At 34.4% G+C, this 57,671-nt stretch carries 54 protein-coding genes and 3 pseudogenes (1 of these 57 running past the window's edge); 13 read left to right on the top strand and 44 right to left on the bottom strand.

Annotated elements, in window-relative coordinates; translation table 11 throughout:
• The 18 genes from JOD14_RS04980 to JOD14_RS04895 all read right to left on the bottom strand — a co-directional run.
• Positions 1–1,091, bottom strand: the 5' portion of a protein-coding gene (locus tag JOD14_RS04980) for a VirD4-like conjugal transfer protein, CD1115 family (RefSeq protein ID WP_204653726.1). It extends 820 nt beyond the left edge of the window; 1,091 of the gene's 1,911 nt are visible here — the first part of the coding sequence; the start codon lies at positions 1,089–1,091; its stop codon lies off the left edge, out of view.
• A 65-nt stretch (positions 1,092–1,156) separates the two neighbouring features.
• Positions 1,157–1,369: a Maff2 family mobile element protein gene (locus JOD14_RS04975; RefSeq protein ID WP_065813881.1), complete on the bottom strand. Its 213-nt coding sequence runs from the start codon at positions 1,367–1,369 to the stop codon at positions 1,157–1,159.
• A 28-nt stretch (positions 1,370–1,397) separates the two neighbouring features.
• Positions 1,398–2,744, bottom strand: coding sequence for an InlB B-repeat-containing protein (locus JOD14_RS04970; protein ID WP_204653725.1), 1,347 nt, complete (start codon positions 2,742–2,744; stop codon positions 1,398–1,400).
• The gene (locus tag JOD14_RS04965) at positions 2,725–3,222 is read right to left on the bottom strand and encodes a hypothetical protein (protein WP_065813883.1); all 498 of its coding nucleotides are present in this window, start codon (positions 3,220–3,222) and stop codon (positions 2,725–2,727) included. Before JOD14_RS04965 ends, JOD14_RS04970 begins: the two co-directional genes overlap by 20 nt.
• Positions 3,212–3,940 carry a CD1107 family mobile element protein gene (locus JOD14_RS04960; protein ID WP_204653723.1) on the bottom strand — a complete coding sequence of 243 codons (729 nt, stop codon included), beginning with the start codon at positions 3,938–3,940 and terminating at the stop codon, positions 3,212–3,214. The genes JOD14_RS04965 and JOD14_RS04960 overlap by 11 nt, the downstream gene beginning before the upstream one ends.
• Positions 3,940–4,170 (bottom strand): hypothetical protein, encoded by a 231-nt coding sequence (locus JOD14_RS04955; protein ID WP_204653721.1) that lies wholly within the window; start codon positions 4,168–4,170, stop codon positions 3,940–3,942. The genes JOD14_RS04960 and JOD14_RS04955 overlap by 1 nt, the downstream gene beginning before the upstream one ends.
• A 33-nt stretch (positions 4,171–4,203) precedes the next feature.
• The gene (locus JOD14_RS13500; protein ID WP_204653719.1) at positions 4,204–6,132 is read right to left on the bottom strand and encodes a bifunctional lytic transglycosylase/C40 family peptidase; all 1,929 of its coding nucleotides are present in this window, start codon (positions 6,130–6,132) and stop codon (positions 4,204–4,206) included.
• Between the two features lie 28 nt (positions 6,133–6,160).
• Positions 6,161–8,560 (bottom strand): VirB4-like conjugal transfer ATPase, CD1110 family, encoded by a 2,400-nt coding sequence (locus JOD14_RS13495; RefSeq protein WP_204653717.1) that lies wholly within the window; start codon positions 8,558–8,560, stop codon positions 6,161–6,163.
• Entirely contained in the window at positions 8,553–8,906 is a 354-nt protein-coding gene (locus JOD14_RS04940; protein WP_065813887.1) for a PrgI family protein, read from the bottom strand. The genes JOD14_RS13495 and JOD14_RS04940 overlap by 8 nt, the downstream gene beginning before the upstream one ends.
• A complete protein-coding gene (locus JOD14_RS04935) occupies positions 8,896–9,255 on the bottom strand; it encodes a hypothetical protein (protein ID WP_065813888.1) in 360 nt (119 codons plus the stop codon). The genes JOD14_RS04940 and JOD14_RS04935 overlap by 11 nt, the downstream gene beginning before the upstream one ends.
• Positions 9,256–9,271: 16 nt before the next feature.
• Positions 9,272–10,183: a VirB6/TrbL-like conjugal transfer protein, CD1112 family gene (locus JOD14_RS04930; protein ID WP_204653715.1), complete on the bottom strand. Its 912-nt coding sequence runs from the start codon at positions 10,181–10,183 to the stop codon at positions 9,272–9,274.
• Between the two features lie 136 nt (positions 10,184–10,319).
• Positions 10,320–10,898 carry a hypothetical protein gene (locus tag JOD14_RS04925; protein WP_204653714.1) on the bottom strand — a complete coding sequence of 193 codons (579 nt, stop codon included), beginning with the start codon at positions 10,896–10,898 and terminating at the stop codon, positions 10,320–10,322.
• A 2-nt stretch (positions 10,899–10,900) separates the two neighbouring features.
• Positions 10,901–11,062: a hypothetical protein gene (locus JOD14_RS04920; RefSeq protein WP_204653713.1), complete on the bottom strand. Its 162-nt coding sequence runs from the start codon at positions 11,060–11,062 to the stop codon at positions 10,901–10,903.
• 239 nt (positions 11,063–11,301) lie between these two features.
• Positions 11,302–11,445: a hypothetical protein gene (locus JOD14_RS04915; RefSeq protein ID WP_204653712.1), complete on the bottom strand. Its 144-nt coding sequence runs from the start codon at positions 11,443–11,445 to the stop codon at positions 11,302–11,304.
• 56 nt (positions 11,446–11,501) lie between these two features.
• A complete protein-coding gene (locus tag JOD14_RS04910; protein WP_204653711.1) occupies positions 11,502–12,668 on the bottom strand; it encodes a RepB family plasmid replication initiator protein in 1,167 nt (388 codons plus the stop codon).
• Between the two features lie 465 nt (positions 12,669–13,133).
• Positions 13,134–15,113, bottom strand: coding sequence for an ArdC-like ssDNA-binding domain-containing protein (locus tag JOD14_RS04905; protein ID WP_204653710.1), 1,980 nt, complete (start codon positions 15,111–15,113; stop codon positions 13,134–13,136).
• Positions 15,114–15,115: 2 nt separating this feature from the next.
• On the bottom strand, positions 15,116–15,352 hold the full coding sequence (locus tag JOD14_RS04900) for a hypothetical protein (RefSeq protein ID WP_204653709.1): 237 nt from the start codon (positions 15,350–15,352) through the stop codon (positions 15,116–15,118).
• Positions 15,353–15,382: 30 nt separating this feature from the next.
• Positions 15,383–15,910: a DUF3801 domain-containing protein gene (locus JOD14_RS04895; RefSeq protein ID WP_204653707.1), complete on the bottom strand. Its 528-nt coding sequence runs from the start codon at positions 15,908–15,910 to the stop codon at positions 15,383–15,385.
• Positions 15,911–16,175: 265 nt separating this feature from the next.
• Between JOD14_RS04895 and JOD14_RS04890 the strand changes: the two genes are divergently transcribed.
• Together JOD14_RS04890 and JOD14_RS04885 are read left to right on the top strand one after the other, a co-directional pair.
• Positions 16,176–16,877 carry a plasmid mobilization protein gene (locus JOD14_RS04890; protein WP_204653705.1) on the top strand — a complete coding sequence of 234 codons (702 nt, stop codon included), beginning with the start codon at positions 16,176–16,178 and terminating at the stop codon, positions 16,875–16,877.
• Positions 16,877–18,178 carry a relaxase/mobilization nuclease domain-containing protein gene (locus tag JOD14_RS04885; protein ID WP_204653703.1) on the top strand — a complete coding sequence of 434 codons (1,302 nt, stop codon included), beginning with the start codon at positions 16,877–16,879 and terminating at the stop codon, positions 18,176–18,178. The genes JOD14_RS04890 and JOD14_RS04885 overlap by 1 nt, the downstream gene beginning before the upstream one ends.
• A gap of 486 nt (positions 18,179–18,664) precedes the next feature.
• Here the strand turns inward: JOD14_RS04885 and JOD14_RS04880 are convergent, their stop codons facing one another.
• The 5 genes from JOD14_RS04880 to JOD14_RS04860 all read right to left on the bottom strand — a co-directional run bounded on the left by JOD14_RS04880 (position 18,665) and on the right by JOD14_RS04860 (position 26,797).
• Entirely contained in the window at positions 18,665–20,527 is a 1,863-nt protein-coding gene (locus JOD14_RS04880; RefSeq protein WP_204653701.1) for a DUF262 domain-containing protein, read from the bottom strand.
• Positions 20,528–20,629: 102 nt separating this feature from the next.
• Positions 20,630–25,354 (bottom strand): DEAD/DEAH box helicase, encoded by a 4,725-nt coding sequence (locus JOD14_RS04875; RefSeq protein ID WP_204653699.1) that lies wholly within the window; start codon positions 25,352–25,354, stop codon positions 20,630–20,632.
• A 212-nt stretch (positions 25,355–25,566) separates the two neighbouring features.
• Entirely contained in the window at positions 25,567–25,803 is a 237-nt protein-coding gene (locus JOD14_RS04870) for an abortive infection family protein (RefSeq protein ID WP_204653697.1), read from the bottom strand.
• Between the two features lie 17 nt (positions 25,804–25,820).
• On the bottom strand, positions 25,821–26,495 hold the full coding sequence (locus JOD14_RS04865; RefSeq protein ID WP_204653695.1) for an AbiJ-related protein: 675 nt from the start codon (positions 26,493–26,495) through the stop codon (positions 25,821–25,823).
• Positions 26,492–26,797, bottom strand: a complete 306-nt coding sequence (locus JOD14_RS04860; protein ID WP_204653693.1) for a hypothetical protein — start codon at positions 26,795–26,797, stop codon at positions 26,492–26,494. Before JOD14_RS04860 ends, JOD14_RS04865 begins: the two co-directional genes overlap by 4 nt.
• 262 nt (positions 26,798–27,059) lie before the next feature.
• On the opposite strand from JOD14_RS04860, the pseudogene tnpA reads away from it, so the two are divergent.
• A pseudogene (gene tnpA / locus JOD14_RS04855) lies at positions 27,060–27,290 on the top strand (IS200/IS605 family transposase); the annotation flags it as partial.
• Here the strand turns inward: tnpA and JOD14_RS04850 are convergent.
• From JOD14_RS04850 to JOD14_RS04835, 4 genes and pseudogenes are all read right to left on the bottom strand, one after another.
• Positions 27,260–27,571, bottom strand: coding sequence for a hypothetical protein (locus JOD14_RS04850; protein WP_204653691.1), 312 nt, complete (start codon positions 27,569–27,571; stop codon positions 27,260–27,262). The pseudogene tnpA and the gene JOD14_RS04850 overlap by 31 nt on opposite strands.
• On the bottom strand, positions 27,564–28,130 hold the full coding sequence (locus JOD14_RS04845) for a hypothetical protein (protein WP_204653689.1): 567 nt from the start codon (positions 28,128–28,130) through the stop codon (positions 27,564–27,566). The genes JOD14_RS04850 and JOD14_RS04845 overlap by 8 nt, the downstream gene beginning before the upstream one ends.
• 240 nt (positions 28,131–28,370) lie before the next feature.
• Positions 28,371–28,424 (bottom strand): annotated as a pseudogene (locus JOD14_RS13340) (type I toxin-antitoxin system Fst family toxin); the annotation flags it as partial.
• Positions 28,425–28,849: 425 nt separating this feature from the next.
• Positions 28,850–29,119 carry a type II toxin-antitoxin system death-on-curing family toxin gene (locus JOD14_RS04835; protein WP_204653687.1) on the bottom strand — a complete coding sequence of 90 codons (270 nt, stop codon included), beginning with the start codon at positions 29,117–29,119 and terminating at the stop codon, positions 28,850–28,852.
• A 295-nt stretch (positions 29,120–29,414) separates the two neighbouring features.
• Between JOD14_RS04835 and JOD14_RS04830 the strand changes: the two genes are divergently transcribed.
• The 5 genes from JOD14_RS04830 to JOD14_RS04810 all read left to right on the top strand — a co-directional run bounded on the left by JOD14_RS04830 (position 29,415) and on the right by JOD14_RS04810 (position 33,380).
• On the top strand, positions 29,415–30,050 hold the full coding sequence (locus JOD14_RS04830) for a recombinase family protein (protein WP_204653685.1): 636 nt from the start codon (positions 29,415–29,417) through the stop codon (positions 30,048–30,050).
• Positions 30,051–30,621: 571 nt separating this feature from the next.
• Complete coding sequence (locus tag JOD14_RS04825; RefSeq protein ID WP_204653684.1) at positions 30,622–30,843, top strand: hypothetical protein; 222 nt, start codon at positions 30,622–30,624, stop codon at positions 30,841–30,843.
• Between the two features lie 646 nt (positions 30,844–31,489).
• Positions 31,490–31,939, top strand: a complete 450-nt coding sequence (locus JOD14_RS04820) for a JAB domain-containing protein (protein WP_204653683.1) — start codon at positions 31,490–31,492, stop codon at positions 31,937–31,939.
• Positions 31,940–32,001: 62 nt separating this feature from the next.
• Entirely contained in the window at positions 32,002–32,250 is a 249-nt protein-coding gene (locus tag JOD14_RS04815) for a hypothetical protein (RefSeq protein WP_204653682.1), read from the top strand.
• Between the two features lie 497 nt (positions 32,251–32,747).
• The gene (locus JOD14_RS04810) at positions 32,748–33,380 is read left to right on the top strand and encodes a serine--tRNA ligase (RefSeq protein ID WP_204653681.1); all 633 of its coding nucleotides are present in this window, start codon (positions 32,748–32,750) and stop codon (positions 33,378–33,380) included.
• Between the two features lie 666 nt (positions 33,381–34,046).
• On the opposite strand, the gene JOD14_RS04805 is transcribed toward JOD14_RS04810, so the two are convergent.
• Both JOD14_RS04805 and JOD14_RS04800 read right to left on the bottom strand, forming a co-directional pair.
• Complete coding sequence (locus tag JOD14_RS04805; RefSeq protein WP_204653680.1) at positions 34,047–34,349, bottom strand: DUF5388 domain-containing protein; 303 nt, start codon at positions 34,347–34,349, stop codon at positions 34,047–34,049.
• Position 34,350: 1 nt separating this feature from the next.
• The gene (locus JOD14_RS04800) at positions 34,351–35,193 is read right to left on the bottom strand and encodes a ParA family protein (protein ID WP_204653679.1); all 843 of its coding nucleotides are present in this window, start codon (positions 35,191–35,193) and stop codon (positions 34,351–34,353) included.
• A 680-nt stretch (positions 35,194–35,873) separates the two neighbouring features.
• Here JOD14_RS04800 and JOD14_RS04795 point away from each other — a divergent pair.
• From JOD14_RS04795 to JOD14_RS04780, 4 genes are all read left to right on the top strand, one after another.
• Positions 35,874–37,373, top strand: coding sequence for a primase C-terminal domain-containing protein (locus JOD14_RS04795; protein WP_239576086.1), 1,500 nt, complete (start codon positions 35,874–35,876; stop codon positions 37,371–37,373).
• A gap of 467 nt (positions 37,374–37,840) precedes the next feature.
• Positions 37,841–40,261: a hypothetical protein gene (locus JOD14_RS04790; protein ID WP_204653677.1), complete on the top strand. Its 2,421-nt coding sequence runs from the start codon at positions 37,841–37,843 to the stop codon at positions 40,259–40,261.
• Entirely contained in the window at positions 40,248–41,915 is a 1,668-nt protein-coding gene (locus tag JOD14_RS04785) for a LeoA/HP0731 family dynamin-like GTPase (protein WP_204653675.1), read from the top strand. The genes JOD14_RS04790 and JOD14_RS04785 overlap by 14 nt, the downstream gene beginning before the upstream one ends.
• A 104-nt stretch (positions 41,916–42,019) precedes the next feature.
• Positions 42,020–42,334 carry a hypothetical protein gene (locus JOD14_RS04780; RefSeq protein WP_204653673.1) on the top strand — a complete coding sequence of 105 codons (315 nt, stop codon included), beginning with the start codon at positions 42,020–42,022 and terminating at the stop codon, positions 42,332–42,334.
• 199 nt (positions 42,335–42,533) lie between these two features.
• On the opposite strand, the gene JOD14_RS04775 is transcribed toward JOD14_RS04780, so the two are convergent.
• The 4 genes from JOD14_RS04775 to JOD14_RS04760 all read right to left on the bottom strand — a co-directional run bounded on the left by JOD14_RS04775 (position 42,534) and on the right by JOD14_RS04760 (position 45,146).
• On the bottom strand, positions 42,534–43,751 hold the full coding sequence (locus JOD14_RS04775; RefSeq protein ID WP_001291561.1) for a tyrosine-type recombinase/integrase: 1,218 nt from the start codon (positions 43,749–43,751) through the stop codon (positions 42,534–42,536).
• An 81-nt stretch (positions 43,752–43,832) separates the two neighbouring features.
• On the bottom strand, positions 43,833–44,036 hold the full coding sequence (locus tag JOD14_RS04770) for an excisionase (protein ID WP_000814511.1): 204 nt from the start codon (positions 44,034–44,036) through the stop codon (positions 43,833–43,835).
• Positions 44,037–44,496: 460 nt separating this feature from the next.
• On the bottom strand, positions 44,497–44,727 hold the full coding sequence (locus JOD14_RS04765; protein WP_000857133.1) for a helix-turn-helix domain-containing protein: 231 nt from the start codon (positions 44,725–44,727) through the stop codon (positions 44,497–44,499).
• The gene (locus JOD14_RS04760) at positions 44,724–45,146 is read right to left on the bottom strand and encodes a sigma-70 family RNA polymerase sigma factor (protein WP_000804885.1); all 423 of its coding nucleotides are present in this window, start codon (positions 45,144–45,146) and stop codon (positions 44,724–44,726) included. Before JOD14_RS04760 ends, JOD14_RS04765 begins: the two co-directional genes overlap by 4 nt.
• A gap of 504 nt (positions 45,147–45,650) precedes the next feature.
• On the opposite strand from JOD14_RS04760, the gene JOD14_RS04755 reads away from it, so the two are divergent.
• The gene (locus JOD14_RS04755) at positions 45,651–46,004 is read left to right on the top strand and encodes a helix-turn-helix transcriptional regulator (RefSeq protein WP_001227347.1); all 354 of its coding nucleotides are present in this window, start codon (positions 45,651–45,653) and stop codon (positions 46,002–46,004) included.
• A gap of 59 nt (positions 46,005–46,063) precedes the next feature.
• Here the strand turns inward: JOD14_RS04755 and JOD14_RS04750 are convergent, their stop codons facing one another.
• The 11 genes and pseudogenes from JOD14_RS04750 to mobT form a co-directional block, all read right to left on the bottom strand.
• Positions 46,064–46,231 (bottom strand): cysteine-rich KTR domain-containing protein, encoded by a 168-nt coding sequence (locus JOD14_RS04750; protein ID WP_000336323.1) that lies wholly within the window; start codon positions 46,229–46,231, stop codon positions 46,064–46,066.
• Positions 46,232–46,349: 118 nt separating this feature from the next.
• On the bottom strand, positions 46,350–48,269 hold the full coding sequence (gene tet(M), locus JOD14_RS04745) for a tetracycline resistance ribosomal protection protein Tet(M) (RefSeq protein WP_026389858.1): 1,920 nt from the start codon (positions 48,267–48,269) through the stop codon (positions 46,350–46,352).
• Between the two features lie 15 nt (positions 48,270–48,284).
• Positions 48,285–48,332: pseudogene (locus JOD14_RS13595) on the bottom strand (hypothetical protein); the annotation flags it as partial.
• A 313-nt stretch (positions 48,333–48,645) separates the two neighbouring features.
• The gene (locus tag JOD14_RS04735) at positions 48,646–49,578 is read right to left on the bottom strand and encodes a conjugal transfer protein (RefSeq protein WP_001224318.1); all 933 of its coding nucleotides are present in this window, start codon (positions 49,576–49,578) and stop codon (positions 48,646–48,648) included.
• The gene (locus JOD14_RS04730; protein WP_000769868.1) at positions 49,575–50,576 is read right to left on the bottom strand and encodes a bifunctional lytic transglycosylase/C40 family peptidase; all 1,002 of its coding nucleotides are present in this window, start codon (positions 50,574–50,576) and stop codon (positions 49,575–49,577) included. Before JOD14_RS04730 ends, JOD14_RS04735 begins: the two co-directional genes overlap by 4 nt.
• Complete coding sequence (locus JOD14_RS04725) at positions 50,573–52,750, bottom strand: CD3337/EF1877 family mobilome membrane protein (RefSeq protein ID WP_000804748.1); 2,178 nt, start codon at positions 52,748–52,750, stop codon at positions 50,573–50,575. Before JOD14_RS04725 ends, JOD14_RS04730 begins: the two co-directional genes overlap by 4 nt.
• 2 nt (positions 52,751–52,752) lie before the next feature.
• On the bottom strand, positions 52,753–55,200 hold the full coding sequence (gene tcpF / locus JOD14_RS04720) for a conjugal transfer ATPase TcpF (protein ID WP_000331160.1): 2,448 nt from the start codon (positions 55,198–55,200) through the stop codon (positions 52,753–52,755).
• On the bottom strand, positions 55,184–55,576 hold the full coding sequence (locus JOD14_RS04715) for a conjugal transfer protein (RefSeq protein WP_000723888.1): 393 nt from the start codon (positions 55,574–55,576) through the stop codon (positions 55,184–55,186). Before JOD14_RS04715 ends, tcpF begins: the two co-directional genes overlap by 17 nt.
• An 88-nt stretch (positions 55,577–55,664) precedes the next feature.
• A complete protein-coding gene (locus JOD14_RS04710; protein ID WP_000342539.1) occupies positions 55,665–56,162 on the bottom strand; it encodes an antirestriction protein ArdA in 498 nt (165 codons plus the stop codon).
• A gap of 116 nt (positions 56,163–56,278) precedes the next feature.
• Positions 56,279–56,500: a hypothetical protein gene (locus JOD14_RS04705; RefSeq protein ID WP_001009056.1), complete on the bottom strand. Its 222-nt coding sequence runs from the start codon at positions 56,498–56,500 to the stop codon at positions 56,279–56,281.
• Between the two features lie 42 nt (positions 56,501–56,542).
• Positions 56,543–57,671 (bottom strand): MobT family relaxase (mobT, locus tag JOD14_RS04700; protein ID WP_204653671.1); only part of this gene is annotated, 1,129 nt, incomplete at its 5' end.

Raw genomic sequence — 57,671 nt, 5'->3', positions numbered from 1 at the left:
CGTAACACTTTATTCCCCAGTTCTTCCAATTTCATTTCATCGGTGCTTAATAAGTCTCTTACAGCAGGGATATTTAAAGGAGCTAGTCGTGTCGCACAAGAGATTAAAATACTCTTAGCGGTCTCGCCTGCTGCTAATTTGAAGGCATTGTACTGTTTGACACAAAAAGCATCAGGATCACTTGCTTCAATATCTAAAAACATCTGATCAACCGTGCTGATATAGTCCTCGTCGTTTTCTTTTACTTCAAATAAAGCTAATAAATCCACCAGCGTTCCCAAATGACGTTCTTCTGGTTCAAAATAATTGAGGATGGCAGCAATCAAGGCTTGATAGATTAATTTTTCAGTGGTTACCCAGAAATCTTCTTTTGCGTCTTTGGCACTGGTATTTTTGATAATTGTTTCTACGACCTTTAAAATATCCTCTTCTTTTTTGATATAAGCTAAGGGGTTGTAGTGCATAGATTTTGAAAAATCAATGAGATTCAACACCCGAATATCATAGTTTTCTTTTGCTCGCAAGAGAACCCCCAGTTCATTTAAAATCGACCCCTTGGGATCAGTGACTACAAAATCAGCATTTAACTGCATAATATTCGGCTTTACGAAAAAGCGGGTTTTCCCACTCCCAGACCCACCAATAATCAGCGCATTTTTATTGCGTTGCGCTTTAAAATCCGTCACGTCTTCATTGTTAATTGCCATTCTAATATTTTCCGAGAAAAGAATATTCCTTGAATCATCTTTTTGATTAAACATACCTTCTAAATCTTTTTTTGGATTGCCCCACGTCGCCGAACCATGCTCAACTCCTTTGCGGTACGTCTTATTATTTTCTTCTTTTTGTGATACCAAAAGAATCAGTACGCTTGTAACGCCTAATGCTAGGCCTAAGTCTTTTATCGTTAATGCGATTGGAAAAGCCTCGAAAATGACCGTAAGATGAGAAGTTAAATAGCTTAATTTATTGAAAAACGTTCCTGTATAGGTACTGAAAAAACTCGAAACATAATTACTCAAAAGAAAAAACAGCAAGTAAAAAATGACTTTGATTTTATGTTCTTTGGTCCAATTCCAAAATGTATTCAAATAGGCCTCCCCCTTCCAAAGTAAAGGAAAAAGCGGCATTCTCACGCCACTTTTAATCATACGTATTAAAGCAAGTTCCCCAACACTGGTACCAAGAGTTGTCCAACTAATACAAGTCCTGCCCCTGACATAAACTGTTTCATTCCTTGTGATTTAGCGCCAGGATTATCGTTCCCATAACCTTCAATTAAGTTGACAATTCCCCATAAACCAAGTCCTCCACCAATTAATATAACGATTGTTTGTAACACACTAATTCCTTGAACGAAAAATTCCATAATAAAACACTCCCTTTTTCTTTATTTTTTATTTTCCAACAGGTTGTACTTTAATAAACACAGAATCATTGATTTGTCGGTATTCAAAATCATATCGATCCAAATCACTTGATTCAGTCAGTAGCGTTTCTTGATCTAAAATGATGGTTGAATCTTGTCTAACGGCATACTCTTTGAATAATTGACCGTCTTCATAAACGACTTTTATTGTTTGGCCATAGGGCGCAACAATCGAATAAAGGTATTGATTCAATGGATCTAAAAAGGTAATTAAATAAAGCTTCTTTTGCCCTAGGTTGTGAAGTTGGGTGACTTGCTCAACCTTCTCGCTCAAGATATTGTTTGCTTTGTTATATGCTTTGAGAGCTTTACGCTCCTTCTCTTCTTCTAACACTTTCGTATTAAATTGTTTATCGATGTCACTATTTTGCTCATGCAACACGCTTTGAACTTCTATAGCAATATCTTTACGCGTAATCGGGTGTTCAATCGTTGTATTGATGATTTCGGGGATACTTTTTACTTTTGCAAACAACGTCATATCAGACGTTACTTTTGATTCATTCGTCACTACATTCGTCAATTGCTCATCTGAATACCAATCGTAAAAGACTTTGTTTTCTTCTTTTAAGGTCTGTAATTGAGGAAGTCCAATGGTTCCTTCCCAACCAATTACTTGATTTTCAATTTCTTCGCCTGTGTTGGTAACAAAGTTTACCGTAAATGCTTCGCTAAAATCATCAATCCAATTGTCATTTTTATCTTGATAGGTTTTAAATTGAAGAACAGTGTCTTCATTGATGATTATTTCATCAGTCACAGCTTCATGATTCAACGTCCAATAGCCTTTAAAGTCCTCGTCAATCGTTGGTTCAGGCAAATAATGAGTTACTGGTTCTCCTGCCTTATAAGGTTTACTAAGTGAAGAAATTTGTTGCTCGTTTTCAAAAAAATGACTGCGTTCATCGGTCATGAATGTAAGTACAAAATCTTTGTTTTCTAAGTATGTTGGCTTGGCGGTGTAATAAACTTCATCTCGTTCGAACAATCCGTTTTTTTGCACCTTTTGTTTGATTTCCCAATCCTTTAACAAAGGAGAATGACCGTCTAGCGTTACATCAGGTGTCTGTTCATCAAGATCAATTCTTTCTATTACTTGGTCTTGCTCGTCTAAAATCTGTAAATAGCTTTTTTCTTTAAAAGCGAGTTGATCGATTTTCACGCCATTGTCTTTATAAACAGCTACTGTCACATCTTTTAGAGAAGGAAGATAGACCTTGTTGTAACCGATAAACGCGCCAATCAAGAGAACAACACTCACTACAATGATGGCAATCCCAATGAGCAGCGCTTTTTTACTCTTTCGTTTTTTCAAGTCGTTTTCGCTTCCTTTCCTTGTTGTCACTTTGCAACTGCCGAATACTAAATATTGGTTTCCCATTCTTTGTCTTTTTTGTTTCACCTGAATTGGTTGCGTTGATAATTGAATAGACTTCTTCTAAGTTCATGTCGTTTCTTTCTAGTTGTAGAAGATCTGCGATTAATTCTTTTAGTCGATTAGTTGTGATCTCTAGGGGCTCTGCAGGAAATTCCAGGTTCATTTCCTTTAAAAAGAGAAAATAACTATTCAGGTAATACACGTTAGTGGGTTTTCGAATTGTAAAATGTCTGATTTCGGTTGCTGTTACGGATTTTAAAGGACTATCTAAATGCTTTACTTCGGATTGATTCGCTTCTACGACTTTTTTAGCAATCAGTAATTCTCTTAACTCCGAATTTTTTACCGGTAAACTTAACACAATTTCTTCTCTATCCAAATTTACTAAATATACTTTTACTCGATTAACTTTCATCGTCATCATCATCTTCTGAAACAAACTGCTCATTGTAAATCTCTTTCTCATTAGGTATTTCTTCATCCGTATTCGCTAGCTGTTTCTTTTTGATTAATGGGTTGAGATTTTTTAATTTCCCAAAGAAGAATTGATAACTAAATAAGATGACTGCACCAATGAGAAGAACCCAAAACGACCAATTGTTCTTACTTGGTGTTTTCGTTGTAGTAGCAGATTCGGCTTTTTGCTCAATTATCTCTGTTTTTTCTACCTTTTGAACCTTATTGTCTGTTGCCGTGGCGGATTCTTTGTTCATACTCCCATCTTTAGAGGCCACTTCACTCAATGAAAGCTCTTCGCCATTTATTTCTGATAGGAAGTAGACATTACTTTCTGTCTTATCCAGGTCAATGATAATGTAATAGACCGAATGATCCGTTGTTTGAACTGTATAAAAAGCTTTCGAACCAGTCGTTGTAAAATCGACCACCGTTCCGCTGCCATTGAATTTTTCGCCTGTCACAGAAGCAGGTGTTTCAATGGGCATTTTCAAGATTTCCTTATCTCGATTCACGGGGTCTTCTTTTAACTTACTCTCTGCTTCTGCTAGTTCGCTATCTGTTGTGATTTCTTCGATTTTCTCCTTATTCTCTTCATCTTCTGCAAAAACAGCGGGTGTTCGCATTGAAAAAGAAAAAAGTAAGAGGAATAAAACTGCTTTTTTGAATGGTTTCATTAGCTTTCTCCTTTATTTGAATCTTTTCCCAACCCTTCAATCAGGCTTGCTGCTTCTTCGATGTTCAAACCTTTTTCTTTAATCGTTTGTAATAAGCTATTCACTTTGATGACTTCGACTTGTTGCTCTAATTCCTTCAATTGCTCTCGATATTTTTTCAATCGTTCTTCTGTTTTTTGAATTTGTGCTTCTTTTTTTGCCATTTGTTCTTTGATTTTTTCAATATCCATCAATACCGCTCCTTTGTGTGCTTTCATTTTTACTTACTTTGTTATGACTCTTCGAATGGATGGCCTGTGTTGCGACCAATAACCGGTATTCCATGTATGATAACCAACCCCCGATGAATTGGCGTCAAACATCGTGGTTTCATTGACGTAAATACCCACATGACTAATAAAATCTGCCGATCCATACGTTCCCCTAAAGAAGATTAAATCACCTGCCCGGGCGTTTTCTAAGGAAACGGGTGTACTTTGATCAAATTGACTAACTGTATACGAATCAATCTGGATACCAAAAAGACTATAAAGATAGGCGGTTAACCCTGAACAGTCAAAGCCTGTTTGAGGATTTTTTCCACCCCATACATACACCATACCTGAATATTTTTCCATTTCCGTTTTCATATCGGCATAAAAATCTAATGGATTAACAGCTGACGCTAAACTCACCGCATTCTCATTAACCGTGAGATATTTCATTGCTTTAGAGACGTAAGAAGGATCACCATACGATTTCCAACCCATTTTTTCCGCTTGGATTGAAGAGAAGTTATCTGCTAATTTTTGTGTCCATTTTCCGCCATTTGAGGCAACATACGAAATAAAACCAATCCCGTAGTTGTATCCATGAATTAATGTTTGAATATCGACACCGTAAGATTTTTGCGCCTTTATTAAATCATTCAGGTACTTAACTCCTTGTTTGATACTGTCCTGTTCGTTCTTAATGGCATTAGGGGCTAGTCCTGCACTTTCAGAGGATTGCATGACATCTTTTACTCGTCCACCACTTTCCAATTGAATAATGACTAAAACCATATCTAAATAGTCTTCAAGTCCGTATGCTTTTAATTCTTTTAGAACCGTTTGTTCCCATTTCAGGACATCTTCATCTAGCATTGCGCGTGAGAGGGACAGTTGTGAAGCAGTCGTATTCGAATTTATCCCTATCAATGCGCCGCCACCTAATGTTGCAATCGGGGTCATTAAGAGCATTGGAATTAAAAAAATCAAAGCGAATCCACCAATTATCGCTAGCCCCTTTATATTTTTGATTGATTGAACCAAAGCAACTATGTTTTTAAAAATATTACCTGTAGAAAAATTCATTGCATTGAATATTCGCATATTAATTGGACTTGCTAGAGCCACCGTATTACCTGGAATGAGTTTCGCATTTATTTTCGCTTCTTTTCTGATTCGCTTTCTCTTTGCTTTTGTTTCCTTGGCAAGTTTTTTATCCACTTTAAGAATCTTCTTTTCGATTTTCTCTAAACGGTAGGCTTTACGATCAAAACCCACTTTTCTAGCAACAAAGTGATTGGCTTCAAATTTAAGAGTACTTGCAACTGGTGAAATCATTTGATTGGCAAGCTGTATGCCGGCCATATCACTTTCTTCAACCTCGCTGTTAATGCCATCTTTCAACGTTGTGCCTGTTTTACTTAGCGCTTTAACAGGACTTGTGACTACTTTTTGAGCAAAATTTCGACTACCTACTGTTTTTGATGTTAAAGGATTATCCAATCGTGAACGCTGGTTTTGGTTTTTCTTCTTCTCAAATTTCGCTATGGAGTCACTTTCAAAAGATTTTTTAGTTGGGTCTCTTCCCATCGTTTTCGTGTCTTTTTTTAGAAACTTTTCTTCTTTTAAATCTACGTCTAAATATCCAAGAGCTGTGTCTAATCGATTTGATTTATTTAAGAGCTGTTTTCTTTTCGTCAGCAAGTTTTCTCTTTTTTGGATTAGCGGAGTGCGCTTTTCAAACTGATTTTCGAATCGTCTTCCTTCTTGAATCAATTTGATGTTCTCTTTATGAATCTTCAGTTTTCTTGTCTGATAATAACTTGAAACAGGTGTCGTTATTGATTGAAAGACAACCCTTTTTGTCGCCTCTGTCACTTTATCTTGAGAAAATTCAGTCGCTTTCTTAGCAAAATCGTCAGTAGTGTTTACATTTTTTTTCACGTTTCACACACCCTTCTTATTGCTTTTTTTACTGATTCCTATATGCCGCCAATTCTTCCGGTTTTGAAGTCATGACGGGATATAAAGAGTTATTCTTAGGAAATTTATCCTTGAACGGTAATATTTCTCCGTCATAGACAATCAGGCCTTCCCCTTCTTCACTATTAGTAATGTATTCCGCTTGATAGTCGCTGATATTTAATTTTTTTTGAAGAATCAGCTTATCCTCCCATGCTTGATTTAAAAGATAGATAAAATCGGAATTCCCCAAGATTGTTTCAATTTTAGGAGAAGATAACAAGTCTTGTACATTTTGGGTAATGCCTGTAGGGATACCTTTGTACTTTCTAAAGCGCTTCCAAAAATCAACAGAATAACCACTTGTCCGTTCGTCCGCTAGTAATACGTGAAATTCGTCCATGTAATACCAGGTGGTCACGTTTTTGTTTCTGTTTTTCGTTACCCGATTCCAAACGTAGTCTTGGAGAATCAGCATCCCCAAATCTTTTAAGTTACTGCCTAAGTGCTGAATATTAAAAGAAACAATCCGACTGGTTACATTGACCGTCGTTCGATGGTTAAAGACATTTAAAGAGCCTTCTACGTAGAGTTCCAAAGCGTCTGCTAGTTCTTTTGCTTCAGGTTCTTTAAACGTCTTAAACGCATTATATATATCTTCTAGCAGGGGAATGGTTGACGGGTCTCCATTTGAAGCAACATAAGGCTTATAAGCTTTTCTAACCGCCTTATCCGTCAGACTCTTTTCTTTTCCGGTCAATCCGTCTTTTGTACCCACGATAATATTCATCATGTTAGTGATAAAATCCGATTTATAGCGAATCGGGTCATTCTCTTCTTGTCCGCCATATTCTTCGTTAATATCTAACGGATTGATAAATACGTTACTATCAAGCGAAAGAATCATTTCTTCGCCTTCAAGTTGACGGACAAAATCACCATACTCCCCTTCTGGATCTGTGATGATAATTTCATCTTGTGTACTCAAAAACGTATCAATCATTTCTCTTTTTGCGCTAAAGGTTTTCCCTGAACCTGGGGTACCTAAGAAAAGGCCGTTAGGTGCACGCAAGTTTTTTCGACTCACTTGCACTAAATTATTACTCAAGGCATTCAGTCCGTAATACACAGGGTCATTGGTTTCTTGATACAATTCTTGCGTGGTAAATGGTACAAATATTGCCGTAGCAGTTGTGTTTAACCCTCTTTCAAATTCGCCCTCGTTCAAGTTATTTCCGAAAGGTAAGGCGCTCATAAAAGCTTTTTCTTGTTGGTTTTTTAAACTCAACATTTCACAGTTATAGTTTTGAGCCAAGGAGGTTAATTGATAAATCGTGTTTTCTAGTTTTTCGATGGTATCGTCAAAAACCGTTAACGTAAATGTGATATAAAAATAGCGTTCATCTTCTGATTGTAAGTTTTTCAAGAGTTTTGTGACCACTTCGCGGTTCGAATCCAAGTCAGCAGGCATTAAGTCCATGTCGTACCCTCGTTGAATGGCTTTTTGCTGCTCTTTAATTTTGATGGCGTCCAAGTCCGAACTTTTCATCTTCATCATCCGAATCGCTTTATGTTGATCCATCGACCGTATATGAATACTAATGGCTAACTCTTTTTGTAGTTCCAAAAAATCAACCAATACTCGGTCTGCTAATTCAGATGATGTGACATTGAAATAAAGGGTTGCTGCAAATCGTTTCCCCAACTTGAAGTAAGTTTTTTTCTCGTTATTAAAATCAAGTACTCTCGGAGCAATGTAATCTTTTTCCAATCCCTTATCAAAAATACTATTCGGCAGATGTTCTACGTCGATATAGCTTTTTTCTCCGTTGTTCAATAACTTATTTAACACCGAAAGACGTTCTACACCATTCAAGGAGTAAGTGCTTGCGCCCAAGCGTTTAAGTAGCCTTTTTACGTTCTGTTCAATTGTTTCAAGTCTACGTCTAGCATTTTCAGGACTTGAATCCTTGATGGAAAAGGTGAGATATTTATTTCTCGTAATCCCGTTATTTCCCTTTTCTCGTTGGTTATCAATAAAATCAAAATATTCTTTGCGTAATTGCTGAAGCTTTTCGCTTCCCTTATCGAGACTTCGATTATGAGGTGCTTGTTGTCCAATAGCATGATTAATAAATGAAAATTGAAAACGAACTGCCGGATCAAACCAATTTAAGAGGGAACAATAGAGCGAAAAAATTCTTGTTTTATCTTCATCTTTTGACAGCTGGTAGCCAACGTCACTAAACCGCAGACTCTTGCTATAAGTATCTTTTCCGATTGAAACAACGCCATTGGCATCAAACGCATCAAAAGGCAAGCTCTCTTGTGTCGATAACAATCGAATATCATTTCTTTGATTATTAATTGCTTGCTGAATCCTTTGAAATAAGTTCTTTTTTTCAATCACCTTTGATTAACCCCCTTTGAATGGCGATTTCTCTATTTTCTTTAGTTAAACGATACCGCCTTTTTTCTTTAAACAAAATATTGGTTTCAAGCCAATTTTTAAACCATTTTTCAATATGGAGTTTATCTTTGGTGTAAATCGTAGCGAAGATTATCGGTGCGCCTAAAAAGAAGGCTCCGTACATGGCTAGATTAATGTCGATTCCTTTCAAAAGAAGAAAGGAAGGTATGACGACGATTCCTGTTAATCCAAACCCAATTAATTGACGTTTTGTTAACCCCATAAATAATTTAGACTTAATCTCTTTTAATTCTGTAGGGATTGGAACAATGATATTATTTGCCATTTTTTGCTTCCACTTCCTTCCTTATTTCATTAGGAATCCGCAATAAAAATTCCATTTCATCTTTCATGACTAACCCAGATAAGATTTTCTTGTTGGGAATCAACGTTCTAATAAATAAGACACCAACTAACCCTAAAAAACAAACAAATAATAAACCTGTAATAGCCGTAAGAATCGCAATTGGTAGAACGTCACTTGTCATTTGAGACGTTTTTAAAAAAGTAACGAGTGCTTCTTGTCGGTTCCTTATTTCGACAAACAAACCAAGGAAGGTTAGAAAGAAAGCGACAACATTGATCCCCATAAAAATGAATATCGTTCGTTGTCGCTTAAAATAATTTTTCAACATTTTTCTATCCCCTCTCTTAGCTTGCTCCAGTAATCGATTTCGCTAAACCATGTGTACCAATCAGCATTTTTGCGACAATAGCCATAGAGACGATAATCAAAATCATACCCATAAAGCCACCTTCGCCACCATTAATCAGAGTAGCGGTACGAGAGACTAGGCCGTTATAGACGACCATTAAAACCAACATTAGAAACCCTTGTATTGTCAGTGCCATGAGATTTTTTAAATAGTTCTGTCCAATAGAATTGACCCATGAATCCGACATGACCGTTGCCATTGGAATCGGCGCAACCGTGACATAAAGAAAGATCATAATAATTCGAGACCAGGCAACCAAGTAGATAATGCCACAAATAATCATGACAATCACAAAACCTATACCAGCAACCATTAAAGTCAATAACCCTTCGCCTAGTTTGTAGTCCATTCTTTGTGTATCTCTATTTTCCACTTTATCTATATCTTCTAATTCTTTTTCTGTTCCATCTTCATTTGTTTGAACGACAACAGGCTCTAAAGCACTTAACAAAGATTCAGAAACATCTGCGCTAATTTCTACTTGTTCTGTCGGTACTTTATCAATCATCCAGGTAGCTAAATCGGAAAAACCTAATGCGATTGTAAAGGCATTGGTAGAGAGTAGAATCATGATGGTTGTTTTGATAATCAGCATGATGACATTCCCAACATCAAATTCGCCCCCTTTGTTTTTATCTGTTACAAATTCAATAATTTGTAAGACAAAAACGTAAGTAATCAACAAAATAGCAATCGGTAAAACAACCGTATCAGAAATGTTTTTTAAAATATCCAACATGTTTCCGTCAAATTCTGCAGGTGTAATTGCGACTTCACTTCTCAAGGCATTCACAGACGTATTAAAAAGCCCTGTCATCTTCTCTAACGCAAATCCAGCAGACGTCACTATCACATTGTTTAAAAGTGCCTGAACCGCTTCTATAGCGTCTCCCAGAGCATCTCCCCATGAAAAAGGATTCCACCATTTAGCAACTAGTAAGATAGAAGTAGTTAAATTGTTCATTTTATTTACACCTGCCTATCTATTCAATATCTATATACACCACTTCATCATTGATTGTCGTTTTGAATTGTAGCCCTTTTTTAATAAATTTTTTCTCTATAAGTGTAACAATCTTAAAGTCGTCAATGATTTCTCCATAAGATACTTCTTTATTCTTATCTTTATTAAATCTGTCCAATAAGGTACTCTCTTTTGTTGCTAGTTGATAAAAATTCGCATTAAGTATTTGATCATCATAAATAAATTTAGAAGTCTCTTCATCAAACGTGTAAATCGTCCTTTTAATTCTATTAATTCTTTCCGTACGACCAAAATCAAATTCAATGGCAGAATATTCTGAATTTAATGTGTTCAAAGTATTCCCTTCCATCTTTTTCAAAAACTCTTCGTTTTCATCAGCAGTTAAATCTCGAACTGTTACATTTTCCAATACCTGATAATCCGTATAATACTCTAGTCCCTCATCTTTAAGTTCTGCCGATTCCTCGTTTGTAATTTCATATGGGAGGGTGATGGAAGGCTGTGTTTTAACACTGCCTCCTGAGCAACCAACCAAGAGAAGAAGAGTAACAGACAAGGCTATCACTATTTTTTTCATAATTAACTCCTCTTTTCGTTTTTCTGATAGTAATCAAGCCAAAGTTGAATCGCTTCTTTGACTGTCTGTTTATACGATTTACTTGCAGCGGTGGATTGTTTTTTGAATTCTTCTAACAGTTTTTCATCTAGAGTAAATGTTCTTTTTTTTTCTTCGGTTTCCATTTGTATTTCTCCTTAGTGTGACGGCTATTTTTCTAGGATGTTCTTCCATTTTATAGTTAATATCGATTTTAGTTAACCGCTTTCATCTCTCGCGTTTACTTTTTTTAAAATTCTCTCCTTCTTCTGTTTTTCTTTATCCAAAATATTTATTTTAATTACTATAACATAAAAGCCTTTATATTCCCACTAATAACCTTAATTAACCTTAAAAAACCATAATTCAGGATAGAAAGAGCTTGTTACTCTTTCTTGTTCTTCTCAAGCCAGAGTTTTAATGCCTCTTCCAGAGATAAATTGTATTTTTTTCCTTGTTTTTTGACTTCTAACCGAAATTTTTCGTCCAAGTCTTTAGGAATATTTACAACAAGCTGTTTCTTTTCCATCCCGAGTGTCCTTTCATAAAAAATAATGGTAAATTTTTTCTCATTGTATCATAAAACTAAATCCTTTGAGTTTTAACCTTTACTAAATATCCTTTAATTGCTTCTTTTAAGTATTTAACAATGTTTCGCTTAGAATAGCCCTCTTGTTTACTTGAAACGTAGGAAATATGTTTTTTAACTTCTTGTAGTCCCTTTAATTCTACAAGTTCATCGTATAATGGATATACAACTGTTTGTAAGCCCGTCATTGTCTCAATATGTTGCATATCTTTGTACCCTATCAACATATTTTCCATCAAAATTGTGGTGTATTGACTTTGCATAGCTTTCGCAAAGAGCATGGTTTGCTGTTCTTCTTTTTTTTCTTTTTCTTGGATATAAATGGGATCTTGTTGTTCTTCCTTGTATAGGCTATGAGGTGCTACTTGTTTCTTTGTTATATGAAATTGAATTGCAACAATTGAACGTCCCTTTTTTATTTTTTCATACGTTACGATAAAGTGTGTCCGTGCATTTATTTCTTCAATTGGTTCATCCAATATCCTTTTAAAGAAATTGGAAATATGTTTATACTCATCTAATGTATTCGTCAGGTATCGTAACTCCAGAATACTAATTGACGGATTACGATATTCCTCCAGTTGTTTATTCTGACGTCCACCTTTGGCACTGTAATGCTCGTACTGATTGTAGTACATACACAACCATTTATATAAAATAATTGAATACTTGCTATTGAGCTCCATGACATCAGATAAGGCATATTGTGTAAAGTTTTGTTTTAAGTCAATTAAATAAGGCATGATTTGTGGCTGAAATTGTAAAATAACTTCATCATTATAACTATTCCATTCAACAAAAGGGATTGGCACAATGCTCTTCATTTTATATCCTTTTGCACTATCATTAGTTTCTTTAATTTCAAAAAAAGCTTGTTTTTGCATTTCTATAATCGCTTTTTTAAAACGGCTATGTTTGTTACTATCCGTGACATCAAAAAAAGTAAATAATTCTTTTTTTGATAAATAGATGATATTGTCTTTTGGTGGGTTTTCTGTATCAATACAAGAAACCGCCAATTCAAAGATTTTTAAGGGCGTTTTATCCATTTTTGCGACACTACTAATTAAATCATTGTGTTCCACTATTTTTCGTTTTTGAATTTCTTCCAAAATCAACACCTGTTTCTTGTTTTGATGGTTATTATTTTGTATACTTAACATAACAAATGCGCTCCTTTGCGTGTTTTAAAACGAACATGAAGAATTTTTCTTTGCAGGGAGATTCTTCATGTTTTTATTTTGCTTCATATTGATACTATTTTTTTTAAATGTATCAACGAACATATTGCTTTGTATCATAATAAAAATTATTGTACCTTATATTGATACTTTATTCAACGTGATGTATCATAATGCATAGTTTTTTGTATCATAATACATATTATTTTGTATCATAATGCATAGTTTTTTGTATCATTATACCCTTTGAAAACCTTGATAATATAGCTTTTTTTTGAACACAAAAGAACAAAAGAACAAAATATATAAGATAAATAGAAAAGAATGGTCTAAACATTCTTTTCAAATCTCTTTTTAGTATTAAAGAATACTATGATACTCAAGTCATTGATACAAGCAAAAATCTGAAAAACTACTAGTGGGAAAAACAACAAATTAACCAATTTTTTAGCGTGTTCTTGTTCTTTTTTTCGTTGGCTTGTCAATCTCCAGGTCTTTATCCGTTTTATTTCCGACTAAATCCTTGTCGGCTTCCGTTCGTATCACACTTCTTGTATCATCAGGATCAATTCGATCAGGTACCCCATCATTATCAAGATCTAATTCTTTAATCGTGTTGCTTTGTTGTTTCAATGCAGCTAATGTTTGTTCTGTTTTTTTATCTGATAATGCTAAACGATCGAGAAGAGTTGACGATTTTGCAAGATATTCATTTTTTTGTAAGTCTTTTAATGAGTAACTATTCAAATCGTTGTTTAATTCGTCTTTAAAGTACTTTTCCCATAAATCTTTGTAGCTGGAAAATGCTTCTGTCTCATTTTCCCGACTAATATCTCTAATGAAAAGTATTTCCCCACTTCTTGGTTCTTTAAAACTTTCGTATGGAGAAATCTGAAATTTAATCAAATCTTGAAACTCGTGATCAAAAATATAAGTTTCAGGTAGTTTGACATCATAGAGGTTGAAAAAATCAACGGTATCTTCATCTAAATTTCTTAGTAATTCATTCTTGGATTCGTGTATAAGGTCTAAATCGACATGAATTAAATCGAAATGATTTTCAGTAATAAATTGATCGAGGTATTTTGAATCGTCTGTCAACGCGGTTAGTTTAACCATACGAGAAACATCATCGACTGATATTTTGAAACTTGAATCTGTATCAAAAAAATCTTCTAATTCAGCATTTTTTAAATCAGAAATACAGTCATCCATTGGATAAGGATAAACAGATTCTACCGAAATGAATTCATTCCATAAGCTATTCACTTGTTGCTCTTTTTTCAAATCAAATTCTATTTGTTTTGAATAGCATAGTGAACTTGTTTGATCTACCTCTTCCATAAACCCAATGGTAGCATGATAACCATTTTTTTCGATTTTGTGGATTGTCTCTTCTACCGTGTTGTCCATTGTAAATTCACGGTTATGATAATCATTCAGCACTTTAGTAAACGCTTTCATTTTATCGAAAGAAATTTCATTGGATAATTTATCGAAGCGCTGGGAGATATCATTCATAAAATTGTTCGAAACGTTTTTCACTTCTTCCAGCGATTGAATATATACATCATCATCTACTTTTCTTTTCGTCCAGTTTGCTAAATATTTTTTAGAATAGTCTTCGCTATCAATTCCTAGTGTCGAACTAACAACATAAGCGGTCATTTCTGCTTGATACTCTAATACACTTGATCTTAATTGCTCTGGTGTTTTTGTCGCAAGTTTATGAACATTGTGCATTTCCGCATGAGCGAGTTCATGCAACAACACTTTGATTTGTTCAACTTCATCCATACGGTCTTTAATGACAATACGATTGGTTGCGGGTTCAAAGTACCCTTTGGCTGTGCTATTTGTTTTGTCAAAAGAAACAGCAACATTTTTTTCTTCAGCGTAATCAATTAAAACAGATCTCAACGTCTCTATATCTTTTTTTGTACCATTAAATGTAAAGGATTCGGGTTTATTCGGATAAAGTTTTGGATAATCCTGTTCAGGACAATCTGTTTGTGTAATATCAAAAACAGGTACAGAAAGAAATCCTGCTAAGCGCTCTTCTGTTTTCAACTCTCCTGATTTTATTTTTACTTTTTGCGCCGTTGTTGCCTGATTTAAATATTTCCATTGTCGATCGTTGTCTTGAAACATTTTTTGAAATTTAGGTGCTAAAATACGGATGGCTTTTTCACCTTTTTGCACTTGATATCCATTTTCTTTGTGTTGTTTATAAGACGCAACACCCACCGCATTTCCAAATTGATTTTGAATCAGTGAAATATTTCTAACGGAATAATTGTTAAAACGACTAATAAAATCTAAAAATTTTAATTCTTCTGACGGATCATTTTTGTAATTTTTGATACTCTCATTCATTTTATTCGTCAGTTCATCAACCAACTCTTTTTGTGTTTGTTGTTCTACCATAGCTAAAACAACCCACTTTCATCTTCTGCCAGAACCAACTGTTTTATTTCGTCATCAAAAATGACGAACACACCCGTTTCTTCATCTTCTAATTCTTCTTCTTTTGCTTCATCTAACAACAATTGATATAAGTTACTTTCCTCTTTGCTAACCACAAGTTCAAAAATTTCTTCTGTATCTAAGGTTTGGATAGCTACTAAGTCACTATCAACATTCAGTAATTCTACTAATTTTTTCATGATACTCTCCTTTCCATAAATAATTTTAAATTAAAGTTTCTGCGTTTGCTTTTTTGTCCGAACTTTTTCTTTTGACTGTTCCTGCTTTTGCACCCTCGATTTTTCTTGTAAGTCTTTGATATAAAAAAGCGGTTTTTTGCTTTTTTCCATTAGTTCCTGTTTCTTTGTTTCTTTCACAGCGTATTTTTCAATTGTGTTTCTTAACCCTGTTTCAATCGCTTCTCGATCTTTTCCTGCAAAAAATAAGGAGTAACTATCTTTGCCTATTTTTTTTGGCGAAAAATCGACACCCATGGATTTGAGCTCTTTTGTAATGGCGTTGATCTCATCTTTTGAAACATTACTACCGAGTGCTTCTACGCCGCTATTTTGATTCTTTTCAAATAGTTCTTGAATCTTCATTTTTCCTTGTTTTGTGGTTAAATCTTGATACTTTTTTTCATCTGTTCCAAGATTCAAAAAGTAGTCCATGATGGCGACTAACACTTTTGCACTTAAACGAATCGAAGTCGTTGTTAATTCAATCCCTACTTCGACATTTTCATCAATACTTACCATAAGAACATACCCTCCTTTTTGAAAACGTTTTATTAATCATATCACAAAAGTTAAAAATATGGTAATATAAACCTGAAAGATAAATCGATTAAATGTTAGGCAGGCTACGTATTTGTGTACACAAATACCAAAACTGGCGTTTTGACCTGTTAGGAAATATCCTATCACCTTGTAAAATTATTTGCATAAATGCAAATAGATTTCATGTCGCTTCGCTCGATTTTTTTAGTAATTTATAATTTATAATTTTTAAGGAAGTGATTAATTGAATACCGTAGAAAAAACACAAAGACTTTCGATTCGAGTAACAGAAAAAGAGAAAAAGATGATCCAAAAAAAAGCAGAAAAATTAAAGACAACCATTTCCGCTTTGGTTATTAATAGTGTCGAAAAGCAGATCACAGTCAATTTAAACACCTCTGATTATAGAGATCTAGTGATTCAGTTTAGACGAATTGGAAATAACGTCAATAGCTTGATTCGTGAGATTCGCTTTAGTAATTATATTGACGATAGTCAAGTCAAAGAAATAGACTATCAGTTAAAAAGCTTAGAGCGATTGTTGAAAAATGAGAAAGTAAAAATTGATTCAACAAAGATTGAAATGGAAAAAATGACGGCAAGACAATTGCGAGAATTACTTGAAAATCAAAATAAACGCGTCCCTAATTATTTGATTTATGAGGATATTGAGGAACACATTGTTTCTCAATTGCGTTCATTTATTGACTTAACGATTCAAAGTAATTTAGATGAAACCTATCCCCCTTATATTGAATATTTCCTAAAAAGTTTTCAAATTCATACGTATGATTATGATACAATTGTTGATTTTTCAAATGTATTAGATGAAAAAATCTATGCCATCAATCAAAAATTAATTGCTCGAAATAGCCAATTAGAGGAAGAAGACTTTCTTACTATTTTAAATGTTCTAGATGACTATAGGAAAGTACGTGAGGACTAATGTCGATTGTTAAAATTCAATCTGTAAAACGATTAGATCAAGCGATTCAATATATACAGCAAGAGACAAAGACGAGGAATGATCTGATCTCAACCTTTGGTTGTGATAGAGATTTTATTTTGGAAGATTTCAATTACTTATACGAAAAAAGAAAAAATCTATTAAGAAAAGAAACAAAAAATAAAGCGAAAATGATCATTCAATCGTTTGATTTTGAAGAAAATATTACGCCTGAAGAAGTTCATAAAATTGGCATTGAGTTTGCGGATAATTATTTAAAAGGTGAACACCAATATATTATTGCGACACATATTGATACGAATTATATTCATAATCATATTATTTTTAATCAGGTGAAAATGGATAGTTTGTTACTATTTGATACATCAAGGCGTAATACAATCGACAATCTAAGACATGAGAATGACAAATTATCTAAAAAATATCATTTAATTATTCCACAAGAGAAAAAACATGAAGATAAGCTGCATTACATTACTCAGCGCGAACAACGTGCAAGACTAAAAGGAACTTCTTTTAAAGAAAAATTAGAAGTAGCCATCGATCAATCCGTTGAGAAAAGTGAGACTTACGATCAATTTATTGAGGAAATGGATCAAGCAGGTTTTAAACCAAAGCAAGGGAAATATCTTGCCTTCTTAAATGACAAAACCAATCGGTACATGCGTACCAAAACGTTGGGAATGAATTACACGGAAAATTCAATTCGATATCGAATTGAGCACAAGAATTTTCAGATTTATAAGTTCGATTACACGCTTAAAACTAAAGCAATTGATAAAACCGAAGCAAAATATGCCAACAATTATGGCTTGCGAAAATGGGCCACCAAGCAAAACATCCTTCACTTGCAGGAGATTAGTCACTTAGTCTTTAACGAACATAAATCCCTGGAAGAGATTGAGGAAATTCAAAAAACGGAAGCAGAATTTGTGCAGTTTATTGAAAATAACCTACAGGAAAAGGACGAAATTTTACACGATTTAGAACGGAAAGCGCACGCTTTTTCTGATTATCAAGCAAGCGCACGCTTGATTGCGGATTACAAAGCAGCAACCAATAAACAGGAGTTTAAACATGATCATTATCAAGAATTTAAAATATTCGATAATGCCAAGAAAGATTTAAATCACTTGAAAAAACAATACAGCATTTACACTTTTGAAGATTTGCAGGTATACCAAGAAAGTGTTTTAAAAGATCGAAGTATGCTATATAAACATTTTACAGAAATGCAGAAACAAAAGAATTTAGAGAAGAAAAATGAAAGGAAGAGATAAGGATGTCAATGACAGTAGTTCTAGCAGAAAAGCTAAGTCAAGCATTAAGTTAATGCGGGTTTATTTTCACGTTCAAATAAGAAAGACGGTTATTTTGAAGGAGAAGTATTCTACACTAAAGGGTTTTGTTTTAAATTAGGGAGTTGGAAAAGATGGGGATAGCTTTTATTGATGAAAAAGGGCCATGTTGAAGAAGATGGCTAATAAAGGGTAACTTTCTTTATGGTTACAGTATTTTGGTACATGACTAAGCTTATTTTTAATATCGAAATTTTTTAAGAACAAAAATCGAGCCCTAGAATGAAATACTTCATTCTAGAACTCAATTTCCTCAACCTATATTTAATTAAGTTAGGTAATGCATTCTCATTAAATATGTTCTAATGACTGTGAACTTTTTTAGTTACATTTAAAACGTTTAGTAAATGTATTTGATATATCATATATTGTTTTACGAATAAAATCATTGATAAAGTTTAGTTAAATTCATGCCTCATCACTTTCAGTTAAAGCTCTATACATCATCAAAGATTCATTCAATTTGGGATCTGCATTTAACCGTGGTAAAAAATTCTTCCCCAACTGATTAAGCAACTTATTCAAAGTCTCATTTTCCCGTACTATCGATTTCTGTTTATTGAAGTCCTCAATATCCTCTTTAGTTATATGGAATATTTCAGGGTCAAATTCAAAAATATTATTGTACATTTCATGTAACATATCTTCTTTTCTTTTATCTTGATCAAATGTTTCATTGTGCATATAAATAGATAAATTTCTATTGACTAAAATAGATGATCTCGCACCTAATATACTAATTTTTTCTGTAATACACTTATCTTCTAATTCTTCGCTATTAATAGATTCGGTAGTCAATGTTAAATTATACAAATTTGCATTATCTGTATATCCATTATCATTAAGTAAATGCTCAATGGTCAGATGTCTACTATCTAGCATAGTATCTGTTTGTATAGATTCACAATATTTTTGAAGTGTATATTTTACTAATCTAGAATTTCTTTTAAGCGTACGATCTTTGTTTGAATATTTAAATGATTGATTATTATAAAAAGAATTTCTAAATTCTTCTTCGCTAATGTGTGAGGAAATTTTATGAAAAAAATCTGATATTATAAATTTAAAATGAGTTGATTCCTGACAGTGATAGATATTAAAAGAAGTATTACTGACAATATCATCTGTCCTATTGCTAGTTTTTTGCATAGCATTAAATATAAAAAAGAAATTACGAATATTCACAAAAGCTGTTCTTTTTTCATCAGAATTAATTATATTTCGATTTTCTAAAATTGAAATTGATGTTAATAAAGACCGTATTTGCTGATTTCTTTTTATATTAAAATATTCAATTACATCATCTGTTGTATCTTTATCCGTAATTGATTGATAAACTATTGAAAACTGATGTAAATCAGTTAATAAAGTCCCTAAATCAGATATATTTATTTCTTCTTTAATTAATCGATATACAGAATTCGCATTTTCGGCATTCTTTTTTATATAACATTTTGAGAAGTGATTTATTAAATTATCTACATCTGGTAATTTATTGCTATTTCTTACTATTTCATTCCATTTATCTCTAGCAGCATCTATAAAGGAATCCTCTCTTGGTTGAACGTACTTCATAACATGATTTTTCAATAATTCAATTTGTTTTAATTTTTGTCCTCTTGCATTTAAAACTTCAAAAATATTATATATTTCTTCTTCCTGATCAGAGACTATCTCTACAATGTTTATATCCAATAACTTATTTAAAAAGGTATCTACTTCTGAAAAAGAAAGGTTGTGGAAATGTACACAGAAATAATTATACATATTATAAAAATGATTGTTTTTATCAGGCATACTTTTTTCCTTAGCTGTTTCTACAATTCTTTCTATGTCATCTTTAAAATCATCATTAGTAATAACAAGATTTTTTTCTGAATTAGCTGATAAAGAAGTGATAAATGTATCATATATATAGGTAGCTCTATTATTCGATTCAGGTGTATCTATTAATAAAAGACGTCTATATATAGCAATAAAAACAAAATATATAGTGGTTAAACGCTGCTGACCATCGATAATTTCATAATCTGTTATTCCACGAATAGTCTCATTTTCTCTCCGTGGTGTATAATTACTCAAAACGATTGTTCCTAAAAAATGAGACCAGGACATATTACCTGATGCACTTATCGTAAATTTAATATCTGTTATTAGCTCACTCCAATTTGTTTCTTTCCAAACGTAATTTCTTTGATATCTTGGGATAATATATCTACAAGGGCGTTGAAATAAATCTAGTATAGTTCTAGTTTCAGTATTAAAACTCATAATATTCACTCCTTTACAAAAAATTTAAACAAGTGTCTATTTGTACTTGTTTCTATATCTGGTCTAGTATTGCCTTAATCAGCCCAATTAACCGGGCCCTTTTTAAGCTTCTACAACTTCAAACTCTGGCAACTCATCAATTAACTCCAATGTTTTCATACTAACAGTAATGATGGAAAGCAATAGATTTAAAATATACTTAGGATCATCACTAAATTCATTTGGGTCATCTGTAATGCCTGATTTTTTATCTGTTTTTATTTGATATTGATCAATAATCCATTCAATTGCTGGACGACCATTAACAATATACTCATAAGCTTTTTCTGGAATATTTTTAATTGTAATATGCTCATTGTAAATGATAGTATCTAATACTCCTTTTTTAGGGTGTTTCATTTTTGTTACCTTGTAATTAGGAGTTGAATTGCTAATCACAACCTCAACGCCATTCCAACTCGGTTGGTTCTCATAATTTAAATGCAAATTTGCCAACTTATTTCCAATCTCAACATATTTTTCTTTATTTTTCAATAATGGTATACGAGGACTTGATTTCTTCAAGTCATTTGCATATTTTATTTTATATTCTGATGAGTTTAAGACTCCATAAACGTAAAAAAATATATTATCTTCTGTTAATCCAAAAATATTTAATACATTATTTTCGATGTTTGAATTATTATCAAGTAAAGTATGGTTTTGTGAATTATCATAACGTAAATATGCTTGTCCCGTATCCATCAAGTGATAATTTGGTATATTATTAACTATAATTGCTGAGAAGTTTCTACTAATACCTGTACCTGTTGTAAAAATAATTAAATTATTTTCTCCAAAGCTATTTTTAAACTTTGCTGGATACTCAACAACATCACCACTGTAATAAAGCCATTTTTTTGTAAATGGTCTATATTCACTTAAAATAATATTTTGTTCAGAATACACCAATTCTTTTTCTCGCTTAAAATTATTTTTTAATCCTCTTGTCCACTTAATATAAGAATCATCCGTGTTCAACTTTTTTAGTCTTTCATCTATATCTTTAATACTAGATAAACGTGAAATTTCACTATTATAATTGGAAATAAGCTTAGATACTTTTTTTGATACTTCTTTTTCAGAAAAGGCATATGTCCAAAAATCTCTAGCTGTTTGCGCCCCGATACTATGATCATTAAATATACGTTTTCCTTCTTTTGAGTAAAGTGGAAGGAAAGTATCATATATTTCATCACGTTGATTAATCCAATCGTTATTCTTATCTGGAATAATGGATTTCCAGTCAATATTGATAATAGAATTACTATTTTGGAGTATTTCTAATTTTTGATCCCGACTTAGATAGTCCCCAATATCGTGATAATGAATTTCATGATTTTCACTTTCATCTTTCACCAATATAGAAATAGCAATCGGAGTTCTGCTACCAGAGTCAAATATATTTCCAGCTTCTTTTCTACGTTGTTCTCCCTGTGTACGTGCATCACCTCGTAAATTTAAAATATAAATATGATTAAATTCTTCAAACCAGCATTTACGTAATCCACTTGTTGCATTGCTGTCAATAAATGATCCGTTTGTTACAAAAGCTATTATCCCGTTGGATTTAATTCTATTCGTTGACCATCTAAAAGCTTTAATATAACTATCGTATAAGGCATTTTTTGCTGTTGCTGAAGTAAATTTTCCATATGTTTCAGCAATATCTTTTTCTAAACTAGGATAATGAATGTTTCCGTTATCATCATTAGCATTATTTTGTCCAATTGAATATGGCGGATTTCCTACAATAGCTGTAATCGGAACTTCCTTTTGTCGTTTTAGACGTTCATCGTTAGTGCCGAAATAAGTATCGTCCAATGTATCTTCAATTTCTGTACTTTCAAAAGTATCGGTGAGTACAATTCCTTCAAATGGAGTATAACCCTGTTCTTTACCAGTCATTTCATCAAAGGTTGATTCTATATTTATAGCGGCAATGTAGTAACTTAATAGAACAATCTCATTAGCATGCAATTCTTGGGTAAATTTACGTGTAATATCTGCTAACGTAACTTCCCCGTTGTCCATTTGTTCCTTTAAATAAGTCAATGTGCGAACGATAAACGTTCCTGTTCCTGTAAACGGATCTAAGATATGAACGCCTTCACTGGCTAATGATTTTCCAAAATGCTTCTTTAATACATCATCGACTGATTTAACAATGAAGTCCACAACTTCAATAGGCGTAAAGACGATTCCTAACCGTTCTGTTGTTGATTTGAATGCTGTGCTAAAAAATTTATCATACAACGTAATAATAATTTTTTGTTTATCTTCTGATTTTTCAACACCTTCAGCACGCATTTTAACTGACTCGTATAAAGGTTCTAAATTTTCTTGTTCTTTTGCAAACCCTACTTTTTCTAATTCTTTAACGATATTTTCCATAGCTGTTGATACGGGATTGTTATTAACAAAACTGTACTCATCAAATAGCGCTTCAAACACTGGTTTAGTAATCAAATGCTGTGATAGCATTTCCGCAGCTTGATTTTCATCAATACTCTCATTAATATTGTGCTGCAATGAAGAGACAAATTTTTTGAATTCAATCGTAATTGGATCTTTTTTATCTTTTAATTTATTATTAATCCAACTAATTTGACGTTGAGCAATTTTAGCCACATCTGCCGACCAATTTTCTAGGTATTTACGATCTCCAACTTTTTGAACGATTTTACCATAAATAGCACCCTCAAATTTATCCCACTCAAGGTCTAGTTTTGTTTGATATATATTATCAGAATCTTCATTGATCAAGTCATTCCCCTTAGCTGGTGCCCCGCCTATACCAATAACCTTTAACTGCTTAGGTTTCGCAATATTTATTTTATCCACCATTGCTTCAAAACGTTCATCTACAGAACGTAAAGCATTAATGACTTGCCAAACCACTTCGTAATTTTTATTGTTGTCTAAAATTGATTCAGGAGTTTCTCCAGAAGGAATAACAATTGGTAGAATAATATAACCGTAATCCTTGCCTTCGGATTTTCTCATAATACGTCCAACTGCTTGAACAATATCCACTTGTGACTTCTTAGCAGCTAAAAAGATAACTGCATCTAATGTTGGAACATCGATGCCCTCTGTTAAAAATCTTACGTTTGATACAATTCTTGCTTCATCTTCTGGTTTGTTTGAATCTGCTAACCAATCTAAAACTTCCCCTTTTTGTAAGGCATTCATTGTTCCATCTGCGTGTCTCATAGATAATTGAATCGATTCTTCTTCCAATTCTGACCCTAAGTATTCATTAACCACTTCTTCAAACTGTTGTGTTACTTTTTTTGAATCAGCAATTGTTCTTGTAAAAGCAATTGCACGTTCTAGGGGTGCGCCGTCATAAGGACTATTTTTAATCGGATTTTTATAGCCATTTCGTCGCATCATGCCATTCCAAATCCCTACAATTCGTCCAACATCATCGATATTTAACCCATTTTCAGGATCAGATAATGATTTTTGCATATCTTTTTGAATTGCCGATTCATCTACTGCTAAAACCATTACTTTATAATCTGTCAAAATGCCATGAGAAACCGCTTGTCCAAATCCGATACGATAAAATACTTCCCCAAATTTACCCGCATCGTCCATTGAAGAAAGTAAAATACTTTTATCCTTGGCACTTTTTTTTGCACTCTCACCATAAATTTTAGGTGTAGCTGTTTGATAGATTCTTTTTCTTCCTTGAATATTCGTATTACTATGGACTTTTGTAAATGTACTGGCTTCTTGACTTGCTTCATGAGCACCTGTTGTTCGATGCGCTTCATCAGAAATAATTAAATCAAATTCAGGAAAACCCTCTTTTTGTGCATTTCCAATAACTTCTATACTTTGATAGGTACTAAATACAACAAGAATATCTGAATCTTTTTGAGATTGTTCTACTTCTTTCCAATTCTTCAGCAACTGTTCTGTCGAAGTAGTGGCTGGATAGCCAATATCGCTTGCCTTAATATCTTCTGTACCGTCACTCCCTCTTGAAGCATCACGATCTGATGTAACTGCCATACTTGCCATATTTAATTCAGTATCGTTATTCCAACCTCTAAGGGTTTGAGTTAATAATTGAATACTTGGTACAAGGTAGAGCACTTTAAATTGTCTACTTTGTTTTTTAGAAAGAGCTTCTGCTATTTTTAAACTAGTAAACGTTTTTCCTGTCCCTGGAGCCATTATCATCTGTCCACGGTCATTTTCTTTAAAATGCTCCACTGCACGCTCTAAGGCTACTTCTTGATAAGGACGAAGCTTTTTAGGTGATTTGATTGAAATGATTTCTGGTCTTTCAAAGCTAAACTTTGTCCAATCAATTTGAGAGTTACGTAAATCTGATAATCCAATTAACTCAATACCCTTTTGATTGTGTTCGATTGTTTCTTGAGCATTTGCACTCCAATCGTCCACGGTAGAAACAATTAACCCTCGTTGGTAATAATTTTTTCCTAATTCAGCAACAAAAGAATTAATTTCATCTTTTCCGATTTTATGTTGATAAAACTTTGCTTGTACAGCGACTAAGTCACCATTAAATTGTTGCGCAACTAAATCTACGCCTGTATCTTTCTTAGGAATATTAAATTCTTCTGGTACTGTATTTAACGTCCAAACATTTTTGTATAATCGCTTATAAGTTGGTTCATTTTTTAAATAAGCTAATACTAATTTTTCAAATAATGTTCCTCTTTCACGCTGAACGCCACCAGCAGTTTGATTAATTTGTATTATCAAATTGTCAAAACTATTAATGTCTACTACTTTATTTTTCTCCATGAGTAATTGTTCTCCTTAAATTATATACAAATCTTCTTAAAACTAGTGTAATGCATCAATAAAATACTGTATAGATTAAAACTAAAAATAAAACAAAATCCCTGTTTAATTATAAAAATAGTCCCTCAAATGACCAAGGGACACGTCTATTTTTAACAATTTAAAAGTGACACGGTATCAAACACTATTGCTTAAATTATACGACATCTAACCTAAGATAGTGGGGTGCTTTCTTTAATATTATTGTAAGAATCCCATATAAAACGTACCACTGTCGTTGCAGATCCAATTGCAAGATGGGCGTAACGAGGCGGTAAGTTTTGAAAAAAACCATCTTTTCCATGCCCATCTCCGTAATTATTTCTAAGTTCCGCCATATTTTGAGTAATAGCAGATAAATTACCTAAAATTTTAATTGCTGTTGAATAGTATTTATTTTCTTTATCCAATGAACTAGAGTGAATATTTAATGATTGATAAGTTTTTTTACAAGTGCACCCAAATCCATATGGGGGTCGAATTCAATTTTTTGATCTTTCAATATGGTTTTTGCACACGACTCGATCAGCTCTTTTGACTTCCCAATAGCAATATTTGGATGTTCATCAGCCATAGTTATCATTATTTGTATTTGATTATCAATATACTCTGAATTGAAATTTTCTTTTACTTTTTCAAGACTGTTTATAAGTGAGTGATCTTTTTGGATTTTTATCCATCCATAAATAGCTCGACCAGATATACTATTCGTTGGAACGAGTTGATATCCATCAAATTTTAAAAGATAATTAATCTTTCCAAGATATTCTTTTGATAGTGAATTCATACTCCCACGAACCAAGGGATGGGAAATTTCTGCTAAAAACAATAAAAATTTCTCATCACTTGACACTAAATCAAAATTATCACTATAGAAGTAATAAAACCAATCCCATTCCCAGTCGTCATTCATCACTAGATGCTGGTGAATATCTCGATCAGCACAAGCGAATCGACCATCAGTAGAAGGAAGTTCTTTTAGTTTATAAATCCTACTAAAAAAACGAGCTTCATCTAAAGAACCAAAGTATAAAAAATCCCTCGTCCTATAACCTTCACTTAGAATATCCATTATTTCCTTACGAGTAATTTCAGTAATCATATGTGAACCTTCTTTGTTTTGAATTTAAATACTATTAGAATTTTGTAATAATGCAATTGCCGAGTCCCCTTTTTATCTTTAGATGAGAAGGGGATTTCAAAATGTTCTATAAAGCTATTGTCAAATGAAAAATCTGGAAATTTGGTGCTATACGTATTCAATTTAGCTTGCTCCAGCCATCTTCTTAGTTGAATAAATTGTTTGTCTGTTAATCCAAAACAATCTTCTTTACGTAAATTATTTTTTATAAAATTCAAACTTTTTTTCTCTATACTGTCTTGATTTAATATATTTTTATTCACTAGACTTACATCTCTCCTGTTCATCAATACCTAAGAATTTGATTTTACTGTAAACGGTAATACTTTAAAAGGTATTTAACAAACCTGTCCAGAAAATCACTTATTTCTGGACACTCTTTTTTGTCTGCATTGAAAACCAGCTGCTGTGCGGGTGGTTCCAAAAAAGCTTCTAGCGTGGTATAAAAAAACCACCTATAAAATAGATTTGGTTTCCCGACCACAAACTATCAATCAAATAGGAGGTTCCTTATGAAAAAGGACAATCAAAGTTTATCACATTGTGTTTGCACCTAAATACAGATGACAAATCATTTATGGTAAATACAAATAAAGTATTGGAGAAATACTAAGAGAATTATGTGAAAGGAAAGGAATCGAAATTATAGAAGCGAATTCATGTAGAGATCATATACACATGTTAGTTAGCATTCCACATAAATTAAGTGTTTCTAGTTTCATTGGTTATTTGAATAGTGCAAACAGACTTATTATAGTTGTTATTAGCCATGCCAAAAACGTAACTACCATTTTTATATTTTTATTCATCTTTGCAACTGAGCTTTTTTGATTGTAACTTTCAATTTTTTCTTCAAAAAACAATTTTAGCTGAGTTTCTCGATTTTTTTCAGATGCTTCAAGAATACTCAAACGATGATTAACACTGGATTTGTACTCCTTAAACGCATCTTTTGAAACTAAATAATCAAGTTCGTTGCCAGAAAATGAAAAAGGTGTTGAAATTTTTTCTTCTGCTTTAAATGTTTTTTTATTCATTCTTAGTATTCCTTTCTGCGATATAAGGAATTTTAGTTTTGAAAATAGTATTGTAGTTATTGAAAATAAAATCACTTATCTCTGAATCGTTATTTTTATCTAATTTAATTTCTTCATCACTAATAATAACGTTTAGATGATACATACTTTGGGTGAAATCTGAGGAATACCCAAATTCTTGCTCTAAATCTTTTCTAAATTTCGTGACAGTATACATAATATTCACGGAATCTTCTTTTAACATTTCTTCACTAACATATATTGAATGGTGATTGATTAGTGTATTAACTTTCATCCCTTCTTGAATAAAAAAAATAAAATTTACATAGAAAGGTTGATACCCTTGGTGATTGAACGAGTCTTTCCCTATAATATCCATGTAATCATCAGGATACTTTAAATAGCTTAATCCACCTAAAGTGAGTTCAAATCCTAATTCAAAAACATCATCTGAGCTATCAAATTCAATTTTTGTAATGTGGTTATCGCCAGACATCCCTCGGCCATATCTGTAAAATCTTGTTCCCATAACTGCTGGGCGAAAATCAAAATGTGGCATAGATTTTTCCTCCTAAATTTCATTTTATATGAATAATGATATCATAATTACGATAAAGATAATCTGATTTTTAACATTTGTAAGTTACTTGGCTTCATTTTAAAATCATGCTAGAATGAACGTGCGAAACGTGATAAGTTATTGTAAGATAGTAAAAGAGACGTACCTAATGCGAATAGGTACGTCTCTTTTTTTCGTTAGTTGCGACGGCTAACGTGTGAGTTGGCAAGCAACTTGCTTTTAATCGTCGTCTTTCTGATCCAACCAATGAGAAACTAGTTCAATGACTAGACCTCTTCTCTACTACATTCACTTTCTAAGGAATTCTACTCGACTGCTATAGCTGCTGTCGTTCCTAATCGAAATTGCTAATTTCCTCAACAATAATATGATAATATAGCTTTTATCATATTATCATAAATACCGAATTGCACTTTTATTTCTATAGCTTCATTTTATCGTTATTCATATAATATAAATGGTACGTGAGAGGGTTAAAGAGTATTAAAAGAACGATTAGTGTTATCCATGACTTATGTGACGAGTTAGTCATCAATAGAATTCTATCTCAGGAAAACCCGAGGAGTGATTTTCTCCTAGGGTTTTCCTATTGGAATAGACACAGGAAATTGTATAAAAATAGCCGGTTTTGAACCACTTTCGTGGAGAGTTATCCATCTATTCATCTGAAATTGCCTCAGAGTCGTCGTGAGAGAACATTATTCTTGTAGATTGAAGTATTTTTCAAAGAAATGAGTCACTTCTGGTTTTAAGACCTCGAAATTTCCGATGAACGTTTCGACCTTAACAGTTAATTGTTCACTGGATTCTTGATCCGCATTTAATTCGTATCCATTTATTTTTAGGAAAACGTGGGCAGACATAAAACCAGTTCGTTTGTTTGCATTAGCAAAAGGGTTTTTCTTTACTATATTAATAAGCAAACTCGCTGCCTTGTCATAAATACTTGGATAAAACTTTTTTTCCAAAACAGGTTGTTTTGGTTATTCTACCGCTTTAGTCGTTCTTTTTGTCATACCCTATCATTCCTTTTTTTGTATTCATTTTACATAATGTAATTACATTGAATCAAGTGTATACATTTTGAAGAGAGTACAAGAAGGAAGCTGTCCAGAAAATCGTCATATCCTAGCCAAGTTCTTTTTTGTAGTTTCATTGTCTATTTAGGGTAAGGTCTAAATAGACAACGATTAAGTCTTGAAAACACTGTGTTTGGACTGTATGATTAGGATGTATAATAATAAAGTGGAAGAAGGGGAGAATTTGAAAGTTGCATACGCGAGAGTTTCAACTGTCGAACAAAATCTGGATCGACAAATTGATACGTTAAAAAAATTTGGTGCTGAAAAATTTTTTATTGAAAAACAATCTGGTGCTACGATTGAACAACGACCAATTTTTCAGGAAGCCTTAAATTTTATCCGAGAAGAAGATATATTCATGGTAGAAGCCATTGATCGATTGGGCCGAAATTATGATGAAGTCATTCAAACAGTCAATTTTTTAAAACAAAAAAACGTAAAACTAGTTATTACCAGTTTACCCATCATGGCTGAAGCAATTGGGAATCCACTTCTTGATCGATTTATCAAAGATTTGATAGTTCAAATCTTAGCCATGATTTCTGAACAAGAACGAACTGAGTCCAAAAGACGACAAGCTCAAGGTATTGAGCTAGCGAAACAGAAGGGAGTCTATAAAGGGCGTCCTAAATTATATAGCCCAACTGCAAAAGACCCTCAGAAAAGAGCTGTTTATCGAAGTATTGTTGAAGATTTAAAAAATGACGTTGCCATCTCGAAAATTGCAAAAGAATATGGGATTACTAGGCAGACCGTTTATCGAATAAAAAAAGACTACGAGCTAAGTGAGAACGGTGAACATGCCAAGGGAATTTAATATGTAATGTAACCACTATCAAAATAGTTGTGGCACAATAGAATGTCTCTCGAACAACGATTTATCGATACTTAGATAAATTGGAGAAAAACGATGGTTAAAAATCAAAAAGGAAACTTAAGAATTAAGATTCACCAATGATTTTAATAATCGTCTATAAAAAAATTATTAAACGCATAGCTATGGTATATATACCATAGCTAAATGTAAAGAAAGGGGTAGTTGTGTTAGAAATTAAAATGGTTGATAAAATTTTAATGCAATACTAGTTAGTAACTTGCAATATAAGATTGTTTTTTGTTTCATTTAGATTTTTCATGCGCACACAAGCATCCTAAGCTTTTTTAAAATGGTTTTATAGGTAGTTGTCCATTAAAGTCACTTAGAATCGATCTATCTTTGACCTTTTTCCTACCAACTTAATAGGTGAAGTTATATCCTCTTCTTTTATATTTTGTGGAAAATACTTTAATTGAAATCAGTTTTTATAGTCAACAGGTTTAATTTGCTTTAAAATGATTATTATACATAGGTTTGTTAGCGCTATCAATAAAAACAAGGAGATTAGATTATGTCACTAATTTATGAAACGAATGAATGGGAAGGTTATGGTAAGAACAACTATTATTGGAATGAATATCGATTAGAAGGGAATGAAGTAGTTAAGTACAAATGCAATAGACAGAAATTTTTTGACGGTAATGAAAATAGTTGGCATGAAAGTGAAGAGGAGAAAGAGCGTTGGGATGTTGACGATGACGATCTTCCAGAATGGTTAAAACAATATATATAAAAGATGAAAACAAATGACAGAGCGGAATTCAGGTATCATTGAATCCCACTCTGTTTTTACTTGTCTACACCTTAAACCGTTCCATATTTGGTCTTTCAATTCATTCGAAAATTCCACATGTCGAATTTCGTCATAATCAATCTTTATAATTACTAGTAACTATTTCTGCTGTTCGTTTATCTCCTACATCCTCTTCAACTCCCCCACGTACTTCAAATACAAAATTACAAGACTAATCCCCTCTTTCAAAAATAAATATGAAAAAAAGATCAAAAAATTGCAATCAAGAGCATTTAGTTATCAGAACATGAATGAGTGTCCTTTTCTACTTCTCTTTTTAAAGAACAACCCATTTTGCACGTGTCTAACGTCTGCTGAAAGTGGTTATAGCATAGCCAGTCAAAAACACAAGGGTATATGAACTCTCTACGTTCGCCCTTGTGTTTTTTTGTGTCTACGCTAAAAGACAACCACAGCAAACGATCGACAACGCACTGGAAAAATGGCAAATAAAAAAAAGAAGAAGAAAAAAACTGCCACTCGTTCATTGACAACTAAACAAAAATCAAAAGATTCCAGCTTCACTTCTCTCAACCCCTAAAAAAATGGTTTGTCAGAAAATCAAAAAAGAAAGAAGGTAAACATTATGCCAGTTAATTATGAAAAAGTAGTAGAAATTGTCCGTCTCAAACAAATTGTCTGTGAATCAACCTTAGAAATGCAAAAAATCACCTCTAGTTTTGGTATTGCACAGTGGTTAATGGATGAAATTGGCAACGAAACACAAGAAGTTTTGATGTTATTATGCCTGAATACTAAAAACGAAGTGAATAGCTTATCCGTGGTTCATAGAGGCACGATAAATCAAAGTATCGCCCACCCAAGAGATATTTTTCAAAGAGCTATACTCAGCAATGCAACTCGAATTTTTATCGCTCATAACCACCCAAGTGGTAGTCATCAGCCCAGTCAAAATGATTGTTTATTTACCGAAAAAATTAAGCAAGCTGGTGAACTATTAGGAATTGAATTACTCGACCATCTCGTTGTTACTAGCAATAGTTATTACAGTTTTAGAGAAGAAGGAAAGTTGTAAGAAGAAAAACGAAGCACAGGCTCAAAAAGAGCCTGTGACTTCAAAGGAAGGAGCAAACAATTATGAAATATCTAAAATTATTGCAACGATTAGAAAAATTAGAAATGGCTACTTATTTCCACGATGATAACGCTGAAGATATGTACGAAAACATCATGCAGATTGTTGCCACAGCTAATCCTCAAACCCTGAAACAAGAGCAACAAATTATTTACGACACATTGTATTTATTAGAAACCACGCACTACGAGAACCTACTTGATGAACCGTTAAGAGAGTTTGAACTAGAAGGGAATGAATCGAATATTTGAAACGGAGCTATTACAAGAAAAACTCAAATTACGATTTAAACCAAAATCATGCTAGAATGAACGTGCGAAATGTGAAGAGTTCGAGCAGGTACAGCAAAAAAGTCCAACCTATTGCGAGTAGGTTGGACTTTTTTTACACCAGTTGCGACGGCCAGCGTTGTGGATCAGTAAGTAACTTGCTTTCAATGACTAAGCTCACAAAAAGTGGGGCAATGATCAATGTGAGGAGTTGTTTTAACATATACAGCACCCCCTTCCGAGAATCCATGTTCATCTATAATTATTTTATAAAATGGTCTCTTATAATAAATGAATGAAAAATAGCGGTTGTATATCATTAAAAGTGTAAAATAGAATATTTTATAAAATGTCTAATCATACACTTATTTACGTAAATAAGTGTATGATTAGACAAATAATTACGTAAATATTTGTAAAATTTTACAAATTATAATATAATATATTTACACAATTAGTTAGAAAGAAGGGGGATTCTAATGGCTGGAAAAGTGAAATATCAATCGATGGCAGAACTAGCAAGAGAGTTAAAAATCACTCGTCAAACGTTGTATAATAGAGTTGCTGATCATAATATCGATTATAGTGATTTAACATTTACTGCAGAAGAGATTGAACTACTAGCAACACGCCCTAACTCATACAATCAAAAAACACCGAGACAAAAACAACGAGAGAAACTATCAGATGTTAAACAAAGTTATGAAACGATGATTACTAAACTAAAAAGTCAGCACAATGAAAAACTTCGTAAAGAAAGTGAATTGTATCAAGAAAGTTTAGCGAAACAACAAACCATCATTGATAAGAACCAAGAACTGTTAAAAGAGCAAAATAAACAATTGAAACAACTGCAAACTAAAATTTTTAATTTGCAGACAAAATATATTAAAGAAAAAGAAAACCAAGAAGAAAAATTAATAAATTTATATCAAGACATTAAAGAAGAAAGCTCTAAGAAAGAAGAATTATTTAGATTAACGCAAGTTCAAATGGAAAAAGTTATTAAAGACCAAGAAGAATTAATTGATCAACTCAAAAAAGAAAATGAGCAATTAATGAATCGCGTTCCTAACATAAAAAGAAGACGTTTGTATACATCTGGACGTTGAAGCAACACTTTATTCTTAGTGTAAAAAGCGCGGGTTCAAGGGAATGCAACACCATCAATCAGTTACTTTGAACCCTTTAAAAGAAAGAGAACAACGAAATTAAGCTTTTCTTTTAAAGACCATCAGAAAAACCAAAATTAGGCCTCGTCATCGAATCGATGACGAGGCCTATCGGCTGTAAGGAGGTTTTTCTTTTAAATTGTCCTTGACAGGAGAGCCACGTTAAACACCGCTATTCTCTTTATTCATAGGACTACTTCAATAAAAAAAATCACCTTATTCCTTATATGATTGAATTGCTTTCGCACCCAATCCCCCCCCCATCCTAACGGACAAAACTAAGCATTTTCTCTACTATTTCCACTTTCTAATGATTACTATTCGACTGCTATAATTTCTGTCGTTCCCTTTTTACCAAATATATCGGAAAAAGGTTAATAAAAAGCTCCCTTCACCAATTATGGTGGTTACTAATCGAGATTGCTAATTTCCTAAATAATAATATGATAATATAGCTTTTATCATATTATCATAAATATCGAATTGGACTTTTGTTTCCATAGCTCCAGTTTACCCAGAATTCATGTAAAGAATCAGTAATTAATAGAACCCTATCCTGAAAAATATGATAAAAGATAAATAGATATATTTATCTTTTATCATATTTTATAAACTTGACAAAGTTTTAAATGCCCTTCTTTCATCTGGATCTAACTCCTTTTCGACATAATTATCTATAAGGGTTTCAATCATTTCATAAGCAAACTTATTATCAGTAAGTTTCATCAATATATCAATTTGATTTTTAGTTTGTCGAGACACTTTAATATTGGAATCTTGATTTTTTGTAACTGTTGATTTTTTAGGTGCTCTTTTTACTATTGTTTGAGAATTTTCAGCAGATTGTGTAGGTGCTAGTTTTGTATTTTGAATAAGTCCAACAGGTCTTTTGTTATTCGTATTAGTCATACTACTCTCCTCCTTCAAAGTAATGGATTCTTTCTAATAATTCATCAGCAACTAAACTATACAAATCTATTACGCGTTTATCATGTCTATCGTATTCGGTAATTCCTGTATTATCAAATCTCTTTAACCTAGCCATATTAGGAATTTTTAGTTTAAAGATATTTTCTTTACCAAATATTGAAGTGGCATTTTTAAGAACAAAATTATCAAGGCTAGCATTCCCGTCCATCAATACAGGTAAAACTCCTACAATTTCAAAATTTCCATCATAAATATTAGCTAACTTTTGTAAATCTCCGAGATACTCAATGGCCCCATCTAAAGATAGTTCTTGTGTTTGTAAGACAATGAGAACGTAATCAGAAGCTAAAACGGCGCTATCAGTAATATATGATTTAGTTGGCGGAACATCAATGAAAATATAATCATATTTTTCTTTTAGAGGTTCAATAAGCTCGCTGAAATAGCTGATTTTACGTTTCGTGATTTCGTTAAAAGCAGGATCCTCTTCTGCTACTAAACCAAACTTTAAGTCTAAAAAGGTAGTATAATTTGCAAAATCTATATAACTAGGTAAAAGAGACAAGTTTGGCATAATCTCAGTTTCAATATTAGTAATATCGCCTTCTTTAATAGCAGCCATTAGAGATTTATCAAAACTAAACACCTCTTTACTATGCAATTTTTTTGTGCGCAGTAAGACAGTGGTTGCATTTGCTTGCGGATCGAGATCAACTACTAATGTCTTGAACCCTTTTTTTGCGAACTCGTATGCATTTAAAATATTATTTTTTGTTTTGCCTACGCCACCCTTATAGTTACCTACAGTAATCGTAATAGCCATAATAATACCTCCAATTAAAATATATCTATATATCTAAAGGTATATTATCATATTGCGATAAATAGATAAAGCTAAAAAGATAAAAAGATAAAAAGATATATATGATACTTTATCGAATGCATCATACAGAAAAAACACAGTTATATCAAGGAATAATTAGAATAATTACTATTATAAAAAAAAGATAAATATATCTATAATCATATTAGTAAATTTGATAATATGATTATAGATATAAAGATATAAAGATAAATATGATAATATGATAACTAGATAAAAAATAAGTTGCGCCAGATTGATTAATTTGGTATGGTCTTACTGAGAAAACAAATACAATGCTTAACACCTACATAAAATAAAAAAATTAAATAAAAAAAAGAGAGACGGAAAAATAAGTAGTTGGAAGCTGCTTATCTTTCTGAATCACATACCCACAGTATGTGTTCACTCTCGTCTCATAAAAATTATGCGGTGGGTTAACACCTTTAATTTATTTAGTTAGATTGAGTGAAGCGAGTTGGCGCTCGTTTCCTCAACACTAGACTGATAATAGCATAATTAGACGAGTAACTCAAGATAATGAATTGGTAATCAGACAGATTTAACCTTTTCTAAAGAGAGAACACATGACACATCAACAGATGGCTTGTGTTCTTTTTTTATTGGAAAGGAGTACCCTAATGGAAAATATTCAGTTAGACAGCTTATATCAACTTTTACTACAGGGCGGTTTGCGTACCTATAAATTCAAAAATAGCCATTTAAAACCCCTTAACACTCAGCCAGAAGGCAATAAAGGGGCGATTTTTGCGTACCGTTCCAAAGACAACATGATTGCTGGACGGGGTGTTGTGCTAACTTCCGAAGAAGCGATTCAAGAAAATCAAGGTACTTTTACGCACTGGACACCGAATGTTTTCCGTTATGGAACCTATACTGATAAAAATAGATCTTACACCAAAGGACATTCTGAAAATAATCTAAAACAAATTAACACGTTCTTTATTGATTTTGATATTCATACTGCTAAAGAAACGATCTCCACAAGTGATATTTTAACAATAGCGATTGATTTAGGTTTTATGCCAACAATGATTCTTAAAACAGCTAAAGGCTATCAAGCGTATTTTGTCTTAAAAACGCCTGTCTTTGTGACTTCAAAAACAGCATTCAAAGCTGTCAAAGCAGCCAAAATCATTTCGCAAAATCTTCGAGAATATTTTGGACAATCTTTGCCAGTCGATCTAACTTGCAACCACTTTGGGATTGCTCGCATGCCCAGAACAGACAATATCGAATTTTTTGAACCCAACTACTGCTATTCTTTCAAAGAATGGCAAGAATGGTCTTTCAAACAATCGGATAATAAAGGCTTCAACCGTTCGAACTTGACTGTTTTAAGCGGTACCCAAGGAAAAAGACAAGTCGACGAACCCTGGTTCAATCTTTTATTACATGAAACGAAATTTGAAGGAAAAAAGGGCTTAATCGGACGAAATAACGTCCTATTTACTCTTGCTTTAGCGTACTTTAGTTCAGGTTATGCCATTGAGACTTGCGAATACAATTTGTTTGAGTTTAACGAACGCTTAGAACAACCCTTAGAAGAAAAAGAAGTCATTAAAATCATTCGTAGTGCTTATTCAGAGAAATACCAGGCAGCAAGTCGTGAGTACATCATTACACTTTGCCAAAAATGGGTCTCTGAAGACCTAACAAGCAAAGATCTTTTCGTTCGGCAAGGTTGGTATAAGTTCAAGAAAAAACGGAGCGAGCGTCAGCGTGTGCATTTATCAGAATGGAAAGAAGACTTACTGGCTTATCTTCGTGAAAAAAGCGATAAAACTGCGCTTTATTTGACGACCACAAAAAAAGCCATTCGAGAAGCGTTAGGGATTCCAGAAAGTACCTTAGACAAGCTATTAAAAGTCTTAAAAGTCAATCAAGAAATCTTTCTAAAAATAAAACTAGGAAGAAACGGTGGGATTCAAATAGCGCACGTCAAAGACCTGTTGGTTGCACTTATTGAGCGCAAGAAAGAAGCAAGAGAAAGCTATATTCAGACACTCACAGCTTTGTTTGGCTTGCCCCATACATTGATTGAAGAGACTTTAAACAAGCTATCAGAACGGGCTGCAAAAGGAGCGCAACTCGACTTGTTTAGGGTTGATACAGGTTAATATTTAAAACCCCCACTATGCCATTACATTTATATCTATGATACGTGGTTGTTGTTTTTAGATCTTTCAGAAAAGATAGAAATAGCTTGAGGGATTAGCCCGAAAGCTTGTGAGCCTGTCGGTTTAGCCGACGGTTAGGCGAGAGTGAGCTTTCGCGAACGGGTGCATAGCACTTGACGGAACGTCAACAGCGCCTTAACGCAGATAGACTTGGCCTGACACATCATTAGTGACGCGTTTTTCTGGCAGGCCATCCAAAGTCGGAGGCTGGTTGTTAAGTGCACCGGTCAAATAAGAGAAGAGGATTTCGGCACGAGAATCTAGCGGAAATAATGGTAAAATATTTTTACCGCAAAACTATTGACACTTATTTTTTGGATTGTTTTCAGAAATTTTGAACTTAATTGGTATAATAGTAAGTAATGATTATTTGTTTAAATATCAATAATAGGAGGACGGGATAAAAGATGGGGGAAAAGAATCCACCACAGACTATCTATACTAATATTTTAGATAAAATTGATAATTTGTTGCTATTACTTTCAAAAAGTAGCAAGGATAGTGAAATTGATAAATATAGGCGTGATGCTATCAATAAGTTAGGCGGTATAAAAAAAGAAATAACCGAGAATATAAAGTCGCTCGAAAAAAATTCAGAATGGAATACATTTACAATTGCTTTTTATGGAGAAACAAATGCTGGGAAATCAACATTAATTGAAAGCCTACGTATTCTATTAAAAGAAGAAAGAAAATTTGAAGAACATCAACTCTTTGAAAGTACACGACAGGAATTATTTCAAAAAAAGGAGTGTATTGAAAATCTAAAGTTGGTTATAGTTTCAATTGAAAGTGAAATTGATGATTTAAAAATAGACCTTTCAATTAAGATTAATGAGTTGGAAAACTATCTTGATTATGAAATGAATGAAGTTAAGTTGAAAATCAATGAAAATGACGAAATCATTGAAAAATATGACGTAGATAAAAATGAAATTTTTGATGAGTTGATTGCTTTATTGATTAAACGAAATGAACTTAATAAGGTCATTATCGACAAAATGTTAAAAAGCACGTGGAACATGATTAAAAGTTGGTTCCATAATTTAGATGAGCAAGCGGAGTTAGAAGATTTAAATTCTCAAATTGAAAAACTAGGAAATGATACATTAAATATTCATTCGATTGTTGAAAATTATGAAAATTCGATCAAAGAACTTAAATCAAATCTTGACTTGGATATAGAGAGATTTAAAAACAAAAAAGTTGAGGAAGAAGCAAACTTTTCAAGGTTAGAAAATAAAAAGTTGAAACAAATTCAGAAGATTAATAGTCAAATAAATGCAACTGAAGTTCAATTAAATAATTTAGTTGAAAAACTTAAAGAATTAAGTGATGGAAATATTATTGGGGATGGGCGTTCAGATTTTACAAAGGAAGTTGGGAGTTATTATTTTTCAGTAGGGGATAAGGACTTTGCTATTCTTGATTTGCCTGGTATTGAGGGTAAGGAAGAAATTGTTCAGGCATCTATTGATAAGGCAGTAGAAAAAGCCCATGTAGTATTTTATGTGAGCAAAAAGCCTAATCCTCCACAAAAAGGTGATGGTCAAAATTTAGGCACTATTGAAAAAATATCTAAGCAATTAGCTAAACATAGCGAAGTATATTTTATTTTCAACAAACCTGCTAGGAATCCTCGTCAATTAAGAAAAATGTTAGTTGATAAAGAAGAGGAATATAGCCTGTCCATCGTTGATTATGAGTTACAAACGGTTTTAGGTGAAAATTATATTTCTCATCAATCTGTGTCAGCGTATCCAGCATTTTTAGCTTTGGGGAACTTTTATGATGGAAAATATTTTAAAGATCGAGAGAAGTTTATTGAAAAAATTGGAAATATTAACTCTGTACTTGAATTGAGTCGGATACCAATATTTGCGGAATGGATGACAAGTCAACTTGTAAATGATGTTAGGAAAAAGATTGTTAAATCTAACTTCAAGAAGATAAACAAGACTTTAGATAGAGCAGTATCAGAAATAGGTGTTGTTCAGCTTGCCTTTGAAAATTTAGAAGGCATTTTGAATTCAAATTTTGAGTTAACTTCTAGCAAACTAGATGATGCCGGTGAGTTATACGAAAGAAATATTTTAAATGCAGGGAATAAGGTTACCAATGAATTAAAGAACAAAGTAAGAAAGAAAATCTACGAAGATATTGATAACAATATAGAAAATGGAGTTTTTGAAAAGAAATTAAAAAAAAGGATTGAAGATGAGGTGATAGTGTATTCAGAGAATTTAAATAAAATAATTGATCAGAGAGGAAAAGAATTTGCTAGTGAAGTCTCAGGAACTGTAGCTACTTATCAGCGTTACATAGAGGAACTTGTAGATAAATATGCTAACTCAATAAAGTTTGATTTTGATTTTAACCCACAAATCAATATAAAAATGAATATTAATATTAGAACAACAGTATTTGGATTAGTTGGAGACATAGTTGGTTTGGTTATGATGGGTGTAAATACTACTAATCCAGTTGGGTGGGTTATTTTAGCTGTCTCAGCTTTAACTACATTATTTGGCTTGTATAAAAAAGTCCGCGCTATCTTCGATGAAGATTACCATAAAGCACAACAAAAGAAAATTGCAAATGAAAACATCAATAAGGTCATAAAAGTTATACACAAGCAGTTAGACGAACAATTATCTGGTGTTAAAGATGAAATAATCAAAGGGATTTTGGACATAAAAGAGGAATTACATCAATCCGTAAATCAAGTTCAAACGATGTCTGATACATTTTTAAAAGCCAAAAATGATATAAATCAGTTATCAATTGAAATTATACATGAGGAAGTGAGACGAAATGGAGACAGTTGATCAGTTTAAAGAGGTGCAAGCAAAAACAGTTGAGATACTTCAACGATTGTTGTCGTTCGTATTGGAGGGAAAAAAATTTGGTGTTGCATTAGATGATGGTTTAATTGATAAAATTTCAAAAGGAATTGCTGAGGTTACATCAGAAAAATTAAAAGTTGCTTTGGTTGGTGGTTTTTCAGAAGGGAAAACATCCATTGTTGTAGCTTGGGCAGGTAATTATGATTCTAACACGATGAAAATTGATGTTTCTGAATCTAGTGATGAAGTTCAAGTTTATCACCTTAAAGATTTCGATTTAGTTGATACACCAGGATTGTTTGGTTTTAAAGAAACATCTAATCAGCTGAAATATAAAGAAATCACTCGCAAATACATTAGTGAAGCAAACCTTCTTCTTTACGTTATGAATCCGAATAATCCAATAAAAGATAGTCATAAAGATGAATTAAATTGGCTGTTCAAGGACTTAAATTTATTGTCTAGGACAGTATTTGTTATTAGCAGATTCGATGAAGAGGCTGACATTGAAGATGATGAAGAGTATAAACAACGATTTGAGATCAAAAAAGAAAATATTCGTTTGCGTTTACGAGATTTTGAGATTATCACTGATAAACAGTCTGTTCCAATTGTAGCTGTTTCTGCTAATCCCTTTGGGGAAGGGTTTGACTATTGGCTTTCAAAACTAGATGAATATAATCAAATTTCTCATATCAATGATTTGCAAGTTGCCACCGCTAGGAAGATTAAGGAATCTGGAGATAAAAACGCTCTCGTGTTAGCTACTAGACAAAGTATTGTTAAAGACGTTATTCAAAGACAAATGCCAATCGCGCAAAAAAATATTGCTTTAGCTGTTGAGGAAATAAATATGTTTAAAAATGCAATGGATGATATACGTAAAGAACAAGATAGGTCTGAAAGAAATATTAGTAATGCTCGAATTGAATTGAAAGAATATATTACCGGATTGTTTACGGATTTAATCCTTCAGGTTAAAGGAACAGATTTGAAAACAATTGATGAGTTTTTTGAGAAAAATATTGGAGATGAAGGGATTATCCTGGAAACATCCATCCAGAATGAATTTGAACGTCAATTAGGAAAAATTTCCTATGAAATTTCAAAAGCGGAAAAAAATTTCAATGTAAGTGTTAAGCATTACAATAATATGGTAGGAGATTTAGCAATCGAAGGTATGAAAGTTGGTAAGAATTTTATGAAAAATGCTCAGATATCAGGTAAATCAGTTTTAGCAGCTCGTGATTTTTTGATGCCTACCTTCAAATTCAAACCTTGGGGAGCAATTAAACTTGCAGATAAACTTTCTAAAGGCTTTGTAGTTTGTGGTTCGTTGTTAGGTGTAGGATTAGAAATGTGGGATAGCTACAGCCAAGTCAAACAAGAGAAAGAATTTAATAAAGCTAAGAACGAAGTTGTTGATAGCCTAAACAAACAACGTAAGGAATATATTGACTTCATTAACAATACTCAAGATTTCATTGGACAATTTTTTCCTAGCTATTTTGAACTCCATAATAGACTTGTTGAAATGGAAGAAGATCTCATTAAGCGTCAAAGTTTTCAAAATGAATTTGAGGCATGGAAGCGAGAAGGCGAAATAATTGAAGCGGATTTTGAAATAATAGCTTGAAACAAGATTCGATATGCTTGATTTCCTAGTGGTATCACTAGTTGACATTACTATAATAAAGTTTGAAAGAAAGTTGGGGAAATCGAATAGACAGTAAAGAACAAATGAATGAGATCTACAAAGAAATAATTAAATCAAGTGTAATAAATGCAATTCCTGGATATTCACTAGCTAAGATTATGAGTAATTTATCAGTTGATATTGCGAATAATATGATGAATACATCAGATAGTGAACAAGAAGTCCAAAAAAATCTTCAAACAAGATGGTTATATAGAATTTCGCGAGACCCAATTGAAAATAAAGAATTAAGAAAAGGTATTACTAACGAGTTAGGATATCTGAAAGATTCAAATCTTGAAGAAGCTGTATACTGGGGCGTGCAGTTTATCCATGATAAAAACGAGGTAGAGGATTAGCGTTGAGCTAATCCTTTTTATACTGAAACAAAGTATAAATTTCTAATTATCTTTTTATATTTTCTTAAATGCTCGTAAAGCCTTATTCTATGTGCTTTCGAGTATTTTTACTGTAGGAAGATACTTCACGTTTCTTTGCATATTTCCTCATGTCTTAGCTGTCAGAAGTGGTAAATAAGTAGTAAATTCATTTGTACTACTAAGCAACAAGACGCTCCTGTTGCTTCTCTTTATTCAAGCGTTTCATTTCTGCCATTGCAGAATCGAATGTTGCATGTGCGTAATAGTTCAGCGTCATGGCTATATTAGCATGTCCCATAATGTACTGTAATGCCTTTGGATTCATTCCTGCATTTGCATAGTTGGTACAGAATGTATGTCGCAAACTATGTGGAGTGATGTGTGGCAATTTATCCTCGTTATACTTATTGTATTTCTTAACAAGACCTTTCATCATGCCGTTGTAATCACTTGCCACTTTTGGATAGTTCTTTCTATTAAGAAAGAGGAAATCACTATATCCATCAATCTCAACACGCTTATCATTCTTTCGATTCGCTAACACTCGCTTAAATGCTTGATAGGCTTCTTCAACCATAGGAACTTGACGTTCGCCACTTTTGGTCTTTGGTGTTTCAATGTAGTACCCAATTTCAGTATCTCTCAATAGCTGATGGTCTATATTGACAAGACGATTCTCAAAATCTAAATCTGGAAGTGTCAAACCACCAAACTCTGAAATACGAAGACCTGTTTTTAAGAGTATCAGAATTTCATCATAATTTTTGCTGTAGGTTTTATCAGCTTTTGCAAAGGCTAACAGTTTTTCTTCCTGTTCTTCTGTTAGTACGGTCTTAGGGACAGTATCATCATCAAGAACTGCTTTCAGTTGAAAGTCAAATGGATTCTTCCGAACACAATCATCTTGTATAGCAATATAGAATGAAGCCTTTAAAGAACGTTTGTAGTTATTGATGGTTTGATAAGCATAACCATTTTCACTCATTCTAATAGCCCATTCTTTAGCGTCTGATGGCTTAATACTGTCAATACTTCTTACACCTAACTTGTCTTTCTTCAAAATATCCATAAGATATTTGCGTCCAGTTTCAGTGTTTTTTCTAACCTTTGGTCTTTGAGCGTTCTGTTTTGCGTAAAGCTGGCAGAGTGTCATTTTCTTTCCTACAACATCAATACCATCATGAATGTCTTTCTGTAACTCTGCGATTTTCTCTCTAAGTGAGATACAATCACGCTTTCCTGCTGGTACTCGGTCTGTAGCCACAAGTTTCCACGAGTAAACAAATTGCGGTTCTCCAAATGAATCTATATATTTGTATAAGTATCTTCCGTCTTTTCGTTGGCTCTCTCCAGTCTTTAAGATTCGACCTTTATTGTCACGTCTTTTTTCTGACATGGCATTTGCTCCTTTCCTTTATGGAAAGAGCCTTGATACGACTTAATACTATTTTATCATATACAAGACCCTTTGGCGACGCTAGATTGCGTCCAATGTATCTATAATTTTTTCAAATTGTTTTCGTTTAATCTGAATACGATTGCCATTCATAATCAGCCAATTTGCATTTTTATTTTCCTCTGCCAAGCGTCGTAGCTTGTTTTCGCCAATACGAAAATATTTTGACGCTTCTTCAATGGTTAGGGTATAACGTTCCCAAATAGGAATGTCAGTCTGCTTCATAAAATCCTCCTTTCCAAATCACTTATTTGGATTTCATAAAAGTTGTTTTACCAGCAATCGAACAGCTTTAGCAAAGCTCACGGGAGTTCCACCCCTGCATGGTTCTCATGTAGCCATACTCATTGCCTGCGACGGTTTTATCACGCTCGGACTATTGACTGTATGGGAGTATCATTATCACGATAAGAATGTCGTTGCAGGCAATCCTGCTAAAGATTGCTTCTCGGATCACTAACATGAATCGCTCGCTATCTTTATAAGATAGGTCATGGCGGTTAGTTCCGTTGGCTCTTTTCTTATCGAAACGTATTCGATTACTTTTATTCAGTTTTCAAAGAACAATGGCTCGTTAGCCTATCAAAACACATTGAAAGCTCAATATGCTTTGGTGGAATAACAAACCTCCCTGTTCGGGAAGCGTGGAATGGTTTAGCACGCTTCCACGAAAGGAGAGAGGATATTACTTAATTTCAAATGACAAAATCTTTGTAATCAGTCTGGTTTCCATTCTTCCACGTAAGACTTCATCAACGACCATACTTTGATTGCCATATTCATCTTTCATAAGTCGTAGGGAACGCTTCGTTATGTACCCTCTGTAATGATGTAGAATCTGGTTAATCGCTTCGGTATCGCCATCTGTTGCCTTTACAATGAGAGGAAAGGGAATCATAGGATATTGTGTTTTCATTCTTCAAATTCCTCCATAAACTTTTTAATTAAGGCTAGTCCACTGGTTCTATGCCGATAGACAGTAGAACGGTTCAATTTCAACAGGTCTGCAATTTCTGAATCGCTCATGTCCATAAAGTAAAACAGCAGTAGAATTTCACGTTTCTTGTCTGGCAACTCACGTAATGCTTCACTCAACAAATCATTTTCAACGCCTACTGATAACCCATTGAGTGTAAAAATCTGAAAGTCAGTTGAATAGTTATCTGTTGTCGCAAACTGGCTAACAAGATAATCGCCAACATCCGAAAAGGACACCTCACGCTTTGCAATCCTTGAAAGATAAAGCATATAATTCTTTCGCTCGTCTTCCATAGCACGTTTACAGATATAGTCAAACTGATTTTCTATTGTGGTCTGAAAAGAAGATGGTTTCATGTTTCTCACCCCCTTTCTGTCTAGGAAAGGAAGTGAGCCTTGCTCGTTTATCTCCTTTCACTCTTAGTCCCAATGTGAAAGGGGGATTTGTTGCATTACTGATAAATAAACTTTGTAAAAAAGTTCTGAATAGCCAAAAAAGCATATAAACAGATTTATTTCTCTGTTTACATGCTTCTGTTATTCTATCTATATGATTTATAAAACCACATTGGTGGACGTACTTATCTATTGCAGATAGACGACTTTTTTTGACAAGAACCCAATGTAAGGAAATTTATTGTATATGATGTACTTCATGGCAACGTTGACCTCCAACAAACCGCCATTTGGAAGTAATATACAATATTTTAACAGCGTAAATAGCACTACCATATAACGGTTTTTTTTATTGGCGTTTAGTAGTGCTTTTTATTAAATATAAACCTATAAACCATATAACACGTTTTTCTATACCTGTTTTTAATTCAGTAGGAACAATAAAATGTATAGAGGTGGTCTACTATGCGTAAAAAAGAAGATAAATATGATTTTAGAGCCTTTGGTTTAGCCATTAAAGAAGCTCGATTGAAACGAGGTTTAACTCGTGAACAAGTGGGAGCATTGATTGAAATTGACCCACGGTACTTAACTAATATTGAAAATAAAGGGCAACACCCCAGCATACAAGTTCTTTATGACCTTGTATCGTTACTTCATGTTTCCGTTGATGAATTTTTCTTACCTGCTAATAACTTGGTAAAAAGCACCCGACGATTACAGATAGAGAAATACATGGATAGCTTTACAGACAAAGAACTATCCTTAATGGAATCTTTAGCCAGCGGTATCAACGAAGCAAGAAACATCGAAGACTAATTAAAAGAATCCATACATAACGGAAAGAGCCGATAAAATGAGATTGTATTAATCTCATTTTATCGGCTCTGCGTCTTTGCGTCTGGCTCTGTAATCACAGTTACTTTGAACTGCTTTATTTCAATTAAATTTTCTTGTCTGCATTTCGGACAATAGAGGGGGAATTTTTTTAATTCAGTATCTTCCCTTATCTTTAATCGTGTTTTATTTCCACATACAGGACACAATATCCACTTGTAGTTTATAATAACTATCTCCTCCTTTACACTTTAATTCAAATCTTTATTAAAAAATATTTCATCTTATTTAACAAGAAACCATATTTATATAACAACATAAAATACACTAAGTTATTTTATTGAACATATATCGTACTTTATCTATCCGACTATTTGGACGACGGGGCTGGCAAACAGGTTCACCGGTAGTAACATGGTACCCTTTTAACTCTGTTAAACAAACACTACGTCCATTTGTAAAGAAAGTTAAATCACTACGATATTCTTGAATACACCGAGCAGGGATTTCTCCACTAAGAATGACCTCATTATTTTTCAATTGAGTGTCTACGATGTTCGCACAATATTTAGGAGCATCGTTGTATGCTCGTGAAAGATATTCCTGTGGCGCATAAATTTTAAAACTAAGATATGGCTCTAACAATTCTGTTCCAGCTTTTTTTAAGACTTGTTCCAATACAATAGGAGCAAGCATCCGAAAATCTGCTGGGGTACTAACAGGGCTATAGTATAAGCCATACTTAAAACAGATTTTACAGTCCGTCACATTCCAACCATACAATCCTTGTTCACAGCCATAGCGTATCCCCTCCATAACTGCATTTTGAAACGATTGATTTAAGTATCCAAGAGAAACCGAGCTCTCATACTGTACTCCGCTCCCTAATGGAAGCTGTGCTACAGATAGACCAATGGAAGCCCAGAAAGGATTCGGTGGAACTTCGATGTGAATGGTATACTCTGCTTTTTTTAACGGTCTTTCCATATAAATGACTGTAGGCTCTTTTATTTCTATCTCCACATGATACTTTTCTTGCAGCAGAGCACAAGTCACTTCCATTTGTACTTTCCCTAAGAAAGAAAGTATGATTTCATGTGTCGCAGAATCCACATAATATCGCAGAAGCGGGTCACTGTCGGAGATTTCTAAAAGTGCATCAAGTAACATTTCCCTTTGTTGAGGTTTGCTCGGTTCAACAGTCGTTTGCAGCAGAGGGAGGGGATTTTCAATTCTCTCTCTCTGTGGCAATAGCTTTGTATCTCCAAGAACACTATTTAACTTCAAAAACTCATTCTGCAAAATAACAATTTCCCCGGAATAAGCCTTATCGATTTTACATAATTCACCATTTATTGAAGTATACATTTCTGTAATTTTTATTTTTTCCTTTTCCGATATTCTAACCGAATCTCGCAAATGCAGTACGCCACTATAAAGACGTATATATGCAAGACGCTGTCTTTTTTCCGAATACTCAATTTTGAAAACTTTTCCGCAAAGTTCAGACTGACCTCGATGTGTTGATGAATAAAATTTATTCGTAATCACTTCTATAAGGTTATCAATCCCTATATTGTTTTTTGCACTTCCGTGATAAACAGGGAACAGGGAACAATTATGAAATCTTATGCTTTCCTCTTGTTCGAGTTCTAATGCTTCCAATAATTTCCCAGACGTATATTTCTCCAAAAGGTAATCATTTCCTTCTATTACCATATCCCATTGTTCAGATTCGGTAAAGTTCATTACACGCATATTAGGATGCAGTTCTACCTTCTGTTTGATTACAATTTCCGCAGAAAGTTTCTCTTTAATATCCTGATAAACCGTTGATAAATCAATTCCATTTTGGTCAATCTTATTGATAAAAAAGATTGTGGGAATACCTATTTTCCTAAGTGCATGAAACAATATACGAGTTTGTGCTTGTACGCCATCTTTTGCAGAAATCAGTAGAATTGCCCCATCTAATACTGATAATGAACGATATACTTCTGCTAAAAAATCCATATGTCCTGGCGTGTCTATGATGTTCATCTTAGTATTTTTCCACTGAAAAGAGGTTATCGCCGTCTGAATTGTAATTCCTCTCTGACGTTCTAAAAGCGTATTATCCGTTTTCGTTGTACCTCTGTCCACGCTTCCTAATTCTGTAATCGCTCCACTGTTATATAATAAGCTTTCTGTTAAGGTAGTTTTTCCCGCATCAACATGAGCTAAAACTCCAATATTAATAATTTTCATGTGATTTTCCTCCATTCAAAAGCCCAAAAGGGCATAAAAATCCCAGTGATAAATACTCTTATCACTGGGATTTTTATGCATAACCATAGGCATACAAAGCATACAGATATTCTCCGGATACTTTAGAATCACATGATAAAGGTATTCTTAAACTGGGTACAAAAAACTAAGCCCTCCTAAAAAAGGACATCCAATTATTTGTTCCCACTATCAAATTGACAGTTTATTTAAGAATACCTTGCCGCATATTTATTAACTCCTTTTAAATAGATACTTAAATAATAGCACGTAAGAGCATATTTGTAAAGGAATCTCCAATTTTTTATCAAAGAGAGTACGTGATTACAAAATAGCTGTAATAATGTACCAATATTTGTTATTCTATAATCTTCCAATTACTCCCGTTCTTTTCAAGTACCAAATCAAATTGAGATACCTGCGTTGCTTTGGTCTGCTGGTCGATATACTCCACTGTCAGCGATACCGTGACTTGATTATCCTTACGATTGTGAATAGGATTTACCAGTTCTTGAAAGATGTACTCTTTTCCGATTGGTTTTAATATCCCGTCATTCACATAGTAGGAAAGTTCACTGGCTGTCGCTGTAGGATAGAGCTTGAAGAACGTCGTTAAAAACTCATTGATTTCATTGGTTGTAATGGAATCAACCGTCCCCTCACTTTCAATGGCTTTTGGTTTATAACTTGATTTCTTAGGTATGTTGGTAATGGTCGGATTCTTAACCAGTACCATATTTCCAGAACCATCTACATAGACACTCACTATATAAGCAGAGTGGACGGTCTTTGTATTTTCTCCCTCTGTAATGAGCTGGTCTACACTGTAGGTTACATTAAACTCATTGTCGCCAGTTGGCTCTACCGTCCATATCTGAAATCCTCTTACAGAAGACGATACAGGAATATCTTTGCGTACTGTATCAACATTGAGAGCTTGAAGTTCATCTGTCAGATAGCCTTTTAGACTTTCCATTCGATTATCAATGGACTTATCGGATTGCTCCCATGAATAGTAGACTTTCGCAAAGTTCTCTACAAAATTTTCTACATGATGAGTATCAACGTATTCCTTTTCTATGATAGTTGTTTCGTGAATAGTATGAGTATCTATAGCTGTAAAGTGCTTGAATATCGCAAAGCTGAAACTAAGCCCTAAAAGTACCCACAAGGCAATCACAACCTTTTTATGAGGATTGACCTTATAGACACGAGGTTTCTTTTCCTTTGGTATCTGTTTTTCTTTATTCTGATTTTTTCTAAATTTCATCATTAAATCTTCCTTTCTCATTGTTTGATTCGTCCTGCTCCCACTAAATGCTGTTGCCAGTAGGGGCTTGTTAAGTCGGCATAACCGATTGGGTCGCCTGCATGAAACATACGGTTATTGCCAAGGTATATCCCAACATGAGTAATATAAGAGCCAGCGTTATAGGTAGAATGAAAGAAAACCAAATCGCCAGCTTGTGCTTCCGATAGTGGGATATGCTGGGTCACATCATATTGCTGTTGTGCGGTTCGTGGTAAGTTAATTCCAGCTTTTCCATACGTCCATTGTGTCAGTCCGCTACAATCAAAAGAAGTAGTCGGGGAAGCTCCACCGTAAACGTATCGCCAGCCCTCATATTTCAGTGCTTCGTCCATGATGGCTTGTACCGTATCATCATCAAACTCTGTTGTGACAAGATACTGCGTTACCAGTTGCACATAAAACATATTGCCATAGTTGTATCGCCAGCCCCCATTGATAGGTATGGCTATGGGATTGGGGTAAGACACTTTTTCGCCACCTGAATACTCTTTTGAGAAACTTTGAGCCAGTTCAAAGGTATATTTATTTCCACGATTAGCCACATACCCTAAGAAACCACCACCATAATTGTAGGACTGGATAACCGATTCTAAATCTACACTGAGCCTTTCGCTACTGGCTAATAATTCACTGAAATACTTCACACCTTGCTTAATGGATTCTTCTGTACTCAATGAATTAGGTGGAAGACCGAGGGATTCCGAGGACTGCATAACATCTTCCGCAGTACCGCCCGATTCCACCTGTATAATCGCAAGAAGTATGTTGACATATTCTTCAACGCCATATTCTTTGGCATATTTTTCTACCATAGGCTTATGAGCCAGCACTTCTGCGGAAACATTCACACCTCCATAATGAATATTGGAAATTCCGCTGTCCTGTTCATCTGAAAATAAAATGGCAACAAACAGAAGCAGTGAGAAGACCATCAAGAATAATCCAGAACCACCAATCACTAAAGTTTTCAACTTCATGGTTTCTTACCGACTTTCTTAATGGTGGCGGTTTTGATTGGTGGTCTACTTCTTGTATTTTGTAGTGGTACTCTTTGAACAGTAGACGGACGTTCTTTTGTGATTGGACGTTGTGAAGTTCTATCTGCTGTAGTGGTTGAAGTTGCTGGCTTTTGAACGGTTTTTTCTTGAACGGTATTGCCTTGGCGTTCCACTTTTGGACTTGAAAAATCGGACTTAACTGCTGGACGCTCTTGTTTGGCTTGTTGAGATTCCTTATATGAAGTCTGAATATTAGACTGTTTTGAGGTCTGTTCATCATGATATTGTTCTTGTCTTGTAGTCGGTCTTTCATGAACAGAAGAAGCAGGCTGTTTTTTCTGTTTGACCTGTTCCATTTCAGAGCGACGCTTCGCAATGGTTTTTCGCCTTTGTTCCTGCTGTTCCTTGCGTCCACTGGCTCTGTCCGCTTTGGTTTGAGAAATACTACTGGTTAAATCACGGACATTCTCTTTTACTTTGGATTTTCCTTGATATACTGCATATCTTGCATTGGTCGGCAAATCTTTAACCTGTTCTTTCAAACCACTAGCAGTGTCTACCATTCTGTCTTTGGTATCAGCTACTGTACCGATGGTTTGACCGATACGTTTTCCAAGTGTTGATTTTTCCTTTCCGTCTGGTCGGGAGTGATCTGCTTGTGTCCTTGCAGAACTCCCCGAACCCGACTGTCCTTTTTTACCTGTAACAATGGCAGACCCAGCCCCTAGAGTAGTCATGGAACGTCCAAGTTTCCGCTGTAGACGGTGCATGTGAGCGTGCATAAGCATACGAGGTTTTCTCATCACACGACTTCCCACACTTTGAGAATCGTTACTCTGTAGAGAAAACATACTCATTAAATCGCCCAGCTTGAAGTAGATTCCTGCAAAGGTCACAATCTGTAGAAAAGCAATCAAAAAGAACGGATAACCAGCCGATAAGGTATAGAGCATGGTTGAAATACTAAATGCTGTCGTAATAATCAATGTGATTCCAGCTCGTGTCAAAATGGTATTAAAGAGCTTTGTTATGGCTCGTTTTGACATACCATCAAATGATGGAATCATGCTTAAAATAAAGCTCACAGGCAGAAACATAGCATAGATGATAAAAAGTACCTGCGAGAAAATCATGATTCCTGTTAATAGGAATACAAATATGGAAATCCCAATATTGAAGACAAATAGGAAGAAGACTGTACCTAAACGGTTAATGGTCTTTGTAATGGTTAGATTGGTATTGCTTCTGTCTTCAATTTCTTCCGCAACAATTTTTTCTCTGTCTTCGCCATTGTTGGAATCTGGGCTGGTGGAGAGCAGGCTTTCCACACGGTCAATACCGATACTTTCAATGTCTGAACTGTTGTATTGAAGCAGTAGCCACGGTTGCTGAACCTGTATGGAAAACAGGCTATCTCTGATTAAGTCCACGCTGTCCTTGCCTTGACTATCGGAATGGGGCATGACAATCTTCGTGCCAAGTGATAAACTGGCATTACTGATGTCTGATGAAAAGTCATTGATTTTTTTAATGTAGTCGGGAGCGTAGGCAATAAAGGAAGCCGATAGGATAAACACCAGCACAAAATTCATAATGGCATGAATTGCCTTTGTGGTTTCTCTCTTTATCAGTCCCGTATAGGCAACATAAACCCCAAGAACCAAAATCAAGAGTAAGAGGAATCCAACATAGAAACCCTCTGTTGAAAATCCGTTTGCACTCACACCAGCTAAGGTCTGCATATTCTTACCAATGGAATCTGCTGTAGCGGAAATGAAGTCTAAGGAATAAGCTTCCTGTACTAAGTAACCTGTCGCATTGGAAACATACAAACTGATTGTCCAAATAAAATTGGTAATGGCATATAGTCCATACATGACCTGTTTTCCAATCCCGTCCGACCAGTTCCACGGAAGCCAGCCCCAGCTATTATCCACATAAAAATCCAGTTGATAGTTTTCAAGTGGGTATCGGCTGTATTCATTTGCCACATTGACCGTATCATCTACCAAGCCCGCAGCTTGAACCACCGTTCCCAGCATGGCTAAAAGAAAAATGGCAATCACAAGTGTGAAAGCCACTGTCATTGCCACTTTACCTAGACGTTTCAGCGTCCAGTTTGATTTTATTCTGTTTACTATTGATGGTTTCACATTTACACCTCTTTTCGCACAGGTGGTCTGGTATCAAAGGCATGGAGCAGTTCTTCAAATACAGGGTGGAACTGTATCACACCGACACGACCATATAAATCACTGATAAGGCATTGCCCGTTTTCCAAATCACGCAATCGCTTCTGATTGTTTTCGTCCTCTGGGTCTACACCAAAAAAGGCTAAGGTCTTTTTAATCTCGTTAAGGTCAGTGGAACGAAATGCAAATTTTAAGCCGAGGTTATTTTTCAGTTTTTCATCTAAGAGGTCGTCTGTATTTTGGGTCACGAAATATACCCCAGCGTTCATAGCACGACCAGCCCGAACCAGCTTCATAGATAGTGTTTTTCCTTGTGCTACCTGTAAAAAGCTCCATGCTTCGTCTAAATCTACAATCTTGAAAATGCTTCGGTCTGTATGGATAAAGTCTAAAGCAAAGGTACTAATGACAATCAGCATAGCAACGGATAAAAGCTCCATAGTGGTATATTCCTCAAAGGAAGTTTCCTTGTCGGGAAGTACCAAGTCCGCAACCTGTATAATGTTCAGTTGTTTTTCTAAGCTGATAGACTGCTCCACATAACCATTACTGAATAATAAATGTGCAAAGTCATAGTCTGTAAAACTTTCGATATGGTCGGCTATACTGGTACTTAGTGGCGTATTCTCAACCCGTAATTCCTCAATCACTTTCATCAACCCTCGTACTTCACTATTGGTTACTGCACGAATGGCTTTTCTAAGGATTGGGAAGCGTTCCCCATCACGAGAGGAAATCCCCGTAAGGAATGTCAGAATATCAATAGCCAGTGATTCAGAATCTTTGGGATTTTTCATAATCACATAAGGGTCAAGTAAGCCTTTGTTTTTCTCATCAGAAGTCAGAGTGACGATATTGATTTCATGGGAAATCTCTGGCAAGGTTTCTTTCCATCTGCCACGTTCTGCTTTTGGGTCTACAATCACTGCTTGTGCCCCATAAAGCACCGCATAATAGACGATAAGGTTATTCGCAAAGGATTTACCACCACCCAGCGAACCAACAAAAGCCGACGCTAACGCATTGGTTACTGAACCCTTAACCCCTTGACTGGCAAGAGCAGGTTTCAGATAGACATTGCGTCCAGTATCTAAGCTGTAGCCAACATAAATCCCCTCATTTTCCCCCAGCATTTGAGTAGCACCAAAACCTAAACCAGCGAGGAAATCAGAGGTCACGTATTGAATATAATCATTCATATAACGCTTGCTGGCAGGTAAAAATTCTTCATGTAAGCCGAGCATATCCCCAAATGGTCGTACCAGTTTTACGCTTAAATCGTCATAAAAATCTTTCACTTCATTACAACGACGTTTGAGTTCGTCAAGATCATTTGCTGATACCCTTACCACATAAGACAGCTTGTACATAGATTCCTTGCTTTGGTCTAAATTGGTTTCCAGCTCATTCACACTTTCCAGAGCTTCCGCCACATTGGAGCTGGTTTCATTATCACTTTGCCAAGCGTGGTTATCCAAGTCTTTCAGTTCTTTCTTTTTATTGCGGACAGTAGATAGGGCTTTACGATTCGCTACAATTTCCACATTCATTGACGTATCAATCGGGAATGTAAATTGCTGTTGCTGGTAGTAGAAGATTTCAGAGGACGGGAAGTCCAGTTCTCCGACAATGCTGTTAATGGTAAAGTAAGCTACATAGACGGTTTCATCTTCCTGCTGGATTTTCAAATATCGCTGTTTTTCTTCCACCAAACAGCGAGTAGGCTTAATCAAGTCATAGTATTTAATCAGCGTTTCATTATCCAGCTTTTTCTTTGATAGATGGTACTCATACTCTTCATAGGCAGTGCCTGTCTGTCCGTAAAGGTGTTCAATCAGATAGCCGAAGTCGTCCTTATCTAACCTGCGGATTTTGAAACGACGAGAGATTTTATTTTCTAAGAGCTTTTCCATCTTCTGAAAACGCAGGATTTCATCATTACTCATACTAACAAAATCGCCCATCAGCTTATGGTTCACATCATAGACAAAATCAGACAAAGCATTTTTTGCTTCAACGGTAAGACTTTTCATAGAAAACTCCTGATCGTTGAGAAGCAACTTAAAGCCGATAAAGAAACGGTAGTTCACTTGATTTTCGCCAATCATGGATATTAAAGCGTCTGTCTGTTGGTCGATTTTGTCATAGGCAACCGCTTTGAGCTTGCCAGTGACTTCATTTTTGGAACGCTCTTGTGCAGAACGTATGCTGGATTCTGTACTGATTTGTAAAGCATGAATTTTGCCATCACGATTTTGTGCGATAAGCTGTCTGAAAGAATCATGCACTTGTATTTTCTGTTCTGGACTTAGAAATGAGTAATTGTAAGGAACAAGCTCATAGTAAGCATAACATTCCCCGTCTTTATTCCAGACGAGATTGTTTTCAATGTATTTAATTGGATATGCCATAAAATTCACTCCTAACTGCTGTAATGGCTTCTTGTGGCTGGTTTCTGCCAAGCGTTACTTTTTTTCCTGCATAGGTCAGCTTTGGTCGCAGTGCATAAGCAATGACAGACTTCAAAAATCCATAAGGCTTTTTACCATCAAAAGTTTTTGTAGACATAAACCATGTGAAAGCCACAGGAATCCCAAAGTATTTGAGAAATGCTCCCTCTATCATGGAAAGAGGGGGCAAGTTGCCAAGTATCATCACTGCAAAGAGTGACACGACAAACCATGTCATTTGCGTAAAGGTTATGGGAAACGGAAGTCTAAAATCATTGATAGAATACAGTACCTTTTCCACAGACCAGATACTGGTATAGCTTCGTATTTTCTTCATGTAATCAATCCTTTCATAAAAAATAGGGGTAGCTGATTGAGCCACCCCGTAAAATAGAAAATCTGCCAGTAGTAATGTACCGACAGATTTAATAGACGATTTCAAAAATCCCATGATTGGTTGAGATAAACGTTCCTGAAAGGTCTAAATCCCGACCATAGGCTTGATAATCAATATAGTTTTGAAGACTAGCTGGTACTTCGCCTAAAGCACCCGTTTCTTCAATGTAGTAGCGTGCCACGTCATACATATCATCACAATCGGAATGAATGATAATATCCTCTTGATGTTCGCTTAGTTCTTCAATGCTTGAAAAATGAGTGAGCAGAGCAGATAGCTCCGATTGTAATTCTTCGGGTAATTCCGATACCATTTCCCATAGTCGATTGAGTTCGCCAATGGAAGTGTATTCGTCAACCGTAAAGGGTAACTCGTAGTCATGAATGGCGTATTCCTCATATTCATCATTCAAGCCGATTTTCTCTTTGACTTCCTCAAAGTCAATGGGAAAGGTAAACCACGCACCGACCAATTCGCCCTCATTGTATTTGCCTAAATTCGCAATATAGACTTGCATATCGTCCATATATTCACGTCCTTTCTTTGTAGAGATTCAAAAATCCCTACCGCACTTCGTTTGGTGTACCATTCCTTTGCGGAACATAAGAAAACCACTTATATTCCACAAAAGAACGGTTTTATTTAAGCACCAATAATGCGATTGAATAGCTCTAGTAAAATGTCTTTTACTCCAGCAGCGTTGAAGACTAAGCCAACCGCAATAATCGCAATAATTAAAAAGCCAATCAGTTTGCTAAACTCACGCTTGAAGCCAAGATACAAGCCGATCACAACGATTGCTAAAAGCACCAGTGATTGAGCGTTTGATAGAAACCAGTTATAAAGGTTTTGTCCAAAATTCATAAAAATGTTCTCCTCTCTATATTCAATGAATTTGTATTTGAGTTATTTTTTTGTTGTTATCACGTCCTGTTCTTTTACTGACTGTTGCTTCAAAATCTGCTTGTGTCGGTCTGTCAGTTTCGCATGGTCGAGAATGTCTTTTACAACCTGCGTCTGGTTGATTTCATCAAGTTTAATCGCAACCTTTAAGGTCGGGGCAACTTGATGAGATAGCCAGTTCAGCGTCCTTTGGAAGGAGTAAGGCTCTGGTTTTGTGGTTAGTTTTAATCGTTCACGATTGTTCCCAATAAACCAAGCCCATTCTTCATTCAGTTTCCAATCAGAACGAGGTTTGGAATCGTCTTTATCTACAAAACGGATATACCGATTGATAATTTTAAAGGCGGTATGCTCTGGATTGTCATAGACGAGTAAATCACGGACTGCATAATAGGCACGCTCATTTTTCAATCGAATCTCAAAACGGTTTTTTACTTCTGCGTCTTCAATGGGAATATCATTTTTCTTGTACTGCTCGTAGTCCTTTTCATAGATACAGAAATAAACTTCACTTTGTAATGAACCGATATAGAGGGTGTTTCCCATACATTCCTTTTCCTCTTTGCGTACCAGTTCGCCACTGCGATAGCTTTTAAAACTGCGGAAGACGGAGATACATTCTTCCTGTTGGCACTTTTCAGTGAGTACAGGGATATTCAAAATCCCTGTCTTATCGTTAATGGCAAGGTCAAGGCGTTTCATCACACCGCCAGCCACCAAAACGTCCATAAAGAACTCATACCAGCTTCTTTGTTGTGCCAGAAGATAGCTTTCAAATTGTCTGCACCCACGACCTTTCAATTCCACCAGAACTCCTTTGTCCAGTTCATGGGAGCAAAGGACGAATATGTCGCCTAAAGCATAATGCTCTGAATAAGAATAGAAACCATAGTCCTCATGAAGAAAATAGGACAGTTTCAGTTGTAAGATGTTTTCGACCACCTGCTGTACGTCTGTTGTCGGAAAGCGAATCCTTACATAATCAAACAGCATTTCAAGGGGAGCGTCGGGATTGAAGCGTTCCAGAGCTTCCCAAAGGGACTGCTGTAAATCCTCTGATGGCTTGACTTTTCCTGTTTCAATATCGCTTAGATACTGCCTTGTAATACCAGTCGCAACAGCTAAACGGTTT

Source organism: Enterococcus lemanii, from assembly GCF_016909125.1.
Lineage (GTDB): Bacteria > Bacillota > Bacilli > Lactobacillales > Enterococcaceae > Enterococcus_I > Enterococcus_I lemanii.
Note: the sequence above shows the minus strand (reverse complement) of the source record. Positions and strands in the feature narration are given on the sequence as shown.

Excerpts from the sequence above, each read along its gene's own strand:
- JOD14_RS04920 (WP_204653713.1), bottom strand. The coding sequence starts at position 11,062 with ATGGAAACCGAAGAAAAAAAAAGAACATTTACTCTAGATGAAAAACTG.
- JOD14_RS04960 (WP_204653723.1), bottom strand. The coding sequence starts at position 3,940 with ATGAAACCATTCAAAAAAGCAGTTTTATTCCTCTTACTTTTTTCTTTT.
- JOD14_RS04915 (WP_204653712.1), bottom strand. The coding sequence starts at position 11,445 with ATGGAAAAGAAACAGCTTGTTGTAAATATTCCTAAAGACTTGGACGAA.
- JOD14_RS04775 (WP_001291561.1), bottom strand. The coding sequence starts at position 43,751 with ATGTCAGAAAAAAGACGTGACAATAAAGGTCGAATCTTAAAGACTGGA.
- JOD14_RS04790 (WP_204653677.1), top strand. The coding sequence starts at position 37,841 with ATGGGGGAAAAGAATCCACCACAGACTATCTATACTAATATTTTAGAT.
- JOD14_RS04955 (WP_204653721.1), bottom strand. The coding sequence starts at position 4,170 with ATGGATATTGAAAAAATCAAAGAACAAATGGCAAAAAAAGAAGCACAA.
- JOD14_RS04765 (WP_000857133.1), bottom strand. The coding sequence starts at position 44,727 with ATGAAAACACAATATCCTATGATTCCCTTTCCTCTCATTGTAAAGGCA.
- JOD14_RS04705 (WP_001009056.1), bottom strand. The coding sequence starts at position 56,500 with ATGAATTTTGGACAAAACCTTTATAACTGGTTTCTATCAAACGCTCAA.
- JOD14_RS04940 (WP_065813887.1), bottom strand. The coding sequence starts at position 8,906 with ATGGCAAATAATATCATTGTTCCAATCCCTACAGAATTAAAAGAGATT.
- JOD14_RS04730 (WP_000769868.1), bottom strand. The coding sequence starts at position 50,576 with ATGAAGTTGAAAACTTTAGTGATTGGTGGTTCTGGATTATTCTTGATG.
- JOD14_RS04910 (WP_204653711.1), bottom strand. The coding sequence starts at position 12,668 with ATGTTAAGTATACAAAATAATAACCATCAAAACAAGAAACAGGTGTTG.
- JOD14_RS04975 (WP_065813881.1), bottom strand. The coding sequence starts at position 1,369 with ATGGAATTTTTCGTTCAAGGAATTAGTGTGTTACAAACAATCGTTATA.
- JOD14_RS04735 (WP_001224318.1), bottom strand. The coding sequence starts at position 49,578 with ATGAGAAAGGAAGATTTAATGATGAAATTTAGAAAAAATCAGAATAAA.
- JOD14_RS04715 (WP_000723888.1), bottom strand. The coding sequence starts at position 55,576 with ATGAAGAAAATACGAAGCTATACCAGTATCTGGTCTGTGGAAAAGGTA.
- JOD14_RS04755 (WP_001227347.1), top strand. The coding sequence starts at position 45,651 with ATGCGTAAAAAAGAAGATAAATATGATTTTAGAGCCTTTGGTTTAGCC.
- JOD14_RS04710 (WP_000342539.1), bottom strand. The coding sequence starts at position 56,162 with ATGGACGATATGCAAGTCTATATTGCGAATTTAGGCAAATACAATGAG.
- JOD14_RS04905 (WP_204653710.1), bottom strand. The coding sequence starts at position 15,113 with ATGGTAGAACAACAAACACAAAAAGAGTTGGTTGATGAACTGACGAAT.
- JOD14_RS04935 (WP_065813888.1), bottom strand. The coding sequence starts at position 9,255 with ATGTTGAAAAATTATTTTAAGCGACAACGAACGATATTCATTTTTATG.
- JOD14_RS04820 (WP_204653683.1), top strand. The coding sequence starts at position 31,490 with ATGCCAGTTAATTATGAAAAAGTAGTAGAAATTGTCCGTCTCAAACAA.
- JOD14_RS04785 (WP_204653675.1), top strand. The coding sequence starts at position 40,248 with ATGGAGACAGTTGATCAGTTTAAAGAGGTGCAAGCAAAAACAGTTGAG.
- JOD14_RS04770 (WP_000814511.1), bottom strand. The coding sequence starts at position 44,036 with ATGAAGCAGACTGACATTCCTATTTGGGAACGTTATACCCTAACCATT.
- JOD14_RS04760 (WP_000804885.1), bottom strand. The coding sequence starts at position 45,146 with ATGAAACCATCTTCTTTTCAGACCACAATAGAAAATCAGTTTGACTAT.
- JOD14_RS04865 (WP_204653695.1), bottom strand. The coding sequence starts at position 26,495 with ATGATTACTGAAATTACTCGTAAGGAAATAATGGATATTCTAAGTGAA.
- JOD14_RS04965 (WP_065813883.1), bottom strand. The coding sequence starts at position 3,222 with ATGAAAGTTAATCGAGTAAAAGTATATTTAGTAAATTTGGATAGAGAA.
- JOD14_RS04825 (WP_204653684.1), top strand. The coding sequence starts at position 30,622 with ATGTCACTAATTTATGAAACGAATGAATGGGAAGGTTATGGTAAGAAC.
- JOD14_RS04885 (WP_204653703.1), top strand. The coding sequence starts at position 16,877 with ATGTCGATTGTTAAAATTCAATCTGTAAAACGATTAGATCAAGCGATT.
- JOD14_RS04900 (WP_204653709.1), bottom strand. The coding sequence starts at position 15,352 with ATGAAAAAATTAGTAGAATTACTGAATGTTGATAGTGACTTAGTAGCT.
- JOD14_RS04845 (WP_204653689.1), bottom strand. The coding sequence starts at position 28,130 with ATGCCACATTTTGATTTTCGCCCAGCAGTTATGGGAACAAGATTTTAC.
- tcpF (WP_000331160.1), bottom strand. The coding sequence starts at position 55,200 with ATGGCATATCCAATTAAATACATTGAAAACAATCTCGTCTGGAATAAA.
- JOD14_RS04810 (WP_204653681.1), top strand. The coding sequence starts at position 32,748 with ATGGCTGGAAAAGTGAAATATCAATCGATGGCAGAACTAGCAAGAGAG.
- JOD14_RS04800 (WP_204653679.1), bottom strand. The coding sequence starts at position 35,193 with ATGGCTATTACGATTACTGTAGGTAACTATAAGGGTGGCGTAGGCAAA.
- JOD14_RS04780 (WP_204653673.1), top strand. The coding sequence starts at position 42,020 with ATGAATGAGATCTACAAAGAAATAATTAAATCAAGTGTAATAAATGCA.
- JOD14_RS04805 (WP_204653680.1), bottom strand. The coding sequence starts at position 34,349 with ATGACTAATACGAATAACAAAAGACCTGTTGGACTTATTCAAAATACA.
- JOD14_RS04795 (WP_239576086.1), top strand. The coding sequence starts at position 35,874 with ATGGAAAATATTCAGTTAGACAGCTTATATCAACTTTTACTACAGGGC.
- JOD14_RS04815 (WP_204653682.1), top strand. The coding sequence starts at position 32,002 with ATGAAATATCTAAAATTATTGCAACGATTAGAAAAATTAGAAATGGCT.
- JOD14_RS04875 (WP_204653699.1), bottom strand. The coding sequence starts at position 25,354 with ATGGAGAAAAATAAAGTAGTAGACATTAATAGTTTTGACAATTTGATA.
- JOD14_RS04850 (WP_204653691.1), bottom strand. The coding sequence starts at position 27,571 with ATGAATAAAAAAACATTTAAAGCAGAAGAAAAAATTTCAACACCTTTT.
- JOD14_RS04895 (WP_204653707.1), bottom strand. The coding sequence starts at position 15,910 with ATGGTAAGTATTGATGAAAATGTCGAAGTAGGGATTGAATTAACAACG.
- JOD14_RS04925 (WP_204653714.1), bottom strand. The coding sequence starts at position 10,898 with ATGAAAAAAATAGTGATAGCCTTGTCTGTTACTCTTCTTCTCTTGGTT.
- JOD14_RS04880 (WP_204653701.1), bottom strand. The coding sequence starts at position 20,527 with ATGAGTTTTAATACTGAAACTAGAACTATACTAGATTTATTTCAACGC.